Consider the following 54,558-nt stretch of genomic DNA (forward strand, 5'->3'; position numbering starts at 1 on the left):
GTGGTGGTGAATGTGATGCTGAATCCCAGCGCGACCAGCGCGTAGGCGCCGCCCACCGCCAGCCCGCTGATGATCGCCTGCAAGAGCGCTTCGGCCATGTGGTTCTCTCTTGTCTGATCCCGGGGCCATCATGGCCCCGGGATCTGTCTCGGTCGCTTATTGCTTGAAATCGCCTGCCGCGAACGACTCGATCAGCTTGTCGGTGTAAGGCATCAGCTTGCCGTCCTTCCAGCGAATCCACACCAGGTCCTTGGCGGTCAGGGCTTCGTGGTTGGTCTTGCTGAAAGGCTTGTTGTAGGTCTTGAGGACACCCTGCACCGGCGTGTTCAGATCTTCAAGCGCCAGGCGAACCGCCGAGCCATCCACCGACTTGGCCTGCTTGGCAGCTTCTGCGTACAGCAGGACCGAGTCGTAGCCATGCAGCGCGAACGAGAAGGAGCTGGGCGCCTTCAACTTGGAGCCGATGCGATCGAACAGCTTCTGCTGGATCGGCGTGCGCGTCTCGCTCACCGTGCGCATGAACAGCGGCTTCTCGGCCAGGGTCTTGCCGGCTGCGTCATAGAACGTGATGTTGTCTGCAGCCCAGGAGGTCAGCGTCAGGGGGAAGTAGTTGATCTTCTCCATGCTGCGCACGAGTTGGGCGATGGGCGTGCCCTGCGCCCAGACGATGACCGTGTCCACGCCAGCGGCTTTCATCTTGTTGAGCTGCGAAGTCATGTCCGTGTCGCCGACACCGAAGCGTTCAATGGCTGCGGGCTTGATGCCCTGGAGCTCGGCGATCTCCTGCATGTCCTTGAGCCCGCCCTGGCCGTAGCCGGTGGTCTCGGCCATGAGGCCGATCACCTTGGATTGAGCGGCGTTCTTCTTGACGTACGCCATCAGCGCGGCCACCTGCTCGCGGTCCACCATCGAAACGCGGAACATGTAGTTGTCGGCACCCGGACTCATCGGCTTGGTGATGTCGGTGCCCGAGCCCACGTTGCCCAGCACCGGCACCTTCTTCTGGTTGGCGATGTGCTTCCAGGCCATGGCATTGCCCGAGTTGGTGGGACCGAACACGGCCGCGACCTTTTCGTTGTCCACCAGGTCGCTCATGTTCTGGATCGACTTGGGCGGAGCCGAGGTGTCATCGCGCGTGACCAGGACGAGCTTGCGTCCGAGCACGCCACCCGCTGCGTTGATGTCGGCAATGGCAGCTTCCATGCCCAGCACGGCTGCATGGCCGCTCTGCGCAGACGGCGAGGCCGAGAGGTCGCCGTTGTAGCCGAGTTTGATGTCCTGTGCCTGTGCGCCTGCGGAGAAGGCGGTGAACGCCGCAGCGGCCAGAAGGCCTGCGCAGATTCGGGTGAGTTTCATGTTGTCTCCTTGGTTGAAAAAGCTGTGGCTCGAGATGCGCGGTCACGTGTGGCGTGACCTGTTGTCAGACCGCCAGGAACCCGCCATCCACCGCCAGCGTGATGCCGGTGACGTAGCGGGACATGTCGGAAGCCAGGAAGATCACCGGCCCCACGAGGTCTTCGGTTTGCCCCACACGCCCCATGGGGATGCGGGTCATGAACGATTCCAGGCGGGTCGGGTCCGCCCGGGTCGCCGCCGTCATGGGTGTCGCGATGACCCCGGGTGCCAGGGCATTGACGCGCACACCGGCCGGCGCAAGCTCCTGCGCCAGCGACTGCGTGAACATCTTGATCGCGCCCTTGGATGGCGAATAGCCCAGGCTCGCGGCCTGGCCCGCGTAGGCGGCAATGGACGCGATGTTGATGATGCAGCCCCGGGTCGCCTTGACGGCGGGCAGCCAGGCGAGCGTCACATTGAAGGTGCCGTGGACGTTGACGTCGATCGTCTTCTTCCAGTTCGCTTCGGCCTGCTCGCTCGTGGTGTTCTCGCGAATGATGATGCCGGCGTTGTTCACCAGCAGGTCGACCTGGCCGATGTCTTTTTCGACGCGCGCCGCCAGCTCGCGGCAGTCGGCTGGCGAGGTCACGTCGAGCACGAAGGCCCATGCCTCACCGCCCTGAACCTTCACCGCGTTGGCGGTCTGTTCAGCGGTGCTCGCGTTCATGTCGGTCACGATCACCCGCGCGCCGGCCTGGGCGAGTCCGAGCGCGATGGCCTGGCCATTGCCCTGGCCGGCGCCCGTGATCAAGGCCAGGCGCCCGGGCAGCAAGGGAGGGGCCACGGTGGCTGGGTAGTTCATGCGGTCTCCGTTCGCTGGGTGCGGGTCATGCCGGGCGGGCGAGTGTCACCGGTTCGCGGCGTTCGATCTGGAGGCGGATGTCCGCGGTGGCTTCGTTCTTGGCGAGCTGCATGCCCGCCACGTAGCCAAACGTCAGGGCCGGGCCCAGGGTGATGCCCGCGCCGGGGTAGTTGCCGCCCATCACGCTGGCGGCGTCGTTGCCCACCGCATACAGACCCTTGATGGGCTTGCCAGTGGAATCCAGGACGCGCGTGTCTTCATCGGTCACGAGGCCCGCAAAGGTGCCGATGTCACCCACGACCAGCTTGATCGCGTAGTAGGGGCCCGATTCGAGCGGAGCCACGCACGGGTTGGGCTCGATGAGCGCGTCGCCCTGGTAGCGGTTGTAAGCCTTGCTGCCTTTGCCGAACTCGGGGTCCTGTCCGCTCCGGGCGGTCTGGTTGAATTGGGCGACGGTGGCTTCCAGCGTGGCTGGCGCGATGCCGATCTGTTCGGCGAGCTGCTTCACCGTGGCACCGCGCTTGAGGTAGCCGCTGCGCAGGTGGCGTCCGATGGGCAATGGAGCGGGGGCCACGCAACCCAGGCCATAGTTCCGCAGGGCCTTGTGGTCGCACAGCAACCAGGCACTGACCTCCGGTTCACCTTCGCAGGCCTTGACCATGGCCTGCACGAAGTCGTGGTACGAGTTGCCCTCGTTGGTGAAACGACGGCCCTTGGCCGTCACGGCAATCACGCCTGGTTTCGCCCGGTCGATGAAGTGGGGCATCACGCCCTTGCTGCCATCTGGCCGGTTGGTGACGGAGGTGGGCACCCACGCTGCCGCGTGCGGGATGGTGGGATCGACGCGTCCGCCCACCGATTCAGCGAGCTTGAGGCCATCGCCCGTGTTGGACTCGGGCGAGGGAGAGAAGTGTTCCTTGCCGGTGGGCGCGTGCGGAAACAGTTGCCGGCGGCGCTCCACGTCGTGTGGGAACCCACCACATGCCAACACCACACCGCGCCGCGCCAGCACGCGCACCGGCTTGCCTTCGCGTTCGACGAGCGCGCCGGCCACACCGTCGTACTCCACCACCAGCTTCTTCACCGGCGACGACAGCCAGACAGGAATGTCCAGGTCCATGCCTGCCTTGGCCAGGCGCCCTGCCAGCGCATTGCCATTGGTGAGTGTCATGCCGCGACCGTGGCGGAGCACATCGAGAAAATGCCGGGTCAGGCGCTTGGTCACATACAGAAAAGACGTCGGCGACTTGAAGGTCCGCATGAAATGTTTGATCTCGGGACCCGAGCCCAGCATCATCCCGAACACCGTCAACTCGGGCAGCGGCGGCGCCAGCTGCTTGATGCGCTTGCCCAGCTCGCGCCCGTCGAATGGCCGCGTGACCATCGAACGGCCACCGGGCTGGCCGCCCGGGGCTTCGGCGTGGTAATCGGGGAACACCGCCGGCATGTCGAACTGCACGCAGGTGTTGCGGGTGAAGAATTCCAGCGCCTTCGGGCCGTTGTCCAGAAAGGCGCTCACCCGCTTTTCATCGAAATGCGTGGTGGTCTCGTGCTTCATGTAGGCCATGGCGGCGCCATGGGGCTCGGTGATGCCCTGCTCCTTCGCCAGGTGCGTGCCTGGTATCCAGAGCCAGCCGCCCGAACGCGCGGTGGTGCCGCCGTAGCGCGCTTCCTTGTCCACCACGAGAACCTTGAGCCCTTGAGACGCCGCTGTGATGGCGGTCGCCATGCCTGACGCTCCCGTGCCGACGACCAGTACGTCGACCGTGATGTCTTCCTGAGTCATGAAGTCTCCAATTTTTCGATGCTGGTGCGGATTGTAGATTGTATTTGATAATAAGCAATGCATTCGATACTATCGATGCATACGATCCCATCGAACAGATCCGTAATAGTCATGGTAAACCCTGATGGATACACTCCAGCTTTCTGATCTAGCGGTACCCCACATGGAAAAGAGCCGGCGCGGCATCCAGTCGATCGAAATCGGGATCGGGCTCCTGGTGCAGCTTGCCCGCCACGTGCGTCCGCTCGCTTTGAAGGACCTGGCCAAAGCCGCGGGCATGACGGCCGGCAAAGCGCACCCCTATATGGTCAGTTTCCTGAAAGTGGGATTCGTCACCCAGACTGACGCGGGCCACTACGAGCTGGGTCCCCTGGCGCTCCAGCTTGGCCTGACCCGCCTGAGGCGCATGGACCCGGTGAAGGAAGCCTCGCAACTGATCGAGGCCCTCGCTGCGGAAACCGGCCAGAGCGTGGCGATTGCGGTCTGGGGCAACCTCGGCCCGACCATCGTGCGACTCGAGGAGCCGATCGAGCCGCTGCACGTCAACCTGCGCACGGGCACCGTGATGTCGCTGGCCAATACCGCCACCGGCCGGCTGTTCGCCGCGTACATGCCACCGAAAACGGTGGAGCGCCTTCTCTCGGACGAACTCGCGCGATTGAGCTACGGCACCGCCGCCGAAGCCGTACCGGCCCACGAAAGCCTCGAGCAGTCGCTGGCCGAAACCCGCAAGCACGGCCTTTCAAGATCGCTGGGCCAGCCGATCCCCGGAATCGATGCGCTGTGCGCACCGGTGTTCGACGCCGAAGGCCACATCGTCCTCGGGATTCTCGTGATGGGCCCGGCTGCCAAGTTCGACAGCGGCTGGGAAGGCGCCATCGCCAGGCCGCTCAGCCAGTGCGCCCTGGAGATCTCCCGGCGCATGGGGGTGGGGGAAAGCCGCTGAGGTCCGAGGCGCAGCACGCCCGCGGCCTCTCACGCTTCACTCCACCGTCACACTCTTCGCCAGGTTCCTCGGCTTGTCCACGTCCGTGCCCTTGGCCAGCGCCGTGTGGTACGCCAGCATCTGCAGCGGCACCACGTGCAGCAGGGGGCTGAGTGCGCCGTAGTGTTCGGGCATGCGGATGACGTGGATGCCTTCGCTGCTGGCAATGCGCGTGTCGGCATCGGCCAGCACGTAGAGCACGCCGCCACGGGCGCGCACCTCCTGCATGTTGCTCTTGAGCTTTTCCAGCAGCGCGTCGTTGGGCGCCACGGTCACCACCGGCATGGCCGCGGTGACCAGCGCCAGCGGGCCGTGCTTGAGTTCGCCGGCCGGGTACGCCTCGGCGTGGATGTAGCTGATCTCCTTGAGTTTCAACGCGCCCTCCAGCGCGATCGGGTAGTGCAGGCCGCGGCCAAGGAAGAGTGCGTTGTCCATGCGGGCGAAGTCTTCGGCCCAGCTGATCACCAGGGGCTCCAGCGCCAGCACGGCCTGCAGCGCCACGGGCAGATGGCGCATGGCCTTCAGGTGTTGTGCTTCGGCTTCGTCGCTGAGGTGCCCGCGCACCTGGGCCAGCGCGAGCGTGAGCAGGAACAGGCCGGCAAGCTGGGTGGTGAAGGCCTTGGTGGACGCCACGCCGATCTCCACACCCGCCCGCGTGATGTACGAAAGCTCACATTCGCGCACCATGGCCGAAGTGGCCACGTTGCAGATGGTCAGGGTGTGCTTCATGCCCAGGCCCTGCGCGTGGCGCAGCGCGGCCAGCGTGTCGGCGGTTTCACCGCTCTGCGTGATCGTGACCACCAGGGTGCGCGGGTTGGGCACACTGGTGCGGTAGCGGTATTCGCTGGCCACTTCCACCTGGGTCGGGATCTTCGCAATGGCCTCCAGCCAGTACTTGGCGGTGCAGCCGCTGTAGTAGCTGGTGCCGCACGCCAGGATCAGCACGTTGTCGATGTCCTTGAACACGCTGTAGGCGCCGTCGCCGAACAGCTCGGGCGTGATGCCGGCAACCCCTTCGAGCGTGTCTCCGATGGCGCGCGGTTGCTCGAAGATCTCTTTCTGCATGTAGTGACGGTAAGGGCCGAGCTCGGCCGCGCCGCTGTGCGCGTGCACGGTCTTCACCGGGCGCTGCGTGGCATCGAGCGAACGGCCCGAAGCGTCGAGCACCCAGTAGCGGCCGAGCTGCAGGTCCACCAGATCGCCTTCTTCCAGGTAGACGATCTGGTCCGTGACGCCGGCCAGCGCCATGGCATCGCTGGCCAGGAAGTGCTCGCCATCGGCACCACCCACCCCCAGCACCAGGGGCGAACCGGCCCGCGCGCCCACCACACGGTGCGGCTCGTCCCGGTGGAAGACGGCCAGCGCGTAGGCGCCGTGCAACTGGTGCACCGCGGCCTGCAGCGCAGAGAAGACGTCGCCGTCGTAGAGCGAATCCACCAGATGCGCGATCACTTCGGTGTCGGTCTGGCTCTCGAACACATAGCCCTTGGCCTGCAGGGCCACGCGAAGCTCATCGTGGTTCTGGATGATGCCGTTGTGCACCAGCGCCACGCGACCCGCGCCGGCGCTGCCCCCGGGGCCATGGCTGAAGTGCGGATGCGCGTTGTGGACCGCCGGTGCGCCGTGCGTGGCCCAGCGGGTGTGGGCAATACCGGTGCCGCTGGCGATGTGCCCGCCCGCCACGTCCACCGCCAGTTCAGCAACGCGGGCCGTGCTGCGCGCGCGCTGCAGACCCCCGTTGTGCACCGCCACGCCGCAGGAGTCATAGCCCCGGTATTCCAGACGTTGCAGACCCTGAACCAGCACAGGCACGATGTCGCGCCCTGAAACCCCTGCCACGATGCCACACATAAGATGCTCCTGAAAAATGCGGTGGACCGGATGCTAAACACCCATACTTAAAATAAGCTTCCGAAATGATCAAAAATCTGGAAGATAATTTCTGTCACTGCCATTGATGATTGAAAATTTCATACAGAACAAAGCTATGGAAGAAAACTCCCTTGACGATGCAGATCTGCGGCTTCTCGACCTGCTGCAGACCGACGCCTCACGAAGCAATCAGGCCCTGGCCGAACTGGCGCACCTCTCGCCGCCCACCAGCTTGCGACGGGTCAAGCGCCTTCGTCAGTCGGGCCTGATCGAACGTGAGGTGGCCTTGCTGAGCGCGGACAAGCTGGCTCCGCTGCTCGGCCACGGCCTCACCGCGATGGTGGAAATCACGCTGGAGCGGCAGGGCGCCGAGCACCTCGACGCGTTCGAAACCCGCGTGCTGCCGGAGGCCGAGGTGCAGCAGTGCTACCGCGTCAGCCCGGGGCCCGACTTCATGCTGGTGGTGCATTGCACCGACATGCCCGGTTACCTGGCGCTGGCACAACGCCTGTTCACCAGCGACGCCAATGTGCGCAACATCAAGGCCTTCTTCAGCCTGAAGCGGGCCAAGTTCGAACCGCGACTTCCGCTGGGCCCCACGCCCCGGCATTGAGGGGATTTGTATACCTTTGACCACAAGCGCGCCGCGCATTTGATGCAAAACGCACAGTTCCGGGATTCGATTCGATGGCCCACTGTTGACGGTTCTGCTGGTCTGTAACAACCTCCATGTCTCGACCGGGCGGGCTCGCCGCCAGGTTCAAGGAGGTTGTATGGAAATGATGTGGATCGCCATCGCCGCAGGCGCCGTTGTCCTGTTGGGACTGGGCGCTTTCGTCTACCGCAGGATGTCGCAGGGCAAATCGTCTGGCCGCGAGGACCGCTACACGCCAGAGCGCATTCTCACCATCGAGCAGGTGCACATGCTCGACTACCTGCAGGACACCTTTCCAGGTCAGGTGGTGCTGCCCAACGTGTCCCTGAAGAACATGCTCTCGGTGCGCCGCGCGGCCGATCGCCAGCGCGCCACGGACCGGCTGAACAACCAGAAAGTGGATTTCGTGGTCTGCGGTGAAGATGGCCGACCCAGCTTCGCCTTCGACATCGAGCAGTACCACCTGAGCAACGCCAAGGCCAAGGCGCACCAGGTCAAGATGAAGAACCGCATCCTCAAGACGGCCGGTGTGCGCTTCGTTTTCCTCAAGAATGGCTTGCACCGCATGCCCTCGCCGGCCGACTTCCGCCAACAGCTCAACCTGGCCGCCCTGCCCAAGCCCAAGCCCAAGGAAGACGTGCGCGAGAGCGCGAGCGCGATGCAGCAACTGGAAAGCCAGTTCTCCGAGTTCGACCAGCAGCACTCGCAGACCGGTTTCCGCGATTCGGAAGTGATGGGCCTGAGCCGCTTGATGGACCTCAACGGCATCGGCCGTCGGCCGGCAGCGAACAGAATGAACAGCGGCTTTGGCAACAGCCGCTTCAACGGCCAGTCGCTGGACGTGCGCGGAGGCTGAAGACTCAGCGCTTCTTCTCGGGTCGCTTCCAGTTCGCCAGCGACACCTGCTTGCCGCGCGCCACCGACAGCACGCCCGGTGCCGTGCTCTTGCTGATGGTGGAGCCCGCGCCCACCGTACCGCCTGCGCCGATGGTCACCGGCGCCACCAGCACGCAGTTGCTGCCCACATGCACGTCGGCCTCGATCACGGTGCGGTGCTTGTTCGCACCGTCGTAGTTGGCCGTGATGCTGCCCGCCCCGTAGTTCACCCGCTCGCCCACAGTCGCATCGCCCAGGTAGGCCAGGTGATTGGCCTTGGCACCAGCCGCCAGCACGGAGTTCTTGACCTCGACGAAGTTGCCGATGTGGACCTCGGCACCCAGTTGCGCGCCCGGCCGCAGCCGCGCGAACGGACCCACCAGAGACCCGCGCCCCACCGAGACGCCGAGCTTCTCGCCGTCAATGTGGGTGAAAGGGTGGATCACGGCGCCGTCGTCGATGGCGGCGTTGGCAATCACGCAGTTCGCACCGATGCGCACGCCCTCGCCCAGCTTCACCCGGCCTTCGAAGACACAGTTGACATCGATCTCCACGTCCTGCCCGCAGAGCAGTTCACCCCGCACGTCCAGCCGCGCCGGGTCGGCAAGGCGCACGCCTTCTTCCATGAGCCGCCCGGCCAGGCGAAGCTGGTAGGCCCGTTCCAGTTCGGCGAGCTGCACGGGGCTGTTCACCCCCGCCACCTCGACCGCGTCGTGGGTGGTGATGGCGCGCACCACCAGGCCCTGCGCCACGGCATGTCTCACCACGTCCGTCAGGTAGTACTCGCCCTGGCTGTTGTCGTTGGTCAGTCCCGCCAGCAAGGGTTTGAGCAGCGATGCCGGCGCAGCCATGACACCGCTGTACCACTCGGTGATGCGCCGCTGCGCCTCGTTGGCGTCCTTGTGTTCGACGATGGCGTGCACCGACCGGTCCGCATCCAGGGCACGCAAGATGCGCCCATAGCCGGTGGCGTCGCCGCCCGTGTCCACGCTGAGCACCGCCAGATGCTGGCCGTCGCAGGCCTGCAGCAAGGATTCCAGCGTGGCCTGGCCGATCAGGGGCACATCACCGTTGAGGATCAGCACCACGCCGTCGTCCGCCAGCACCGGCACCGCTTGCTGCACCGCGTGGCCAGTGCCCAGTTGCGGCTCCTGGCGCACGAAGTCCAGGCGTGGTGCGGGGCTGTCGACGGGCGCCGCCGGCGTCACCAGGCCGGCCTCGACCTGCTCGGCCCCGTGCCCGGTGATCACCACCACCGAGCGCGCCGATAACCGCGCTGCACAGTCGATCACGTGCTGGGCGAGTGCGCGTCCACCCAATCGGTGTAACACTTTGGGCCGCTGACTCTTCATGCGCGTGCCTTTGCCGGCCGCCATCACCACCACATCCACCGGGAACGACATGAACACCTCTTTCGGAGACTGGCTGCGCGGCGCATCTGCCGGCCTTCGCCTGCGGCGGATTATCGCCCGCCGCCTGGGCTGGCTGGCCACGGGACTCGTGCTGGCGGTGGCCCTGTCGGCCTGCACCGCCGCGCGCCTGGCCTACAACCAGGCCCCCACCATCAGCTACTGGTGGCTCGACGCCTACGTGGACCTGGACGATGTGCAGGCGGGCCAGACGCGTGAAGCGCTCAACCAGTTCTTCCAGTGGCACCGCCAGAACGAACTGCCGGTGTATGCCGGGCGGCTCCGCGAATGGCAGGCGCTGGCCACCGAAGACCTCACGCCCGCGCAGGCCTGCGCCCAGTTCGACGACGTGCGCGAGCGGATCGAGCGCGCGGCGGACCAGACCGTGGAACCGTTCAGCCGCCTGGCCCTGCAACTCACGCCCGCCCAGCTGGAACATCTGCAGCGCCATCAGGCGCGCGGCAACGAGGAGTTCGAGAAAGACTTCCTGCGCGGCAACGCCGAGCAACGCCTGAAGACGCGCCTTGAACGCGCCACCAGCCGCAGCGAGATGCTCTACGGCACGCTCAGCCGCGAGCAGCGCGAACTCCTGCGCTCGCTGATCCAGTCGTCTCCGTTCGACGCCCAGCGCACCCAGACCGAAAGGCTGCGCCGCCAGGCGGACCTGCTGCAGACCGTGAAGGAGGCGCAGGCCACGCCCGCGCGCGCGACGCAACTGGTGCGTGAACACTATGCGCGCGTGAACCGTTCCCCGGCACCAGGCTATGCGGACTACCAGCGCGAACTGATCCGCCAGGGTTGCGCCCAGTTCGCCCGCCTGCACAACAGCACCACGCCCGAGCAGCGGGCCAACGCCGTGCGCGTGCTGAAAGACTACGAGAACGATTTCCGCGTGCTCAGCGCACAACGCTGAGCACGCACCAGAACAGCAGCCTTTCGCAACGCGCATTGGTGCGCAGGGGATGCGCGCAGCCCCGACTGCGCACAAGCCAGGTGCATTCATCTTGCATACAAGGCTTGTATGGCCGTGGCACGGAAATCGCATGAGAGGACCCCAGAGGTCCCTTCATGGTCAGTTCCACCGACATCGCCCAACGCATCATCGAAGCCGTGCTGGCCCAGCGCCTGGCGCCCGGCACGCGCCTGGGTGAACAGAGTCTGTCGATGCTGTTCGACTGCAGCCGCACCCTGGTGCGTGAGGCGCTGGTGCGCCTGGCCGCACGCGGCATTGTCACGGTGAGTTCGCGCCGCGGGTGGTACGTGGTTCAGCCATCGCACGAAGAGGCTCGCGACGCCTTCGAGGCGCGCCGGGTGATCGAGACCGGCCTGATCCGCAGCGCCCGCCAGATCGACAGGAACGCGCTGCGCCGCCTGCGCCAGCACCTGAAACAGGAGCAGGCCGCCCTGAAGGGCGACGACGTGGGCCAGCGCAGCTACCTACTGGGTGATTTCCATGTGTGCCTGGCCGAATGCCTGGGCAACCAGTTGCTCGCCGACACGCTGCGCGACTTCACCGCGCGCACCACCCTCATTGCCATGCTCTACCAGAGCAACCACGACGCGGTGCAGTCGTGCCAGGACCACGTGGACATCGTGGCCGCGCTCGAACGCGGCGACGTGGAGGCCGCAGAACAGTTGATGGCCACGCACATCGGGCAGGTGCAGGCCGCCTTGCGCCTGGGCGCAACCAACGATCCCCTGGCCGACCTGCGCGAGGCGCTCGCTCCCGTGCGCGAAGCCAGCAGCACCCCCGCGAAGAAGCGCCCCCGCAAGACCGACCCGCACCCCGCCCACCCGACCGAAACCTACCTAGGAGCCCTGCTATGAGAACCACCAAACGCGCCTTCCTGACCACCACCCTGGCCCTGGCCACCACGCTGGCCCTCGGCACGGCCCAGGCGCAGACCGCCCTGGAAGGCGTGATGAAGAACAAGCTCATCAAGATCGCCTTGCCCACCGACTTCCCGCCGTACGGCTTCGTGGGCATCGACCTCAAGCCGCAGGGTCTGGACGTGGACACGGCCAACCTGATCGCCGCCAAGCTGGGCGTCAAGGTCGAACTGGTGCCCGTGACCAGCGCCAACCGCATTCCCTACCTGCAGACCAAAAAGGCCGATCTGGTCATCTCCACGCTGGGCAAGAACCCGGAGCGCGAGAAGGTGATCGACTTCACCGCGGCCTATTCGCCCTTCTTCCAGGCCGTGTACGGACCCAAGGGCTCGGCGCTGGCCGACTTCAACGGCCTGGGCGGCAAGTCGGTGGCCGTGACGCGCGGCGCCATCGAAGACCAGGAGCTCACCAAGGTGGCACCGGCCAACACCGACATCAAGCGCTTCGAGGACAACAACGCCACCGTGTCGGCCTTCGTCTCGGGCCAGACCCAGTTCATCGCCACCGGTGTTTCCGTGGCCGACAACATGATCAAGCGCAACCCGGCACTGGGCGCGGAATACAAGCTGCTGCTCAAGGACAGCCCGAACTTCATTGGCGTGGCCAAGGGTGAAGACGCGCTGCGCGCCAAGGTCAGCGAGATCATCGTTGCCGCCAAGAAGGCCGGCGAGCTCGATGCCATGGCCAAGAAGTGGCTCGGTCGCCCGGCGGGCACGCTCCCGGAGTGAGATAGCCCCATGGGCATCGAACTCGACTTCCCGGCCGTGCTCGCCGAGTGGCCCTTGCTGGCCAAGGGCGTGCTCTGGACGCTGGGCCTGACCGCGATCTCGGCCGTGATCGGCCTGCTGCTGGGCACCGCTTGCGCCTGGGCGCGCAGCAGTGGCCCAGCGGCGTTGCGCTGGATCGCCGCCACCTATGTGGAACTGATCCGCAACACGCCCTTCATCGTGCAGCTGTTCTTCGTGTTCTTTGGCCTGCCCGCCGCGGGCGTGAAGCTCACGCCCGAGATCGCGTCGGTGATTGCCATGGTGATCAACCTCGGCGCCTACGCGGCCGAGATCATCCGCGCCGGCATCGAGGCCACGCCCAAGGGACAGTTCGAGGCCGCCGCGAGCCTGGCCCTGTCGCGGGTGCAGACCTTCTTTCATGTGGTGCTGCCCCCTTCGCTCAAGAAGGTGTGGCCCGCGCTCACGAGCCAGATCATCATCGTGATGCTCGGATCGGCGGTGTGCGGGCAGATCTCGACGCAGGAGCTCAGCTACGCCGCCAACCTGATCCAGAGCCGCAACTTCCGCGCGTTCGAAGCCTTCATCGTCGCCACCGGCATCTACCTGGTGCTGTCGATCGGCGTGCGCGCACTGCTCAACTGGGCCGGTCCGCGTTACCTGTTCGGAGGAAGACGATGAGCCCCATACTCACTTCGTTCGTTGCCCCCGAGGGGCGCGCAATGCCGTCCAGGCGGCCGGGCGGGCATTGCCATGGTTGATTTCACCCTCTGGGACATCGTCCGCAACCTCCTGCTGGCTGCGCGCTGGACGGTGGTGCTCTCGCTCATTGCATTCGTGGGGGGTGGCATCGTCGGCATGGCGTTGCTGGTGGCCCGCACGGCGAAGTGGCCGGGCGCAGAGACCTTCGTGGCGGGCTACGTGCAACTCTTCCAGGGCACGCCGCTGCTCATGCAGCTCTTCCTGGCCTACTTCGGCCTCGCGCTGTTCGGCTTCGAAACCTCGGCTTGGACGGCGGCGTCGGTCGCGCTCACGCTCTACACCAGCGCGTTCCTGGTCGAGATCTGGCGCGGTTGTGTGGCCGCCGTGCCCAAGGGCCAGTGGGAGGCGGCGCAAAGCCTGGCGCTGAACTTTGGCGAGCAGCTGCGTTATGTGGTGCTGCCGCAGGCCACGCGCATCGCCATCGCGCCCACGGTGGGTTTTCTGGTGCAGGTGGTCAAGGGCACGGCGCTGGCCTCGGTCATTGGCTTCGTGGAGCTGACGAAGGCCGGCACCATGATCACCAACGCCACCTTCGCCCCCTTCCTGGTCTACAGCTGCGTCGCCCTGATGTATTTCGCGTTGTGCTTCCCTGTGAGCCTGTACGCGCGCACCCTCGAGAGGAAACTCAATGGAAATCGCTGAAGCTCCCGCCACCACCGCGGTGCGCACCATCGTCGACATCCGGCAGCTGCGCAAGTCCTACGGCAGCAACGAGGTGCTCAAGGGCATCGACCTGCAGGTGAAGGCCGGCGAAGTGATCGCCATCATCGGCAAGAGCGGTTCGGGCAAGAGCACGCTCCTGCGCTGCATCAACGGGCTGGAGGTGTTCCAGGCCGGTTCGCTCAGCGTGGACGACAAGCCCCTGCTGCACAAGGACGCCGCCGCCATGCGCGAGCTGCGCCAGCACGTCGGCATGATCTTCCAGAACTTCAACCTGTTCCCGCACCTGAGCGTGGGCCGCAACGTGATGCTGGCGCCGGGACTGGTGAAGAAGACGGCGCCCGCTGAAGGCGCCGAACGCGCGCGCCAGTTGCTCCAGCGCGTGGGCCTGGCCGAGAAATTCGATTCGTTTCCCGATCAACTCTCTGGCGGCCAGCAGCAGCGCGTGGCGATTGCGCGTGCCCTGGCCATGCAGCCCAGCGTGCTGCTGTGCGACGAGATCACCTCCGCGCTGGACCCGGAGCTGGTGGGCGAAGTGCTGCGTGTGGTGGAGTCGCTGGCCGACGAAGGCATGACGCTGCTGATGGTGACGCACGAGATGAGCTTCGCGCGCAAGGTGAGCGACCGGGTGATCTTCATGCACCAGGGCCGCGTGCACGAGATGGGGCCGCCGGCCAGATTGTTCGGCGCGCCGGAAACACCCGAGCTTCAACAGTTCCTGTCGTCGATCAACGACTAGGCGAAAAAGCGCATCCACGCCCAAACAACAGCCAGCGTCATCAAGGTCACCGGAATGCCGGTGACCGCGTGGCGCTTCCAGTCGATCACGATGCCCTGCTGGCGCGCGAGATCGGCCACGATCAGGTTGGCGATCGAGCCCACGAGCAACAGGTTGCCCGCGAACGTGGTCACCAGCGCCAGCATCACACCCGCCTGCTCGCCGCTGCCCGCCAGGTGCGGCAGCAGCAACATGACCGCCGGCACGTTCGACACCAGGTTGGAGAGCACCGCGCCGGCCACCAGCAGCGGCCCGGGATCGGTCAGGTGCACGCCCTGCGTGCCCAGCCAGGCCACCGCCTGCGCGGCCAGCCCCGTGGTCTCGAACGCGTGGTTCACCACGAACAGGCCCATGAAGAGGATGAGCAGGGGCCAGTCGATCAGCCCCATGACATGTGCCGAATGCAGGCGCCGACTCAGCAGCAGCACGCCCGCACCCACCAGCGCGGCGACGTCGCGCGGCCAGTCGGTGAACAGGAAGATCAGCAACAACGCCCCGGCGACGAAGAGGCCCTTGCCCGTCTGCCAGGCATCAAAGGCAGGCTCGGCATCCGCGTGGGCCGCTTCTCCTGCGGGCGGCAGCACGTCGGGGCGAGGACTCCCCCTGCCGGGCCCGAATGCCAGCCAGGCCCAGAGCAACACCAGGCCAATCAGCACGGGCGCGAGCGCCTGCCGCACATACCCCGCGAACGGCAATTGCAGCACCGAGCCGATCAGCATGTTCTGCGGATTGCCGATCAGGGTCGCGGCCGATCCGATGTTGGCGGCACACGCCAGGCCGATCAGGAAGGGCAGCGGGTCAATGCCGCGGCGCAGGCACAGGCGCGCCACCACGGGCGTCATGGCCAGGCAGACGATGTCGTTGGAAAACACGGCTGAGAGCGCACCCGCCACGAGGATGAGCGCCGCCAGCAGACCGGTTGTTGAGAGCGGCATGTCGCCCACGCGCCGCGTGACGGCGCCATAGAAGCCACCCAGCCGCATCTGCGCCGACACCACCATGAAGGCGAACAGCAGCACGATGGTGGGCAGGTCGATGGCGCGGGCGGCATCTTCCACCGGCAGACCGGCCAGCGCGATGACGGCGATGGCACCGAGCAGCGCCACCCCCGAGCGGTCCAGCTTCAGGCGAGGCAGGCCGCCGAGGAACATGCCCAGGTAGACGATGGCAAAGACGACTACGACGCCCCAGTCGGTGGCGGAATGGTTCAGGACGGTGGTGGGCATGGGCGGCGAGGATGAACGCAGCGGATCGTAGCCGGTCGCCAAAGAAAAGCCGCCCGAAGGCGGCTTGTTCTTCCGGGTGTTGCAGGCATCAGGCCTGCAGAGCGCTCCACATTTCCTTGTCGCGTTCGGCCGTCCAGATGCGCGGGTTCTTGATGCCCTTGGCTTCGTCGTAGGCGCGGCTCACGTCGAACGGCAGGCAATGTTCGTAGATGAACACGTGACCGAACACCGGGTCCATGCTCTTGCGGGTGTGGGCCATGGCGGACTTGAGGTCCATGCCGGCGGCGGCGGCTTCCTTGCCGGCCTGGAACAGCGTGGTCACCCAGCGCTTCGTGTAATCCAGCGCCTTGTTCACATCGGCATTGCCCTTCATGGCTTCCCCGCGGCCCGGCACGATGTACTCGGCCTGGAGTGCGCGCAGCGCTTCGAGCGTGGCGGGCCACTCTTCCAGTTGCGCATCGCCGGTGTACACGCCGGCCTCGTATTCCACCAGGTCGCCGCTGAACAGCACCTTTTCTTCTTCCACCCAGGCAATGGTGTCGCCGCGCGTGTGGCCCGGGCCCGGGTGCCAGATCTGAACCTTCACGCCGCCCAGGTCCACTTCCAGGCTGCCCTGGCGTCCGGGCTTGCCGTCGCCCACCACCAGAGTGGGCCAGGTCAGGCCGGGCACGCTGTCGGCACCGCGGAACAGGCGCGGGAAACGCTCCATCTCGCTCTGCATGTCTTCGGCCCCGCGTTCGACGATGAGTTCGTAGGTGCCGCGGCTGGCGATGATTTCGGTGGCGCCTTCGGCCACGTAGGCGCTGGCGCCCAGCACGCGCACCGCGTGGTAGTGTGTGAGCAGCACGTACTTGATGGGTTTGTCCGAGACCTTGCGGATCTGCTGGATCAGGTCGCGCGCCATGGCGGGCGTGGCGGTGGCGTCGCTGACCATGATGAACTTCTCGCCAATGATCACGCCCGAGTTCGGGTCGCCTTCGGCGGTGTAGGCCCAGCAATGCGGGCTGAGTTGCTCGAAGGTGATCTTCTTGTCGGCCAGGTCGGCCTGGGAGGCGAAAGCTTTGCTCATGGGGTGTCTCCAGGTGGGTGAGGCGAGATTTTAACTAAACGAAATCAATTACGCATCCGTAAATCATCAAGTCCCGACCGCGCCGCCGGTCATGCCCCGTTCCAGCATCGCCACGACCTCATCCGCAAAGGCGCCGTAGCTCATGGGCCCGCCGGGCCGCAGCCAGGTGAAGGTCCAGTTGATCATGCCGAACAGCATCATGGTCAGCGCCGTCTGGTTGGCCGCCGTCACGCGATCGGGGTACGCGCGCTTGAGGAAGCGGGTGAAGGCGGCCACCACGTCGCGCTGGCGGTTCAGGATCAGTTCACGCTGCACCTCGCCCAGGAACTTCGTGTCGGACACCAGGGCCACGTGGCGCGTGGCCGAGGTTTCGTACTCGGTGAGGAAGGCGCGCACCAGCTCATTGAGCGCCTCGCGCTCGCTCAGGTTCTTGCGCTGCGCGCGTGCCTCCGACTCGCCAATCAGTGCCAGCAAGCGCTGGGTGTAACGATCCAGCAGGTCGTACAGGATGGCTTCCTTGCTCTCGTAATAGTGGTAGAGCCGCGCCTTGCTGGTGCCGCAGGCGGTGGCAATGTCGTTCATGCTGGCGGCCGGAAAGCTCTGGCGCGCGAAGCATTGCGCCGCGACGTCGAGAATCTGGTCGCGCTTGAGGTCGTGGGATGCGGACTTGGGACGAGCCATCGGCGCATTTTGCAGGAGGGAACCTAAGATGGCGCATGGCCAAGCCGATCGACCCCTTCGCTTCCTACGCCTGCGAACTGCTCTCGGGCCTGGGCCCCTGCGTGGCCAGGCGCATGTTCGGCGGCTGGGGCATTTCGGTCGACGGCATGAACGTGGCCATCATTGCCTGGGACACGCTGTTCCTGAAGACCAACGCCGAAACGGAACCGCAATGGCTGGCCGCCGGCGCACAGCCTTTCGTGTTCGAAGCCAAGGGCAAGCGCATGAAGCTGAACTACCACACGCCGCCGGCCGAAGCGCTGGAGTCGCCCGCGCTCATGCTGCCGTGGGCGCGGCTGGCCTTGCAAGCGGCTGTGTCGGCCCGCAAGCCCCAACGCAAACCGGTTACGGGGGGTTCGACTCGTAAGGGGTGAGGACACGGCCCCGGCCAGCGACCAGGTATTCGCTGTAACCCAACAGCCCACGCACCAGCCGCACGAACGCCCATCCGGCCTGACCCAGCGCCACCACCAGTTCGCGGCCCGGCGTGGCCACTTCGCGACCGAAGCGGGATTCGACTTCTGCCGCGCGGGCCTCGGCCTCGCTGCACCACTCGAATCGAACCGGCATGGGGTGCGCGGGCTGCCAGGGTTCCATCACCACACGCGCGCCGGCGGGCACCGCCAGGCTCTGGCCGGCTTCCAGCATGTGATCGCCCAGTTCGTTGCCGCGGCCCTGGGCGGGCACGCCCAGCGTCACCCAGGCACGACCCTGGGTGATGTACAAACGGCTGGCTACCTTGGGGCGCAGGCTCATCGCGCGGCGGGCATCCAGCCGCCAGCCACGCGCCGCAGGGGCGCCAATGGCGTGCTGCAGGATCGGGGAGCAGGAAGCGGAATGGGTGGTCATGGGAAACTCCTGGTGGGGGGAAGATGGCTCATCCTGGGCATCAATCTTCGTTGCCCTTCTCCCTTGAGTCCAATGAATACGCAGTAAGCTATTGATTCGACAACTGCATCAATGCCCGGAGCCCTGCCATGCAGCTCACCAGCAGCCACCCCCGCACCCGCCCGATCGCGGCCGGGCATCTGCGCGCCTTTGACGCGGTGGCGCGCCACCTGAATTTCCGCGCCGCTGCCGAAGAGCTTTCCCTCACGCAAAGCGCGGTCAGCCGGCAGATCCAGGCCCTCGAAGATGAGGTCGGCACCGCGCTGTTCCTGCGCCACACGCGCGCGGTCGAACTCACCAGCGCGGGGTCTCAACTGCTGCGGGCCTCCAGCATGGCGCTGGAGCGCATCGACACCGCCGTGCGGCAGATCCGCCAGAGCGCCGGGCGCAAGAGCGTGGCCATCACCACCTGGGCTTCGTTCGCCTCCATGTGGCTCATCCCCCGCCTGGAAGCGTTCCAGCGCGACCATCCCGACATCGACATCCGCATCGACGCCACCGACAACGCCGTCGACCTGGCCACAGCCGATGTGGACCTGGCGCTGCGCTACGCCGTGCCGCAAACCGTGCCCTCGACCGCCGTGCGCCTGTTTGGCGAGCAACTCACGCCGGTGGCCAGCCCCTGGCTGCTCAAGAGCCACCCCATCCACAGCATCGAAGATCTGTCGAACTGCGCGCTGATCGAGGCCGGTGACGCGCACCGCACACGCCACCTGGAGTGGCTCACCTGGCAGCGCTGGCTCGACACCTTCGGCAGCGTGCCCATGAACAAGTCGGGCAAGCGCGCGACGCGCAGCCACCTCCAGCCCAAGCTCACGCCGCAGCGATGGATGTACTTCAACTACGCCAACCAGATCGTGCAGGCCGCGCTCACCGGCCAGGGCGTGGCGCTGGCCAGGCTGCCGCTGGTGGCCGAAAGCCTGGCCAGCGGCGACCTGATCGAACCCTTGCCGCACGCGCGCCTGGATTCGCCCCTGGTCTACTGGTTGATGGTGGCGCCGCGCAGCGTGCAGCGCCCGGAGGTGAAGGCGTTCTGCGACTGGTTGCTGACGCAGGCGGCGTTGACCCGTGAAGCGATTGGCGATGTGCCCGATCCGGACACCGTGGACCAGATTGATTAGGCCGATGAAGGACATTCGCGATCACGCCAGTGGCAACTTGCGCAGCATCGTCTTCATGCTGGTGGCGGTGGGTTTCTTCGCGCTGATGGACGCGGTGCTCAAGACGCTGTCCGCGCGCTATCCGGTGCTGCAGATCGCGGCGCTGCGCGGCATGACTGCGCTGCCGCTGGTGCTGGTCTACATCGCCTGGCGCGGCGCCTGGCACACGGTACTGAAGGTGCGCTGGCCACTGCACCTGCTGCGCGGTGTGCTCGGCATCATCATGCTGTCGCTGTTCACCCTCGGGGTGCGCGAGCTGCCGCTGTCGGCTGCCTACACGTTGTTCTTCATTTCGCCCCTGCTGATCACGGCGCTGTCGGTGCCGGTGCTGAAGGAGCGGGTGCCGCACGCGCACTGGTGGGCCATCGGCATCGGTTTCATCGGGGTGGTGATTGCGCTGCGCCCGAGTGGCACGGACCTGCAGGCCGGCTTCGTCACCATCGGCGGCCTGGCCACGCTCGGTGCTGCACTCTGTTATGCCGTGGCGGCGGTCACTGGCCGTCTCGTCAGCCGCACCGACAGCAGCGAGAGCATGGTGCTGTCGATGATGCTGTTCATGGCATTGGGCGCGGGCGCTCTGGCGCTGCCCGGCTGGGTCGCCATCCAGCACGCCGATGCGCCCCTGCTGCTCGCCCTGGCCATCACCGGCTTCTGCGGCCAGCTTGCCATCACCGAAGCCTTCCGCCACGGCCAGGCCTCTGCCGTGGCACCCTTTGAATACAGCGCACTGGCCTGGGGCCTGGGCCTGGACTGGCTGATCTGGCACACGCTGCCCAGCTCACACACCTGGCTGGGCGCGGCCATCATCATCGGCAGCGGGCTCTACCTGGTGCGCCGCGAAAAGCGCATCACCGAGGCACACGCCACCGCCGAGCACCCCTGATCAGCGTTCAGGCCACATCACGCCGGTGTCCGCGAGGATCGCATCCAGCGGCACATCGTGCGCCTCAGGCCTGAGGTGCGGCAGGTACCCGAAGTCGTAACCGAGTCCCACCGTGAACGGCTTGGGTTGCAGGCTGGCGAGCGTGCGGTCGTAGAAGCCGCCGCCATAGCCCAGCCGAAAGCCTCCGGGCCCATAGCCGACGCAGGGCACGAAGATCAGGGTGGGTTCGACGATTTCCGTGTCCTTGGGCTTGGGAATGCCGTAGGCATCCTCTTCCATCGGGCAGCCGGGATACCAGGTGTAGAAGGTCAGCGTCTTGTCGACCTTGTTGACCACGGGAAGGCCGATGCGGCGATGGCGTTGCGCGCCTTGCGCGTCCTCCTCCAGGCCAGCCTCCTGCCAGCGGAACAGCGCGGGCAGGGGATCGAACTCGCCCTTGATGGGCCAATACGCGCCGATGATCGCGTCCGGCCGGTCGATCAGCCACACCCGCATGACCCTTTGCAACAAGTCGTTGCGCAGGTTGCGGTCGGCCAGCGCCTGCCGCTTTTCGATCAGCGACTTGCGCCATTCGATCTTGAGCGCCGCGGCCGAGCCCTCAGCGGGCGCCGTGTGGGGTTGTGGGGCACTCTGACCTTCTTTGTTGTCCATAATCAGCGCATGAAACGGGTTGGTATGACACAGGGAATTCAGAAGCGGATCGCGGCCGGCTGGCGGCTCATTATGGCGGGCGTGATCCTGCAGGCGTCGGCGGCTTGCGCACAGACCGCGTCCATCGGATCGGACGCCTCCTTGCTGGAGATGCGCGAAGCCTACCGGCGCAACAACACCGCACAGCTCGCGACCCTGCTGCCCCAGGTGCGCGGCCACGCGCTCGAACCGCTGGCCATGTATTGGGAGATGCGTCCTCGCCTGGAGACAGCGAGTCCGTTCGAGATTCGCGCCGCGCTGGACCGCATGGCCGGCACCTATTGGGAAGACCGGCTGCGCAACGACTGGCTGCTGGTGCTGGGCAAGGCGCGCAACTGGGCCGACTTCGAAGCCGAGCTGCCGAAGTTCCGCATGCAGGACGACCGGCAGGTGCGTTGTTATGCGCTCATGCTCGATGCCGCAGCCGGTCGCATCGAGGCCGAAGCCGCGGCGATTCAGGTGCAGGCCAACTGGCTGGCGCAACGCGAAGCCGAAGACGGGTGCGCCACCGCGGCGCAATCGCTGCTGGCCAGCGGCCACCTCAAGGCCGAGGCGGTCTGGCAACGCGCGCGCCTGGCGATGGACTCCAACCGGCCGCGCGTGGCCAGCCAGGCCGTGGCCCTGCTCGACGCCGAGCGTGCGGCCACCATGGACCAGATCGCCGGCGACCCGGCGAAATACCTCGACGAGAAGATCACCGCGATCCGCCCACGCACCAAGGAACTGGTGACGCTGGCCATCATTCGCCTGGCCGCCAGCGACCCGGCTGCTGCCGCGGTGGAGGCCGACCACGTGCGCTGGAAAACCCAGCTCACCAAGGAAGAGCGCAGCTGGATCTGGGGCGTGATCGGCAAGCGATCGGCGCAGAAGCTGCAGGCCGAGGCCCTGGCCTATTTCGCCAATGGCGAAGACGCGCTGATGCACGACGAGCACCTGGCCTGGAAAGCGCGTGCGGGCATGCGCACCGGCGCCTGGGGCCACGTGCGTGACGCCGTGGCCGCCATGAGCGAGTCTCAGCGCAACGACCCCACCTGGGTGTACTGGAAAGCGCGCGCGGTGCAGGGCCTCAAGCTGCCGGACCCGCAGGCCGCCGCCGCCCAGGCCCAGGCGCTCTACGAATCGATTGCCGCACCGCGAGGCTTCTACGAGCTGCTGGCCATGGAGGCCCTGGGCCGCCCGATCACCGTGCCGCCCGCCCCTGAGGCCCTGACGCCGGCGGAACTGGCCGCGGCGCAGTCCAACCCGGGCCTGCGCCGGGCGCTCATTGCCATGAAGCTGGGTTTGCGCAGCGAGGGCGCGCGCGAGTGGAACTACACCGTCGGGCTGCACACGCCCGGCGGCATGCCCGAGCGCGAACTGCTGGCCGCCGCCGACCTGGCCTGCCGCCACGAACTCTGGGACCGCTGCATCAACACCAGCGAGCGCACGCCGCAGGCGCTGGACCATGCGCAGCGTTTCCCCTTGCCGCACCGAGAAGCGGTGGTGCCCCGCGCGCGCGAGATCGGCCTGGACCCGGCCTACGTGTATGGCCTCATCCGACAGGAAAGCCGGTTCATCACCGACGCACGTTCCGGCGTGGGTGCCTCCGGCCTCATGCAGGTGATGCCGGCCACCGCGCGCTGGACGGCGCGCAAGATCGGCCTGACCGACTTCAGACCCGGCCAGATCAACGACCGCGACACCAACATCCTGATCGGCACCGCCTACCTCAAGTTCGCGCTGGACGATTTCGAAGGTTCGTTGCCGCTGGCCGCTGCCGCCTACAACGCCGGGCCGGGCCGATCGCGCGCGTGGCGCAACGGTCCCACGATGCCCGGCGAGGTGTGGGCAGAGAACATTCCTTTCGAGGAAACCCGCGACTACGTCAAGCGCGTGCTGGCCAACACCACCCACTACGCCGCCATCATCACCGGCCAGCCGCAGTCGCTGCGCGCGCGCCTGGGAACAGTGGGCCCCCGTCCGATCACCTCGCAGGCCATCAACGCCGAACTGCCATGACCCCGATCCGCAATGTTCTTGTGCTGGGTGGCACCGGCTTTGTCGGCCGCCATGTCTGCGAAAAGCTGCACCGCCAGGGCTGGCGCATGACCGTGCCCACGCGCCGCGCGGCCAACGCAGCCCACGTTCAACCCCTGCCGCGTGTCACGGTGATCGAGGCCAACGTGCACGACCCGGCCCAGTTGCTCGCGCTGATGGAGGGCCACGATGCGGTAGTGAACCTCGTGGCCATCCTGCACGGCAGCGAAGCGGCGTTCGAGAAGGTGCACGTCGAACTGCCCCTGGCGCTGGCCGAGGCCTGCACGTCGGCGGGCGTGCGGCGTCTGGTGCACATCAGCGCGCTGGGGGTGAGCCTGGATGCGCCTTCCCGCTATCAGCGCAGCAAGGCGCGGGGCGAAGAAGTGCTGCGCGGTGCCAGCCTCGACCTCACCATCCTGCGGCCCAGCGTCGTCTTCGGGGCCGGCGACCGATTCCTCAACCTGTTCGCCCGCATGCAGTCGGTGCTGCCCCTGGTGCCTCTGGCTGGCGCTGGCGCGCGCTTCCAGCCGGTGTGGGTGGAGGACGTGGCCAGCGCGGTCGTGGCCAGCCTGCGCGACGTGGACCTGCCCATGAGCAGCGTGGGACAGACCTTCGAATGCGCCGGCCCCGAGGTCTTCACACTGGCCGACCTGGTCCGCCTCGCCGGACGCCACGGCAGCCGCCAGCGACCGGTGCTGCCCCTGCCCGGCGTGCTGGCACGCCTGCAGGCGCGCGTCATGGAGATGTTGCCCGGCGAGCCGCTGATGAGCCGCGACAACCTCGATGCCATGTCGACGGACAACGTGGCCACCAACCAGTGGCCCGGACTGGCCTCGCTCGGCGTCGAAGCCGCGAGCGTCAGCACCATCGCCCCGACCTACCTGGGCGACCAAGGCGGGCGCAGCCGGTTGCTTGCCTACCGCCATTCGGCACGTCGTTGACGCGATTGGGGTTCGAACCCCTCAGGGTGAAGTATTTGTTTGGCACACTTCGTCGCCTCGCCAAAAGCGAGTACTTTCAACCGACAGGAGAGCCCATGACCGCCAGCCTTGTACCCTCCCCGCTCCCGACGCCGTCCCGCCCTGTCAGCGTGCTGCAGAGCCACAACGGCGTGCGCACCGAACACCAGCGCGAAGTGATCAACCGACTCAAGCGCATCGAAGGCCAGGTGCGTGGGTTGATCGAGATGGTCGACAACGCCCGGCCGTGCGAAGACGTGGCGCAACAGATGTCGGCCGCCCGCAAGGCCATGGACAAGGCCTTCTACCGCATGATCGCCTGCACGGTCATGGAAGCGGTCTCGGACTCGGCCTCGGAGGTCGAGGCTTTCCGGGAGGTCGAGCGCTCGACCCGGATTCTCGAGAAATACGCCTAGGGACCTGAAGCCCCCACGCTGCGCCGCTGCGCGGGTCGCTGCCCCCCGAGGGGGCTGGGCCCGCCTTGGGGCGGCCCGGCGGCAGGGCCTCCGCGCACTCGCTGTGCAGTGAATCAGTGGAGCCCTCGTTTGGCATCAATGCCGCGGCGGGCTCCACTAACATGCCGGGATTCAACGAGAGGAATCCCATGGCATTGCAGCTCTACATCGGCAACAAGAACTACTCCTCCTGGTCCATGCGCCCCTGGGTGCTGCTCAAGCAGGCGGGCATCGGGTTCGAGGAGGTGATGGTGCGGTTCGACTCGTTCGCCGGCGACTCTTCCTTCAAGAGCAAGCTGCGCACCGTCAACCCGCTGGGCAAGGTGCCCGTGCTGGTGGACGATGGCTTCGCCATCTGGGACACGCTGGCGATCGCCGAGTACGTCGCCGAGACATTTCCCGACAAGCGCCTGTGGCCTCAAGACCCGAAGGCCCGCGCTCGCGCCCGCAGCGTCTGTGCCGAGATGCACAGCGGCTTTGGCGCGCTGCGCAACCATTGCCCCATGAACATCGAGGCCTCGCTGCCCGACGTGGGCCGCCTCATCTGGCGCGACAAGCCCGAGGTGCGCGCCGACGTGGCACGGCTTTGCGGCATGTGGAGCGAACTGCTGGCATCCCGGCCTGAAGGCAGCCTGCTGTTTGGCGACTTCACCATCGCCGACGCGTATTTCGCACCCGTTTGCATGCGCATCAACACCTACGGCCTGCCGGTGCCCGCCGATCTGGCGGCCTATGTGGCCCGCGTGACGGCATTGCCCGGCGTGCAGGCCTGGATCCGGGATGCGCTGCAAGAACACGATTTCATCGATTTCGACGAGCCGTACCGACTGGGCCGGTGACTGCGACCCACGCCAAAGCGCTGCGCGGGTCACTGCCCCTAAACTGACTCCCATGAAAACCTACCTCGTGGGCGGCGCCGTGCGCGACGCGCTGATGGCGCGCGACGCCCAGGTGCCCGAAGCATCCCATGTGGACCGCGACTGGGTGGTGGTGGGTGCCACGCCCGAGGAGATGGTGAACCAGGGCTTCCTGCCGGTGGGCCGTGACTTTCCCGTGTTCCTGCACCCGCAGACCCGCGAGGAATACGCGCTGGCACGCACCGAGCGCAAGACCGCACCGGGTTACCACGGCTTCGCCTTCCACGCTGCACCGGGCGTCACCCTGGAAGACGACCTCGCGCGGCGCGACCTGACGATCAACGCCATGGCCGTCGCTGCCGAGCAGGCCGGCGACCCGGCGAGCGCACCGTTGATCGACCCCCACGGCGGCCTGCGCGACCTGCGCGAAGGCGTGCTGCGCCATGTCACCACCTCGTTTGCCGAGGACCCGGTCCGCATCCTTCGGGTGGCGCGCTTCGCCGCACGCTTCCCCGGTTTTGCCGTCGCTCCCGAGACCGGGTTGCTGATGCGCCAGATGGTCGAGCACGGCGAGGTCGATCACCTGGTGGCCGAGCGCGTGTGGCAGGAACTCTCTCGCGGTCTGATGGAGCAGCGGCCCAGCCGCATGTTCGAGGTGCTGCGCGGCTGCGGTGCCCTCTTGCGCCTGCTCCCTGAGGTGGACCGACTGTGGGGCGTGCCCCAGCGCGCCGAGTACCACCCCGAGGTCGACACCGGCGTGCACCTGATGATGGTGCTGGACATGAGCGCGCGGCTGGGCGCGAATCTCCCCACGCGCTTTGCCTGCCTGTGCCACGACCTGGGCAAGGGAACGACGCCCGTGGAGGCGCTGCCTCGGCACATCGGGCACGAAGCGCGCAGTGCGAAGCTGCTCAGGCAGGTGTGCGATCGCTGGCGCGTGCCGCTGGAATGCCGCGAACTCGCCGACGTGGTGGCGCGCGAGCACGGCAACATCCACCGCAGCGGCGAACTGGGCGCGGCGGCACTGGTGAGGCTGCTCGAGCGCTGCGATGCGCTGCGCAAGCCTTCCCGCTTCCACGATGTCCTGCTGGCCTGCGAGTGCGATGGGCGCGGTCGGCTGGGGCATGCCGACCTTGATTACCCCCAGCGAACCCGGCTCGCGCAGGCGCTGGCGCTGGCGCAATCGGTGGACACCGCCGTTGTTGCCGCGCAGGCCCAGGCCGAAGGCCTGACGGGACCCCGGGTGGGTGAGCGCATCCAGCGTGCCCGCGTGAAGGCACTGGCCGCAGGCATGGGCCTGGCCGCGCCAGACTGAGCGCGAAACAAAGCGCAAGTGGGGCAACAAGTCCCGCACCGCAGCGCTCGGTCAAACCCGTGCCCGTTCTAGCGCCTCGCCGCGTCTGTTACGGTATCGGCTTGATGAGCACATTACCGACATTGCTGACCGACCGCTCGGCCCTGTTCCTGGACTTTGATGGAACGCTTGCCGACCTGGCCCAACGGCCCGACTCGGTGGTGGTCCCCCTGGACCTGGCGCCCCTGCTGGACAGACTGCACGAACGGCTGAACGGCGCGCTCGCGCTGGTGACCGGCCGCGCACGCCACGACATCGAACCCATGCTCTCCCCATGGCGTTGGCCAGCGGCCTTCGAGCACGGGGCGCTGCGCGAGTCCGCCCTGGGCCTCTTCGAACAGGCCCAGCCGCTCGGCCTGGCCGCGGCGCTGGAGGCCGCGCATGCGATCGCGGCACGGCACGAGGGCCTGCTGGTCGAACACAAGCGCACGTCCATGGCCTTGCATTTCCGCCTCGCGCCCGCGCTGGAAGCGCTGTGCGTGACCACCCTGGCCTCGGCCATCGCCAGCGACCCCGAACTGCAACTGCTGCGAGGCAAGGCCGTGGTGGAGGTGAAGTCCGTGCGCGTGAGCAAGGGCAAGGCCATTGAGGCGTTCATGCAGGAGGCGCCCTTTGCCGGCCGCGAACCGGTGTTTGCCGGTGACGACGTCACCGACGAGGCCGGATTCGAAGTGGTGCAGCGGCTGGGCGGCGCGGGCATCAAGGTGGGCGATGGACCAACCTGCGCCGTTCACCGCTGCGACAACCCCGAAGCCCTGCGGAGCTGGCTTTCCGAATCGCTGCACGTCCAGACTGCCACCCCATGAAACCCGACGACATGCCCTCTGCTCCGCGCGGCTTCGCCCCGCCCGCCCCTGCTTCGCTCTCGCTCGGCGTGGTGGGCAACTGCGCATTCAGTGCGCTCGTCGATCCGCATGGCCGCGTGGTGTGGAGCTGCCTGCCGCGCTTCGATGGCGATCCGGTGTTCCATGCCCTGCTAGAAGGTGACGACGCCGAGCATCTCTGGACAAGGCATTGGCACACGGAGGTTTTCGCATGAGCCGATTGGTTGTGATCTCCAACCGCGTCGCCGATCCGCGCAAGACGGCCTCGGGCGGCCTGGCCGTCGCGCTGGGCCAGGCGCTGGAATCGTCGGGCGGACTCTGGTTCGGCTGGAGCGGCAAGGTGGTGGAAGACGGCACGCCAGGCGAAGGCGACCTGCATCTGCAACAGGCCGGCAAGGTGCAGCTCGCCACCGTGGACCTGAGCCGGGAGGACCACGACAGCTACTACCTGGGCTACAGCAACGGGGTGCTCTGGCCGGTGTTCCACTACCGGCTCGACCTGGCCGATTTCGACGCCGGCTACATCGGTGGGTACCGGCGAGTGAACCAGATGTTCGCGCACAAGCTGGCCAGCCTGCTCCAGCCCGACGACGTGATCTGGGTCCACGACTACCACCTGATCCCGCTGGCTGCCGAACTGCGCGCCATGGGCTGCAAGCAGCGCATGGGCTTCTTCCTGCACATCCCGCTGCCACCGCCGCTGATCCTCGCCGCCGTGCCGGCGCACGACTGGCTCATGCGATGCCTCTTCGCCTACGACCTGGTCGGCTTCCAGAGCGAGTCCGACGTGGCGCACTTCTCGCGTTACGTCGGCACCGAGACCTCGGCCGACATCCTGGGAGAGCACGAATTCCGCGCGTACGGCAAGACGCTGCAGGTGCAGGCCTTCCCGATCGGCATCGACGTGGACGAATTCGTCGGACTGGGCAAAGGCCGCGAGTCGCAGGACATGTTCAACCAGATGCGCACCGAGTACTCGCGCCGCCGCCTGCTGCTGGGCGTGGAGCGGCTGGACTACTCCAAGGGATTGCCGCAGCGGCTCAAGGCGTTTCGACAGTTGCTGCAGGACTACCCGGAAAACCTCGGCAGCGCGACGCTGATCCAGATCGCCGCGCCGAGCCGCGAATCCGTCGACGCCTACGCCGCGCTGAAACAGGAACTGGAAAGCCTGTGCGGCGCGATCAATGGCGACCACGGTGAGCTGGACTGGATGCCGGTGCGCTACATCCACCGCAGCGTGGCGCGCAAGCGCTTGCCCGGCCTGTACCGCGCAGCCAGCGTCGCGCTCGTCACGCCGCTGCGCGATGGCATGAACCTCGTCGCCAAGGAATTCATCGTCGCGCAGGACCCGGACGACCCCGGCGTGCTCGTGCTCTCGCGGTTTGCCGGCGCCGCCGAGCAGATGCGCGACGCCCTGCTGGTCAACCCCTACGACACCTCAGGCACCGCGCAGACCATGCAGCGCGCCATGCAGATGCCGCTGGAAGAACGCCAGCGCCGGCATCAGGCCCTGCTGGCCGGCATTCGTGAACACGACGTGCACTGGTGGCGCGAGCGCTTCCTGAACGCGCTCGCCGCCATTCCCGCTCCGTAAATCCATCCTCGCCGCGGGCGCCGGTCGCAAGGCCGGCGCCCGCTTTGCTTTCTTTTTCAGGAGACCAAGATGAACGACCAGTTTCTCGACCTCGCCACCCGATGGTGGGGCGTCTTTGGCGGTTTCGCCACGATCGCAATTCGCGTGACCGTGATCGTGCTCGCTGCCTGGGTCATCACCGGCGTGCTGCAGCGAGCGGTGCGTCGTCTCCGGGAGCGCATCTCGGCGCGCATGGACGATCGCGAGTCGGCCAAGCGCGCCGAGACCCTTGGTCGGGTCGTGCGCTACCTGATTGCCGTGGTCATCAGCCTGATCACCGCCATGCTGGTTCTGGCCGAGCTGGGCGTCTCTGTGGCGCCCATCCTGGGTGCCGCTGGCGTGGTCGGACTGGCCGTTGGCTTTGGCGCCCAGAGTCTGGTGAAGGACTATTTCACGGGCTTCTTTCTCTTGCTGGAGAACCAGATCCGCCAGGGCGACGTCGTGCAGGTCGGGAACCATTCGGGGTCGGTCGAAGAGGTCACGCTGCGCTATGTGCAATTGCGCGACTACAGCGGCAACGTGCACTACGTTCCCAACAGCACCATCACCACGGTGATCAACATGTCACGCGGCTTCAGCAATGCGGTGATGGATATCGGTGTCGCCTACCGCGAGAACGTGGACAAGGTGATGGATGTCATGCGCGAGGTGGGAGAACAGATGAGAACCGACCCGGCCTTCCTGTCCCGCATCATTGGCGATCTGGAGATTGCCGGGGTGGACAACTGGGCGGACTCGGCGGTGATCATCCGTTGCCGCATTCGCACGATGCCGCTGGAGCAGTGGGGTGTGAAACGCGAATACCTGCGCCGGCTCAAGGCGGCGTTCGACGCCCAGGGCATCGAGATTCCCTACCCGCACCTCACGGTCTACGCCGGGCAGGACCGCGAGGGCAAGGCGCCTGCGTTCCCGCTGCAGCAGTTGCAGCAGGCCCAGGAAGGCTGAGGAATCCCACGGTGGCCGTGGGATATCGGTGCGCGGGGCTGGTGCGCCCAGGCGCTGTGTGCCACCATGCGGCACACACTCCCCACCACCATGGCCGCCCGCAACCCCTTGAATCGCACGCTGGCGGAAGGCATCCGGCGGGTGGGTTTTCGCAAGTGGTACGAGCGCGAGCTGCTCTCCAGCCATGCGCACATGCTGCTGGCCCTGCTCTCGGTGGTGGCCTTGCTGGCCAGCTTCGAGGCCATCGGCGGCGGCAGCACGGGCGAGAAGATCATGGACTTTGCCTTCATCCTGATCTGTGGCGCCATTTCGCTCTGGGCGCTGCGCCGCTACCTCTATTTGCTCATGCACGCCGAAGAAATGGCCAACCAGGCCAACTGTGCGCAGTGCAAGGCGTACGGGCAGCTGCAACTGGTGGAAGCCCAGCACCGGCCCAACGCCGGCTGGGTGCCGGTTTGCTGCAAGCGCTGCGGCTTCACGTGGAAGCTCGACGACGACAACGGCTGAGCGCGACTCAGGCCACGGCGTCCAGCGCGTGCGACGCCCCGATCAGGGCTGGCGATTGCGCCGAGGTGATCACCCACACGGGAATGGCGGCCAGGTAAGCCTGGAAACGCCCCTTGGCTTCGAACCGCTCCCGAAAGGGCGAGGCGTCGAACCACGCGCCCAGCCGGGGCACGATGCCGCCCCCGACGTACACGCCGCCGCGCGCGCCCAGGATCAGCGCGAGATCGCCCGCCACCACGCCGAGCAGGGCGCAGAACATGCTCAGCGCCTCCAGGGCCTGCGGGTGGCTGCCCGCCAGCCCCGCCTCGCTCACAGCGGCGGCGCTATCCAGGCCGGCAGGGCTGGTGCGGTCGGCCTCGCACAGGAGCCCGAAGGTGTCCAGCAGGCCCGGACCGCTGAGCATGCGTTCTGCGGAAGCACGGCCATGCCGCTGATGGAAACCGTCCATCACCAGGCGTTCGCGCGGCGTGAGAGCCGGCAGCGTGACGTGTCCACCCTCACCCTGGATCGGCACCCAGCCCCCGCGGCCATCGGGCAACAGGCCCGACACGCCCAGGCCGGTGCCGGCGCCGAGCAGACCGATGGCCGCGTCCGGCTGCGCCGGCCCGCCGCCGACCTGGCGCAACTCATGGGCAGGCAGGTGGGGCAGCGCCAACGCCAGAGCGGTGAAATCGTTGAGCACCCGCAGGGTGTGCAGGCCGAACTCGGCCTTCAGCGCGGCCTGCGAGAACGACCAATGGTGGTTGGTCATGCGCACCGCGTCGCCGGTGACCGGATTGGCCATGGCAATGGCGGCGGCACCAGGCTGCCCGGCGCCCCGTTCGTCCAGGTAGCTGCGCATGGCGTGCTGCAGGCTTGGATGTTCGGCCACTCGCAACACGCGAACGTGTTCGATGGGAGCGCCAGCGCCTGCCTGCCAGGCAAAGCGTGCGTGGGTGCCACCGACGTCAGCGAGCAGGCGGGCAGAAGGCGTGGAAGAAGACATGGTGGCGATGGCTGCGGCTTGGGAAGACCACACCATACCGCGTCGCGCGCGAGCTCGTCAGGCGCTCTGGTGAGATCGCGCCCAGCGCACGATGTCGGCCGCCCCGAGGGCACCCGCCTGGCGAGCAATTTCCCGTCCGCCGACAAACAGGGCCAGCGTCGGAATGCTGCGGATCTGCAGTCGCGCACCCAGGGCCTGAGCCTCCTCCGTGTTCACCTTGACCAGTCGCATGCCCGGCTCGAGCTCGCGCGCGGCGGCTTCGAACTGGGGTGCCATGGCGCGGCACGGGCCGCACCAGGGCGCCCAGAAGTCGACCAGCACCGGCAATTGCGAACGGGCAACGTGCCGTTCAAACCCGGCCTCGTCCAGCGCCACCGGCAGGCCCGAGAACAAGGGGCGGTGGCACTTGCCACAGTCGGGCGCCTGGGACAGCGCGTCGCGGGCCACGCGGTTGGTGGTGTGGCAATGGGGGCAGACCACGTGCAGGGAATCGGTGCTCATGCGGGCTCCAGGAAGGGATTCCCATCCAGATGGCCGCCTTGCGGCGGAATTCAAGCCGGCTCAGATCACCTGCGCAATCAGGCTCGCCACGAAGCTGAGCAGGATGGTGGTGGTGACCGGCAGGAACCATTCGCGCCCGAAGGCCCTGAATCGGAAATCGCCGGGCAGCTTGCCGAAACCCAGCTTGTGCAGCAGCGGCGTGAACCAGCTGATCAGCAGCAGGGCGAGGAAGATGACGATCATCCAGCGGATCATGGTGTCACTCAGAGCCGGTGCGACCGGTCGCCAGCGGCGAAGCCCAGGGGCACCCAGCCTTCCGCGCTGGCCGCGGGTGCCAGCGCCAGCACCTTGAAGAGTTCGCCCATCTCGTGTTCGTTGAGCAGCTTCTGCATCATGGCGTTCTGGCGCACATCGGCGCCGTGCGCCCGCTCGAGCAGGCCGCAGTTGAGCAGGAAGCGGCCCTGGCTGGTGTAGCCGATCACGTCCAGCCCGGCGTCCTGCGCGGCCAGGGCCACGCCGGTGAAGTTCACATGGGCCGTGATGTCCTTCAAGCCCACGTCGACCAGCGGGTTGCCGTCGCTGCGGTGGCCCCGGTGGCACATCAGCGTGCCCATGGCGCGCTGCGGGTGGTAGTACTCGGCCTCGGGGAAACCGTAGTCCAGCAGGAAGGCCGCGCCGCGCTCAAGGCGGTCGGCCAGCGTGCGCGCGAAAGCTTCACCCTGGGGGTGGATCTCCGTGAGGTAGTCGTGATCGCCCGGCACCTCCAGGGGCGGACGCAGAGCGGTCGCACGATCGGACCACGCGATCCGGCCCTCGGCATCCCGTGCCACACCGCGCTCGTGCCACACGCCGGCCAGGCGCACCAGCAGCTGCACCGGCATGGCGTCCAGCACCTCGTTGCCCAGCACCACGCCGCTCATGCGTTCGGGCAGGGCATCGACCCAGTGCACGCGGCCTTCATGCGCAGCCAGGTTGGCGCGCTGCCGTTCGCGCAGGCTGCCGGAGAGATCGACGATGGTGTAGCGCGCCGGCGCCTGGCCCTGCACCGTCAGCGCATCCAGCACCTGTCGGGCCAGCGCGCCGCTGCCCGCGCCGAATTCCCACACCTCGTCGGTGCCGGTGGCCGCCAGCGCCTGCGCCACCTGGCGTGCCAGCGTGTGGCCGAACAACGGCGTGAGCTCGGGCGCGGTCACGAAGTCGCTGCCGTCACGGGGGAGGTGGCCAAACTTCGCCGAATCGTTGGCGTAGTAGCCCAGGCCGGGTTCGTAGAGCGCCAGGGTCATGAAGCGGTCGAACGGCAGCCAGCCGCCGGCGTGTTCGATGGCCTGTGCCACCCGCGCCAGAAGGGGGCTCGCTACACTCTCGGGTTCTGTTGCCATGGGGGTTTGCACCTCCCGGATTGTCCGTCATGTCCAGCGCTGCTCCCGCTTCCCAGGCTTCCCCGCGCACCGTGCTGGTCACTGGCGCGGGCAAGCGCCTGGGCCGGGAGATCGCGCTGACGCTGGCGCGGGCGGGCTGGAACGTGGCGGTGCACCACCGCCACTCCGCCGACGACGCGCACCAGACCGCGGCCGACTGCCAGGCCCTGAACGGCCGCGCCGACAGCGCCCATCCCTTCTTTGCCGACCTCGGCGACGAGGCGAGCGTGCGCGCCTTGCTGCCCGCCGTGACTACCCGATTCGGCCAGGTGGACGCCGTGGTCAACAGCGCCTCCACGTTCGAACACGACAGCGCCCGCAGCTTCGGCTTTGCGGCCATGGAGCAGCATTTGCGCGCCAACACCGGGGCGGCCGTGCTGCTGGCACAGGCACTGCATGCACATGTGGAAACGCGTGGCGCAGATGGCGCGGTGGTGAACCTGCTGGACCAGAAGCTCTGGAACATGAACCCGGACTTCTTCAGCTACACGCTGTCCAAGGCCGCGCTGGAGGCGGCCAACACCATGCTGGCGCTGGCACTCGCGCCGCGCGTGCGCGTGGTGGGCGTGGCACCCGGCCTCACGCTGACCAGCCACCTGCTGAGCGACGAGAAGTTCGCCGAGCTTCACCGCCAGTCGCCCCTGGGCCGCTCGTCGACGCCGCAGGACGTGGCCGCTGCGGTGGCTTTTGCGCTGGACAACCGCTCCATCACCGGCACCACGCTGCTGGTGGACGGCGGCCAGCACCTGATGCGCTTCGAGCGCGATTTTTCCCTGATGTGATGCCCATGAACGCCACCGCTGCGGGAACGCAGATCCTCACGCTCACCGGTCTGCGCTTCAACGCCAACCTGGGCATCCTGGACCACGAGAAGTCCACGCCGCAGCCGATCCAGGTGGACGCCGAACTCAACCAGGGCACGCAGCCCTTGCTGCCGCACGACGACGACATCGGCCACGTTCTGGACTACCGCAAGGTGCGCCAGATCATCATCGACGAGTGCACCGCCGAACACGTGAACCTGCTGGAGAGCCTGATCGGCAAGCTCACGCGCCGGCTCATGCAGTTGCCGGGCGTGATCGGCGTGCGCGTGAAGATCGCCAAGCTCGAGATCTTTGACGACTGTGAAGTTGCCATCCGCATGGAGAGCGGCAGCTGGTGAAGGACTCACCGTCCGCCCCAGTCGGGATCAACTGAAATTTGACAAGTTATGAATTTTTTGTAACTTTTCAAATTTCAGTAGAATCGCCCTCCATGAACCCCATCCGCAACCCCTTCGCGCCCGGCGCAGGCACGCCGCCGCCCGAACTGGCGGGCCGCGATGCGCTTCGCGAGTCGCTGCGCATCGCGCTGGAGCGCGCGCGCATCGGGCGCCCCGCCAAGAGCGCCATGCTGGTGGGGCTGCGCGGCGTGGGCAAGACGGTGCTGCTCGACCGCGTGCGGGATGACGCGGAGGCCGCCGGCATCCACACGGTGCGGCTGGAAGCGCCCGAAGGCCGTTCGCTGCCTGCGCTGCTGGCACCCCAGTTGCGGCAGGCACTGTTGCGCCTCAGCCAGACGGAAGCCGCCAAGGCGTTTGCCATCCGCGGCTTGCGCGCGCTGGCCGGCTTCGCCAGCCGTCTGAAGGTGACCTACAACGACATCGAGGTCGGGATCGACTACGAGGCCGAGCCGGGTCTCGCGGACAACGGCGATCTGGAACACGACCTGCAGGCCCTGATGGAGCAGGTCGGCCTGGCGGCGAAGGCAGCGGGCACCGCACTCGCCCTCTTCATCGACGAACTGCAATACGTGGAAGAGGCGCAACTGGCCGCGCTGATCACGTCGTTGCACCGCACCGCCCAGCGCCAGTTGCCGGTGGTGCTGGTGGGTGCGGGCCTGCCGCAGTTGCGCGGTCAGCTGGGCAACGCCAAGTCGTATGCCGAGCGGCTGTTTGATTTCCCGGAGATCGGCGCGCTGCCCAACGAGGCCGCATCGCAGGCGATTGAAAAGCCGCTGCGCGACGAAGGTGTGGAGATCACGCCGGCGGCGATCAAGGAGATCCTGCGCCTGAGCCAGGGCTATGCGTACTTCCTGCAGGCCTGGGGCAGCCACACCTGGCTGGCCGCAGACAGCAGCCCCATTGGCGTCGACGTGGTCCGCAAGGCCAGCGTGACGGCGGTGGCCGCGCTGGACGAAGGATTTTTCCGGGTGCGCTTCGACCGCTGCACGCCCAAGGAAAAGAAATACCTGCGCGCCATGGCCGCGCTGGGCGCCGGGCCTCACCGCTCGGGCGACATCGCCACCTGCCTGGACGAAAAGGTCTCTTCACTCGCCCCCACCCGCAGCTCGCTGATCACCAAGGGCATGGTCTGGAGCCCGACCCATGGCGACACGGCGTTCACCGTGCCCATGTTCGACGAATTCATGCAGCGCATCATGCCGGGTGAGACCTGGCGATAGCGGCCGGAAAAAGGAAACCGATGAACACCGAACTTGAAAACCACAAACTCGAAAAGCGCCTGTGCCGCGAGGTCGGTCGCGCGATCGTGGAATACAACATGATTGGCGAAGGCGACCGCGTGATGGTCTGCCTCTCGGGCGGCAAGGACAGCTACGGCATGCTCGACATCCTGCAGAAGCTGCAGGCGCGCGCGCCGGTGCGCTTCGAGCTCATCGTCGTCAACCTGGACCAGAAGCAACCTGGCTTTCCGGCCGACATCCTGCCCGCCTACCTCACCAAACTCGGTGTGCCGTTCCACATCGAGAACCAGGACACGTATTCCATCGTCAAGCGCGTGATCCCCGAGGGCAAGACCATGTGCAGCCTGTGCAGTCGGCTGCGCCGGGGCATCCTGTACCGCGTGGCCAGCGAACTGGGCGCCACCCGCATCGCCTTGGGCCACCACCGCGACGACATCCTGCAGACGCTGCTGCTCAACATGTTCTTCGGCGCCAAGCTCAAGGGCATGCCGCCCAAGCTGGTGAGCGACGACGGGAAGCATGTGGTGATCCGTCCCATGGCCTACGTGGCCGAGAAGGACCTCGCCCGCTGGGCCGAGATCCGCCAGTTCCCCATCATTCCCTGCACGCTGTGCGGCAGCCAGGACAACCTGCAGCGCAAGCAGGTGAGCCTGATGCTGCAGGACTGGGAAAAGAAGCACCCCGGACGGGTGGAGAACATGTTCACCGCGCTGCAGAACGTGGTGCCCAGCCACCTCATGGACCGAGCGCTGCATCCGTTTGCCCGCCTGGAGGCCACGGGCGAGCCCGACGAGCAGGGCGACAAGGCCTTCGACGACGAACCCGTCGCGCCGCCTGAGGTCGAGGCGGAACGCTTTGTAAATGTCGGGAACGCGGGCGGTGCGCGCTCGGTCATACCCATTTCGACCCAACACTGAATTCGCCCGCTTCAGGGCCTGGGAGGCTTCATGACCTGGATTCGCACCTTCATTTCCGGCCTGGCCCTGCTCGCGCTGAGCGGCTGCGCCAGTGTGTTCCTGGTGGACAACCAGGTGCAGAGTTTCGCGCGCTGGGGCGAACGCACCGGGGCGCCCCCCACCGCCGCGGCCGTGCCGCAGGCGCCGCAGGTCTACCGTTTCGACCGCCTGCCCTCGCAGCGGCAGGGGCCGGGTGCCAGCAGCCAGGACGAACTCGAGAACCTGACTGCGCTGGCACTGGCCAGGGTCGGCTGGACGCGCGCTGCCGAGGGCACGGCCGCGCCCTGGACCGTGCAGGTCACGGCGTCCACGCTGCGCCTGCCGCGCGCGCCCTGGGAAGACCCGTACGACCGATGGGGGGGCTTTGGACCGGGATTCGGCTTTCCCGGACGCGACTACTACGTGACCGGCACCGGCCAGGTGATCTTTGCGCCGCCGATGATGTTCATGCGCGTGGAGACGCCGTACTACCAGCGCCAGGTGGGCATCGTGGTGCGCCACGCTGCCAGCGGGCAGGTGGTGTACGAGACCCGGGCCGCGCACGACGGGCGCTGGCACAGCTCGAACCCGCTGTGGTCGGCCATGCTGGACGCGGCCCTGCGGGGCTTCCCCACGCCGCCCGAGGGCCTGCGCCAGGTCGACATCGAAGTGCCGCGCTGACCCCTGCTCAGGTCGAGGGCTGCTCAAGCAGCTTGCGGATCGCTTCACCCAGGGCGTCCATGCTGTCCTGCTTGCCCAGCACCTCGTGCACGCCGGCCTCCGCCGCCTCGGCCAGCAGCTTGTCATTGACGTGTCCCGAGACGATGGCCACGCGCAGGCCCGGTCGCAGGGCGTGCGCGAGATGCGCCACCTCCACGCCCGAGAGTCCGGGCATGTTCTGGTCGGTCACCACCAGGTCCACCGGCTCCTGCGGATGGGCACGCAGCCAGTCCAGCGCCGCCTCACCCGACTCGAAGGTGCTGGCCCGGTAGCCCTGCTTGCGCAGCAGTCGGCCCACCAGGAACACCAGCGCTTCGTAATCGTCGATGTAGATCACGTGCTTGCCAGGCGCGGTGGCCGGCGGCGGCGTGGACGGCGCGGGGCGCGAAGGCGTGTCGTCCGGTGCCGCGTCCGGGGCCAGGGGCAGGTACACGTCGAACCGCGCCCCTTCGCCCGGGCGGCTCTGGATCTCGATGGCGCCGCGGTGCGCCTTGACGATGCCGTGGACCACCGCCAGGCCCAGGCCAGTCCCCGCACCGGGGGCCTTGGTGGTGAAAAACGGTTCGAAGATGCGGCGCTGGGTGTCTTCGTCCATGCCCGGCCCGTTGTCGGCCACGCTCAGGCAGGCGTAGGCGCCGCTGGGCACACCACCCAGTTGCAGGGCTTTCGACGCGTCCAGGCTCACCGGGCGCAGCGCCACGGTGATGTCGCCCGCCTGCCCGTCCATGGCCTGCCAGGCGTTGGTGCACAGGTTCATCAAGACCTGCTGCATCTGTGTGGCATCGGCCAGCACCGGCAGGCTGCGGCCCGGCAGCCGCGCCACCAGCTTGATGCCGGCGGGCAGGAGCGAACGCAGCAGGCCCAGCGCTTCCTCCACCAGCGGCGTCAGGGGCTGGCGCACCATCTCCTGCGTCTGGCGACGGCTGAAGGTCAGGATCTGCTGCACCAGCTGGCGCGCGCGGATGGCCGCGCGGTTGATCTCGGTCAGGCTTTCCTGCGCCGTGTGTCCCTCGCCCACGTCCTCGCGCGCCAGCACGAGGTTGCCCAGGATGGCGGCGAGCAGGTTGTTGAAATCGTGCGCCACGCCACCAGCCAGCGTGCCGATGGCCTCCATCTTCTGGGACTCGCGCAGCTGCATCTCCAGCGCGCGCTGCTGGGCCTCGGCCAGCTTGTGCTCGGTGACGTCGGTGTGCGTGCCCACCATGCGCAGGGGACGCCCGTCCTCGTCGCGGGAAATCACCATGCCGCGCGAGAGCACCCATTTCCAGCTGCCGTCCTTGCAGCGGATGCGGTGCTCGTTGCGGTACACCGCGGCGCGGCCCTCGAAGTGGGCTGCGCGGTCGGCTCGCATCTGCGGAACATCGTCGGGATGGGTGCGGCTGTCGAATTCCGCCGAAAGGTTCTCGATGTCCGAGTCTTCGTAGCCGAACATGCGCTTGATGCCGATGGAGAAGAATTCCTCCCCGGTGACCAGGTTCCAGTCCCACACGCCATCGCCCGCACTCTCCAGCGCGAGTTTCCAGAGCGCTTCGTTGGCGTGCAGCGCGGCTTCGGCCTGCTTGCGCGCGGTGATGTCGAGCAGCACGCCCACCCGGTGCGTGCCCTCCGGTCCCACCGTCACCGCATAGGAGCGACGGTACACCCACTTCACGTTGCCATCGGGCAGCACGATGCGGAATTCGCCACCGAGGTCCACCGGTCCTTTCTGGATGTCCTGCATGTCCTGTTCAAGGATGGCCTGGTCGTCGGGATGGCGGTAGCGGGACGCGAGCAAGGGGTCGCGCATGAGGTCTTCGGGCTCGAAGCCATAGATGTCGCGCACGCCCGGGCCCACATAGTGGTATTCGCGCTGGCCGTCGGGTTTGACGAAGACCGAGAACACCATGCCCGGCACCTGCGAAGTGATCAGCCGAAGCTTCTCTTCGCTTTCGCGCAGGGCCTTCTGGCTGCGGATGCGTTCGGTGATGTCCTCCACCGTGCCCTCGTAATACAGGAGCACGCCGGCCGCATCGCGCACGGCGTGCGCGTTCTCGCTGATCCAGACCCGCTCGCGCGTCTTGTGGCGGTAGATTTCAGAGACGAAGCCGCGCACGAAGCCATCGCGCTCGAGCTGTTGCTTGAACTCGGCCCGCCGCGCCGCCTCCACGTACCACTCGATGGCGATGTCCTTCACGCCTTCGAGCAGATCGGCCTCGCTCGCATAGCCGTTGAGCGCCACCAGGGCCTGGTTGGCGCGAATCATGTGCCCGTCGGCGGAGCTCCGATACGCCCCGATCGGCAGAAAATTGAAAAGGGTGGAAAAATCCCCGTCGGGCGGCGATGGCGTCATGCAGCGAATTGTGTCGCATCCCCTGCCCTGCCGACCCGCTAAAGTCGCCGCTGTCCGACCCCTCCCCGAAAGTTTGCCTTGCAGATCACCCGCATCCTGGCCGTGCGCCACGGTGAAACCGCCTGGAACCGCGACACGCGCATCCAGGGCCACACCGACATTGCGCTCAACGAGCGTGGCCGCTGGCAGGCGGAACGGCTGGGCCACGCGCTCAAGGACGAGCCGATTGCCGCGATCTACGCCAGCGACCTGGGCCGCGCCTTCGAGACCGCCCAGGCGGTCGGCCGTGTCAAGGGACTGCCGGTGATTCCACACACCGGCCTGCGCGAGCGGCATTTCGGCCAGTTCGAAGGCCACACCTGGGCCGACCTGGAACAGCGCTGGCCCACCGAAGCGCTGGCCTGGCGCAAGCGCATGCCCGACTTCGCGCCCGCAGGCGGGGAGTCCCTGCACCAGTTGCAATTGCGGGTGATCCCCACGGTGCTCGCCCTGGCCGCGCGCCACCCCGGCGAACAGGTGCTGATGGTGGCGCACGGTGGCGTGCTGGACATGCTGTACCGCGCTGCCACGCGGCTGGAGCTTCAGGCGCCGCGCAGCTGGGAACTGCCGAACACCGGCATCAACCGCCTGCTCTGGTCACCCGAGGGGCTAAGCCTGGTGGGCTGGGGCGACACCCAGCACCTGCAGGTCGAAACAGGAAACCCGCTCGATGAACACAGCGCCTGACCACGTTTCGCGCTGGGACCGCGCGCGGGCCTGGATCGGCCAGGGCGTGGCCGTGGTCGACACGCCGTCGCTGGTGATCGACCTCGACGCCATGGACCGCAACCTGGCCCGCATGGCGGCCTTCGCGGGGGAACGCGGTCTGCGCCTGCGGCCGCACGCCAAGATGCACAAGAGCGCCGAGCTGGCGCGCCTGCAGGTGGCGCATGGCGCGGTGGGCGTGTGCGTGCAGAAGACCGACGAGGCGCTGGCGCTGGCGCACGCGGGCGCGCACGACGTGCTCATCACCAACGAAGTGATCGCACCGCACAAGCTGCGTCGGCTCGCGCAAGCCGTTCGCGACCTGCCGACGCGGTTCGGGCTGGTGGTCGACAGCGAACTCGGCGTCGCGCGGCTGGCCGACGCGCTCACCGATGCGGGCGTGCGCGGCGAGCACCGCATCGACGTGTACATCGAGATCGACGTGGGCCATGGCCGTTGCGGCGTGCCCCCGGGCGAAGCCGCCGTGGTGCTGGCGCACAGCATCCTGGCCAACCCGGTGCTGCACTTCGCTGGCCTGCAGGCCTACCATGGCGCCGCGCAGCACCGCCGCAACCCGGCCGAGCGCGCCCAGGCCATTGGCGAGGCCGCCTGGACGGCCGCCCTGGCGCGGGAGCGGCTGCAGGCCGGCGGCTTCTCGGTGCCCCTGATCACCGGCGCCGGCACGGGCACCTTCGTGCTGGAAGCGTCCAGCCGCGTGTGGGGGGAACTGCAGGCGGGTTCCTACCTGTTCATGGATGCCGACTACGCGCTGAACGAACCCGCACCCCAGGCGCCCGTGTTCGAGCACGCGCTCTTCGTCAAGAGCCAGGTCATGAGCCGCAGCGCCCAGCACGCCGTGTGCGACGCCGGCCACAAGAGCCACGCCATCGACAGCGGACTGCCCGCCGTGTGGTTTCCCGGCGGCCTGGCCTTTGCCAACGGCGGCGACGAGCACGGCCTGCTGCGCGCCTTCGGCCCCGGCGCCACGCTACCCGAGCTCGGCGAGACGGTGTGGCTCGTGCCCGGGCACTGCGATCCCACGGTCAACCTGCACGATTTCATGGTGGGCGTGCGCGGCGGTCTCGCCGCCGGGCACGTGGAACGCATCGTCGCCGTGGACGCGCGCGGTCACGGCTGGTAGATCTGGGCGTCCAGTCCGAGCGCCTGGATGCGCTCGGCCGCGGCGTCGACCTCCGCCCGGCTGGTGAACGGGCCCACGCGCACCCGGGTGCGCGTTCCCCTGGGCATTTCCACCGTCTGCGTGAAGGCCGGCAACCCAGCTTCCAGCAGGCGGACCAGGGCCTTCTCCGCGTTCACCGGGTCGGCAAACAGCCCGACGTTGATGCCGAATGCCCGGGCCGAGGCGGCGCCAGCGGGTTCAGCGGGCGCCGCCTTGGGCACCACCGGCGCCAGGATCGGCGGCGGCACCTCCACCAGGAGTTCGGAAGCCGAAGGCTCGACGCGCACTTCGGGCGGCAGGGTGACTTCCACCGGCACGGGCCCGGAAGCCGCAGGCGCAACGGGTTCGGTCGCCACACTGGCCGCGGGTTCTGACGACGCTGCCGGGGCCGGTGGCACGGCGGGCTCCTGCGGCACGGCATCGGGTGCGGCGGGCTCGCTGAGCGCGGAGGGCGCGCTGTCGGGCGTCGGCGTGCGCGACCACGCCAGGTACCCGACCACCAGCGCGATGATCAGCAAGCCGTTGAGCGCGACCAGGCTCCAGAGCCTGCGCCGGGTGCTGGCCTGCTGTGCCAGTGCGTCGCAGGCTTCCCGCACGGTGCGGGCTTCGCGCACGGCCCGCGTCATGCGGCGACGGGTGTCGGCGTGCAGCCAGGCGTTGCCATAGGCTCCGGGTATGGCAATGCACAAGGCCAGCAAGGCGCCGAGCACGCCCCATTCCACTGCCGGTGGCCAGTGCAGGAAACGGCGCGCCACACCCAGGATGAGAAGCGCCAGCCCTTCGGCGCACGCCACGTAGACCAGGGCGGCCAGCCACACCTGGCGAAACGCCAGCCAGTTGAGCGTGACGAGGCCGGCGGCCCAGTTCCACGACGGGCTGGCGCGCCCGGCCTCGTCGAAACGGGCAAACAGCGTCAGGTAGTGCGCCGTGTTCACCGGGCCAAGGGCGGCGCGGTACAGCGCGGTGGTGGCGCTCTCCGGGGCGATCGCGGCGGGCTGCGAGGGGGCGGACATGCCCGATTCTGGCATGGGGCATGCGGGTTGTTGCCAGCCTCGCACCACCGCGAATCTGGCCACAATGCGCGCATGCCACGCCGCAGGACACGCCCCCCATGAGCCCGAGCCAGATCATCGTGCTGGCCACGCCGGTCTTCTTTGCCCTGATCGCGGTGGAATACGCCATCGGCATCAAGCGCCAGCGCAACACCTACCGGCTCGACGATGCGATCAGCAGCATCGGCCTGGGCATGCTCAGCCAGATCAGCGCGGTGTTCACCCGGCTGCTGCGCGTGGGCATCTACACCGCCGTCTATTCAACCGTGGCGATCTGGCCCGACCACCCGTTCTGGACCACCTGGGCGGGCTGGCTGCTGGCCCTGGTCTTCTACGACTTCTGCTACTACTGGCTGCACCGCGCGGGGCACGAAACCGCCGTGTTCTGGGCCGCGCACGTGGTGCACCATCAGAGCCAGGACTACAACCTCTCCACCGCGCTGCGCCAGACCAGCTCGGGCGCCCTGCTGGGCTGGGTGTTCTACCTGCCGATGGCGGTGGCTGGTGTGCCGCCGCTGGTGTTCGGCGTGGTCGCGCTCATCGACCTGCTCTACCAGTTCTGGGTGCACACCGAGCAGGTGGGCAAGCTCGGCTGGTTCGACCGCTGGTTCTGCAGCCCGTCCAACCACCGCGTGCACCACGCCGTGAACGACCGCTACCTCGACCGCAACTACGGCGGCATCCTCATCGTCTGGGACCGCCTCTTCGGCAGTTTCAAGGAAGAGGACGAGAAGTGCGTGTATGGCACGCGCAAGCCTCTGAACAGCTGGGACCCGCTCTGGGCCAACGGCGAGGTGTACTGGGGCTTGCTCAAGGATTCGTGGCACACGCGAAGCTGGGCCGACAAGCTGCGCGTGTGGCTCAAGCCGCCGGGCTGGCGACCCGCCGACGTGGCCGAGCGCTTCCCGTCCCCGGCATTCGACCTGGCAGCGGTGCAGCGCTACGCGCCGCCCATGGCGCGAAGCGTGCAGGTGTTTTCCGCGGCGCAGTTCGCGCTGTTGCTCGGCGGCGTGGCCGGTTTCCTGTGGTTCGCCGACGGCTGGCCTCTTGCGCGCAGCGCGGTGGTGTTTGCCGTGCTGCTGGTGTCCCTGTGGGCCATCGGTGCGGTGATGCAGGGCCGCATCGGCATGGGCGAGGCGCTGCTGATCGAGTGCGGGGCCCTTTCCATGGCCTGCGCTGCGCTGGGCTGGGTGGAGCTGCACCGCGTGTTCAAGCCGCTGGCCATGCTGGTGGCGATGGCGGTGGTGCTCCAGGCCCGCCCGCGTGGCATGCGCTGGCTGCTGGCCGCACTCGCCGCCTCGCTGGCCGGCGACGTCTTCCTCATGTTCCCGGGGTACTTCATCCCCGGGCTGGTGGCTTTCCTGCTCGCCCATTTGGCCTACATCGCCCTGTTCCGCCAGGACGCCGGCTGGCTGCCCAGCCGCAGCGCGCTGCTGGTGGTGAGCACCGTCGCCGGCGCGATGTACGCGGTGCTGTGGTTCGGGGGCCTGCCAGAAGGCTTGCGCGGCCCCGTCGCCGCCTATGTGGTGGCCATCGCCGTGATGGCGGCGCAGGCCGTGGGGCGCGCCACCGTGCTTCGCCACAAGCCGTCGGTGCTGGTCGCCGTAGGCGCGGTGTGCTTCATGCTCAGCGACACCCTGCTGGCCATCAACCGCTTCGTGACGCCGCTGCCCATGTCGCAGGTCTGGGTGCTGGGGACGTACTACGCGGCGCAGTGCCTGATCGTGGCCGGCATGCTGCGCAGCCACGCGATTTCAGCAGGTCAGCCGACTTCACGCGTCCACGCCGTCACGGCTTGACGGCCTTGCCCGCCTGGCGCTGCTGCAGGCGCGCACGAACAGCCTCCAGCTGCGTCCTCAGGGAGGCCATGCGCCCATCGGCGTGCGCTGCGTCGATGCGCCCCTGGTGCTTGTCCACTTCCAGGGTCATCAGTTCCACGGTAATGGCGTACAGCGTCTGAAGGTCACCCAGGCCGGGCAGCGATTCCGCGGGGCCGATGGCCAGCAGGGTGCGGTGGATGTCGCGGTAGGCGGGTATGTGGCGCTGTGTCATCGCCTCCAGCAGCTGCGCCTCGCTCATGCGTCCCGCCTGCACGGCCTTGGCGTCCTGTTGCAAGGCCGATTCGGCCGCGCTGATGCGGGGCAGTATCTGGTTCATCGCGCTGCTCGCGCCAAAGAGCATCCGGTGGTCCACGCCCGGCTTGGCCTGCCAGACCAGCCCCACCACGGCGAGTGCGACCGCGAGCGTCGCCAACCACTGCCGCGAGCGACGCTGGGCGGCGCTGGCCTGCTCGTCCACCATCTCGATCAGCACCCATGCCATGGCTGCCCCGGCGAGCAGGCCACCCACGTGAGCGGCGTTGTCGATGCCTTGCTTGCCAAAGCCCTGGACCAGCGCAAACACGACGAACAGGCCCTGGCTGGTCAGGAGCTGCTGCAGCTTGCCCTTGGGCAGGCGCTCCTTGTGCTGGACCACACCCACCAGCAAGGCACCCAGCACGCCGAACACCGCGCCAGAGGCGCCCACCGACACCGACTGCAACGCCGAAAAATGCAGGCTCAGCGCACTGCCGGCCAGCGCAGAGCCCAGATAGATCATGAGGAACTGGCCATTGCCGAACCAGCGGCAGACCTGCCCGCCCGCGACCCACAGCGCGTAGAGGTTGAGCAGCAGGTGCATCACGCCGCCGTGCAGCGCGGTGGCGGTGATCAGTCGCCAGTACTCGCCGTCGCGCACCACGGCCGAAGCGGAATTGGCGCCCCACGCGAACAGCTCGGCCGACGCCGGCTTGACAGGGCTCATGCCATCGAGGAGGTTGAGCAGCCACACACCGATGTTGATCGCGGTCACGGCGTAGAGCGCCCAGGGCACGGGCGTGAGGGCACGCAGGCGCGCCTCGAAAGCTTCGTCCGACCGGAGCGCTTCCAGCCCTTTGCCGGCAGCGGCCAGCGCCTGCACCGTCGCGTGTTGCCCGAAAGCCTGCATCAGCGCGTCCACCGCCCGCTTGCGGTCGGCCGCACGCAGGAGCCCCAGCGGAATGCCGCGCTTCGTGCCCGAATTCAACCAGCGACGGGTGGGTGCCCTGGAAGCGGCGCCTTCATGCAGGACCACCTGAATGGACTGCTGGCCCTGGATGGACTGGATCTCGATGTCCTCCACGTCGCTCCAGGGCACGGTGTGCCCCTTGAACATGTAGGCGCCAATGCCATTTGGCCCCACGACCAGCACAGGTTCGCGTGTGAAGACATTTCGGAGCACGAGCCAGGAAATCGCCCCAAAGAACAGGCCTCCCAGGATCAAACCCCACCCGCGCGGCGCGGCCAGCCCGGCCATCACGCTGCCCGCAGCCAGCAGTGCCATGAGCCCCGCCAGCCACACCATCGCGCCGCCACGGGCCGCGCGAAACACCTGGGTACCGTCTGCACCGACTTCCATGTTTTCCCTCCCCCGTTGCTTCTCTCAGGAAGCGATTCTTCACTCGACGAACAATTCTCCTGCTCCGCTCGGCGGCGCAACGCCCAGATGCCGGTACGCCGCCAGCGTGGCGATGCGCCCGCGCGGCGTGCGCTGCAGAAAGCCCTGCTGGATCAGGTAGGGCTCGATCACGTCTTCGATGGTGTCGCGCTCCTCGCCGATGCTGGCGGCGATGTTGTCCAGCCCCACCGGTCCGCCATCAAAGCGGTGGATCACGGCTTCGAGCAACTTGCGGTCCATCAGGTCGAAGCCTTGCGGGTCGACGTCGAGCATGGCCAGCGCCAGGTTGGCGATGTCTTTGGTGATGGTGCCGCTGCCTTTCACGTCCGCGTAGTCGCGCACGCGGCGCAGCAGTCGGTTGGCGATGCGCGGCGTGCCGCGCGAGCGGCGCGCGATCTCGAAACCGCCTTCGGGGTCCATGGGGGCGTTGAGCAGCCCCGCGCTGCGCTTGACGATGCGCGCGAGTTCGTCGGCCGTGTAGAACTCCAGTCGCGCGACGATGCCGAAGCGGTCGCGCAGCGGGTTGGTGAGCATGCCGGCGCGCGTGGTGGCGCCCACCAGGGTGAAGGGCTGCAGATCGAGCTTGATGCTGCGCGCCGCCGGGCCTTCGCCGATCATGATGTCGATCTGGTAGTCCTCCAGCGCGGGGTACAGGATTTCCTCGACGACCGGGCTGAGCCGGTGGATCTCGTCGATGAAGAGCACATCGTTGGGCTCCAGGTTGGTCAGGAGCGCGGCCAGGTCCTTGGGCTTCTCCAGCACCGGTCCGCTGGTCTGGCGCAGGTTCACGCCGAGTTCCTGCGCAATGATGTGACTGAGCGTGGTCTTGCCCAGGCCCGGTGGCCCGAACAGCAGCACGTGGTCCAGCGCCTCGTTGCGCTTCTTCGCCGCGCCAATGAAGATCTCGAGTTGCTCGCGCACCTTGAGCTGACCCACGTATTCGTCGAGCAGCTTGGGCCGCAGGGCGCGCTCGATGGCCTCTTCCTTCGGCGAAGCCGGCGCGGCGGACACCACGCGCGGAACAGGGGCGAAATCGTCGGTCTGGATGCTCATTTACCTGGCCAGTGTCTTGAGTGCGAGTTTGATGCCCTCGCTCACGCCCACATCCTTGGGCAGGGCCTTGAGCGCTGCCGCGGCGTCCTTGTCGCTGTAGCCCAGCGCCATCAGGGCCTGCTGGATGTCGCTCTGCACATCGCTTTGCGCGGGGCCGCCGCCCGGCAGGTTCAGGTCGGCACCCAGTTTGCCCTTCAGTTCGAGCAGCAGGCGTTCGGCGGTCTTCTTGCCGATGCCGGGCACCTTGACGATGCGGCCGCTGTCCTGCGCGCTGATGGCCTGGGCCAGGTCGGCCACGCTCATGCCCGAGAGCACCGAGAGCGCGGTGCGTGGGCCGACGCCGCTGATCTTGATGAGCTGGCGAAAGGCCTCACGTTCGGGGGCGGTGCCGAAGCCGTAGAGAATCTGGGCGTCTTCGCGCACCACGAAGTGCGTGAGCAGGGCCACTTTCTCGCCGGTGGCCGGGAGGTTGTAGAAGGTGCTCATGGGAACGTCCACCTCGTAGCCCACGCCGTGGCAGTCCAGCAGGATCTGGGGCGGGTTTTTCTCCAGCAGCGTGCCGGTCAACTTGCCTATCATCGAGGTATCCTTTTCGAGGAATTATCGGCTTGATTCTCAGACACACCTTCTCACCGCCCGACAACACGCGCATGGCGCACCTGTGCGGCCCCATGGACAGCCACATCCGCAGCATCGAGGCGGCGTTGCAGGTGAAGGTGGCGCACCGGTTCGAGCAATTCCGCATCGAGGGACCCAAGGCCAGGGCCAACCAGGCGCTGGAGACCTTGCAGGCGCTTTACGAAATGGCGAAGAAGCCCATTCCCGCCGAGCAGGTGCAGCTCATGTTGAGCGGCGACACCGCGCTGGCCGATCCGGGCGATGGCGCCATGGCCATGCAGACGCGGCGTGGCGAAGTGCGCGGTCGCACGCCCAACCAGGCGCGTTACCTGGAGAACATGGCCACGCACGACATCACCTTCGGCATCGGTCCCGCCGGCACCGGCAAGACGTACCTGGCGGTGGCCTGCGCTGTGGACGCGCTGGAACGCAGCGCGGTGCAGCGCATCGTGCTCACGCGCCCCGCCGTGGAAGCGGGCGAGAAACTGGGCTTTTTGCCGGGCGACCTGGGCCAGAAAGTGGACCCTTACCTGCGTCCCTTGTACGACGCGCTGTACGACCTGATGGGTGCGGACAAGGTGCAGAAAGCGTTCGAGCGCCAGCAGATCGAGATTGCGCCCCTGGCCTTCATGCGCGGGCGAACCCTCAACCACGCCTTCGTGATCCTGGATGAAGCCCAGAACACCACGGTGGAGCAGATGAAGATGTTCCTCACGCGCATCGGTTTCGGTAGCAAGGCGGTGGTCACCGGCGACGTGAGCCAGATCGACCTGCCACGCACCGAACTCAGTGGCCTGATCGATGCCGAGCGGGTGCTCAAACGCGTGCAGGGCATCGCCATCACCCGCCTCTCCAGCGCCGACGTGGTGCGCCACCCGCTGGTGGCGCGCATCGTGGACGCCTACGACGCGCGCACGCCAGCGCCAGAGGATGCGCCCCCGCCCAAGCGGGCGCGTCGCACCGCCACCTGAACATCGACAGCATGCGACTCACCCACCCTGCACTCGCCCTCTTCGGACTCTCAATGGTGCTGGCCGCCAGCGCTTCTGCGCAGGGCAGTCCGCCGCCACCGCCCGCGCCACAGCCCTTGATGTTCAGCAGCCAGGCCGTGCAATACAAATGCGACGGTGGTGCCGAGATCGAACTGGTCTACCTGAACCTGGCCAACGGCAATGCGTTCGCCGCACTCCACCATGAGGGACGAACCGTGATGCTGCAAGGTCGCCGCGCCACCACCGGCGTGCGGTTCATTGCGCTCGACGAGCAGTACAGCCTGCGCTGGTACACCCAGGGCATGAAGGGCGAGCTGAGTTTCCTGGCCGCCGATCACACCGCGCAGGAAAAGACGCTGCTGGCCAACTGCTTCGCCCAGCCGGCCCGCAAACGCTGATGGCGCTGCCTTCGCTCTCGCTGTCCCTGCAGTTCGGCGAACTCGCCGATGCCGCCCCGCACCGCGCCGCGCTGCCGCGCCACTGGGTGGCACGCTGCATCCGCCACGCGCTTGCGGCCGACGCCGAGATCACCGTGCGCATCGTCGATGCAGAAGAAGGCCAGGCGCTGAACCGGGACTACCGCGGTCGCGACTACGCCACCAACGTGCTGACCTTCGACTACACCACCGAGCCCATCGTGACGGCCGACCTGGTGCTGTGCGCGCCTGTCGTGGCGCGGGAAGCTGCGGAGCTGAAGAAGCCGCTGGCGCAGCACTACGCGCACCTGCTGGTGCACGGCACGCTGCACGCGCAGGGCTGGGACCACGAGACCGGCGAGGAAGACGCCGAAGCGATGGAAGCACGCGAGACCGACATCCTCGCGGGGCTGGGACAACCGAATCCCTATGCCTGATGCGCGATGCGCAGCGGGATCGTCACCGGTCCGTCATTGACCAGGTGCACCTTCATGTCGGCCCCGAAGCGCCCCGTTTGAACCACCGGGTGCGCAGCGCGGGCTGACATCACGAAGGCATCGTAGAGGGCCTCGCCGAGCGCGGGGGGTGCAGCCCCGGTGAACCCCGGGCGGTTGCCGCTCTTCGTGTCGGCCGCCAGGGTGAACTGGCTCACGACCAGCAACCCGCCACCCACCTCCTGCAGGCTGCGGTTCATCTTGCCCGCCTCGTCGCTGAAGACGCGCAGTTTCAGCACCTTGGCCAGCAGCTTCTCGCCAACGGCCTCGGTGTCGTCCGGCTCGGCGCACAACAGCACCAGCAAGCCTTGGCCGATGGCGCCCACCATCTGGCCGTCGATGTCCACGCGGGCCTCGCTCACCCGTTGCAGCAGCGAAATCAAATCAGGTCCTTTTCATCGTCGAAGTGCGCTTCCACATCGCTGGGCAGCAACTGGATGGTGGCGCGCAGGCCGGGAACGGCGCTCATCAGCGCCTGTTCCACGCTCCCTCGCACGGCCGCGGCCCGGCCCAGCGACCAGTTCGCGGGCATGTGCATGTGCATGTCAACGAATCGGCGTTGCCCGGCCTTGCGCGAACTCACGTGGTCGAAACGGATGATGGTGGCTTCTCCGGCGGTGGAGGCAAAGCCGTCCAGCGTCTGCTGGATGGTGGCCATCACCTCGGGCTCGACCGCTTCGTCCATCAGCCCCTGCGACGAGCGCCACATGAGGTGGAAACCTTCCTTGAGGATGTTGGCCGCCACGGCCATCGCCACCAGCGGGTCCAGCCAGAGCCAGCCGCTGAAGTGCACCAGGCCAATGCCCAGCACGACACCTGCCGACGTCCACACGTCGGTGACGAGATGCCTCGCGTCGGCCTCCAGGGCAATCGACCGGTGCTCTTGGGCGGCCCGGAACATCACCCAGGCCAGCAGGCCATTCAGCGCAGAGCTTGCCACCGAGAGCGCCAGTCCCCAGCCCACCTGTTCGATCGGTCGCGGATCGAACAGGCGGTGCCCGGCGGCCCAGATGATGCCCAGGGCTGCCGCGATGATGAGGATGCCCTCGAAGCCGGAGGAAAAATACTCGGCCTTGTGGTGGCCGTACGGGTGCTCCTCGTCGGCAGGACGCACGGCGATGGTCACCATCACCAGGCCGAACACGGCACTGGCCAGGTTCACCAGCGATTCCATCGCGTCCGACAGCAGCCCCACCGAGTCGGTGATGAACCACGCGAGCGTCTTGAGCGTGATGGTCACCACCGCCACCACGATCGACGCCATGAGCAGGCGCCGGGGCGTGAGCAGGCGGGCATGGGAGGGGGTCATGTCAGGATTGTCACGCAGCGGCCTTGCCTCCAGCTGAAGGGAATGACGGTTGCGGCCGCGAGCGGTGACAGAATGGCTCGACCACAGGCGCCCATGACAGACCATCCAGCCCCCTCACCCTCCTCCCCGGCACCCACCAGCTTCTGGCTGGGTGAGACGGATATCCGGCTGCAACCGGAGGTGGATCAATGAACGTTGCTTCCGCACCCGCCCTGGGCGCCCATCCCCGCCAACTGAAAGGCATCGACGGCGTGCACTTCTCGGTCTGGGCGCCCGATGCGCACGGCGTGGAGCTCTGCCTGTTCGAACCCGGCGCCCCGTTGGAACACCGGCGCGTGGCGATGCAGCCCACCGGCGACGGCGTCTGGGCGACCTTCGTGCCCGGCCTCGCGCCCGGCCAGCTCTACGGCCTGCGCGCCAGCGGCCCATGGTCGCCGCACACCGGCCACCGCTTCAACCCGGCGCGTCTGCTGCTCGACCCCTGGGCGCTGGCCCTGGTGGGCGACACCGCGCGCCTGGCCCTGCAGACCGGCCATGCCTGCGCCGACCCCCTGCACCCCACGCAAGCCTGGGGCGAGCACCAGCGCGACCCGGCCGACAACGCCGCGCACATGCCGCGCTGCGTGGTGGTGGATGCGCAGGCCGAACTGAGCGCCGGAGCGGACATCGCGCCCGCTCCCACGATCGCGGCGCACCGGGTGGTGATCTATGAGGCGCACGTGAAGGCGCTCACACGCCTGCACCCCGAGGTGCCCGAACACCATCGCGGCACCTACGCCGCGCTGGCCCATCCGGCCGTGCTCCAGCACCTGCAGCGCCTGGGCATCACCACCCTTTGCCTGCTGCCGGTGCACCAGCACATCAGCGAACGGCATCTGATCGAACGGGGCTTGAGCAATCACTGGGGCTACAACACGCTCAACGCGTTCGCGCCCGAGCCCGCCTACGCCGCGGCGAGCGCCGAAGACCCGGCCGCGGTGCGCGCCGAGTTCCGTCAGATGGTGGATGCGCTGCACCGCGCCGGCATCGAGGTGGTGCTCGACGTGGTGTTCAACCACTCCGCGGAGAGCGACCTGGATGGCCCCACGCTGAGCTGGCGCGGGCTGGGGCAGAACCGCTGGTACGCGATGGGCGAGCACGGCGTGCCCCACAACTTCAGCGGCACGGGCAACAGCCTGGCAGTCAGCGAACCGCGCGTGCTGCAGTGGGTGATGGACAGCCTGCGCTGGTGGGTGCAGGCCTTCGGCGTGGACGGTTTCCGCTTCGACCTGGCCGTCTCGCTGGGCCGCGACGCGGCGATCGGCCACGCGTTCAACCCGCGAAGCGCGTTGCTCGGCGCCATGGCGCAAGACCCCGTGCTGCGCCACGTGCGACTCATCGCCGAGCCGTGGGACGTGGGCCCGGGTGGCTACCACACCGGCGGTTTCGAAGCCGGCTGGCTGGAATGGAACGACCGCTTCCGCGACGGCGTGCGCGCGTTCTGGCTGGGACACCACGGCACGCGCGGCGAACTCGCCACGCGCACCTGCGCCAGCGGCGACCTGTTCCACCGGCGCGGCCGAACGCCCACGGCCAGCGTGAACATGGTCACTGCGCACGACGGCTTCAACCTGGCCGACCTCACCGGCTACCACCACAAGCACAACGGCGCCAACGGGGAAGACAACCGCGACGGCCACAACCACAACCTGAGTGCCAACGGCGGCGTGGAAGGCGCCACCGGCGACCCCGCCGTGCTGCACCGCCGCGCCCTCTGGCGTCGCGCGCTGCTGGCCACGCTGTTCTGCGCCCAGGGAACGCCGCAACTGCTGGCCGGCGACGAGCTCGGCCACAGCCAGCAAGGCAACAACAACGTCTACTGCCAGGACAACGCCATCACCTGGCTGGACTGGTCGCAGGCCGACGCTTCGCTGAGGGGTTTCGTGGCCGGTCTCGCGGCCCTGCGGCGCCAGCATCCCGGCCTGCGGCACGCGCGCTGGTTCGAAGGCGTGGGCCCGCAGCCCGACATCGCCTGGCTCGACACCGACGGACAGCCCATGCCGCACGGGGCCTGGCAGGCGCACGACCGTCATACCCTCGCGGCCCTGATCACCGTGGGCGAAAACGGCGCGGCGCCCACAGAGCGCCTGTGCGTGGTGTGGCACGCCGACGCCACCCCCGTCACCCTGCCGCTGCCCGACGGCCCCTGGGCGGTGCGGCTGGAGAGCGCCAGCGCGATGGTGAACCCCGGCAACCACGTCACCGTGGCGGGACGGCTCGAGCTCAACGAGCCCGGCGTCTGGGTGCTGGTCCAAGGCTTGCATGCCTCCCAAGGCGAGCTCCCAGGCCGTCCATGAACACCACCATTCACCCCTTCCTGTCGCGCCGCACCAGTGGCGTTTTGCTGCACATCACCAGCCTGCCCGGCCCCAATGGCTCTGGCGATTTCGGCGTGGGCGCGCGCCATTTCGTCGACTGGCTGGTGTCCGCCGGCCAGTCGCTGTGGCAGATCCTGCCGCTCTCGCCGGCCGGCCCGGGCCACTCGCCCTACCAGAGCGTCTCGGCCTTCGCCGGCAGTCCGCTGCTGGTGGACCTGGAAGACCTCGTGCAGATGGGCTGGCTGCCCTGGATGCCGACCCAGGGTTTCGACCACCACCGCTGCGACTTCGCGCGTGTGGGTCCTTACCGCATGGCCAGCCTGCGCAAGGCCTGGGACGGCTTCAACCTGCGCGCCAGCCCCGAAAGCCGCGAGGCGCTGGCCGACTTCTGCACCGAGCACGCCCACTGGCTCGACGACTACGCGCTGTTCATGGTGCTCAGTGAACGCCACATCGGCAGCTGGCCGCAGTGGCCCGCGCCGCTGGCCCGGCGCGACCCGCAGGCGCTGGAGGAGGTGCGGCAGCATTCGCCCAAGGCGCTCGGGTTCTGGCAGTTCGTGCAATGGCGCTTCTGGGTGCAGTGGCAGGCGCTGCGCGACTACGCGCGCAGCCGCGGCGTGCAGATGGTGGGCGACGCGCCGATCTTCGTGGCGCACCACAGCGCGGACGTCTGGGCCCACGCTGGCCAGTTCCTGCTCGACGAAGACTTCGAACCCCAGGTGGTGGCTGGTGTGCCG

Annotated in this window: 56 protein-coding genes and 1 pseudogene (2 of these 57 running past the window's edge); 35 read left to right on the forward strand and 22 right to left on the reverse strand. The window is 67.6% G+C overall.

Translation table 11 applies throughout. The features are described 5' to 3' along the window. The 4 genes from ACTIEY_RS04930 to ACTIEY_RS04945 form a co-directional block, all read right to left on the reverse strand. A protein-coding gene (locus tag ACTIEY_RS04930) for a branched-chain amino acid ABC transporter permease (RefSeq protein ID WP_439517972.1) crosses the window boundary here: on the reverse strand, positions 1–98 show its start. The gene continues 826 nt to the left of window position 1, outside the view; only the first 98 of its 924 coding nucleotides appear in the window; its start codon is at positions 96–98; its stop codon lies beyond the left edge, outside the window. A 58-nt stretch (positions 99–156) separates the two neighbouring features. Next, positions 157–1,356, reverse strand: a complete 1,200-nt coding sequence (locus tag ACTIEY_RS04935) for an ABC transporter substrate-binding protein (RefSeq protein ID WP_439517973.1) — start codon at positions 1,354–1,356, stop codon at positions 157–159. A gap of 64 nt (positions 1,357–1,420) precedes the next feature. Further along, positions 1,421–2,197 carry an SDR family NAD(P)-dependent oxidoreductase gene (locus ACTIEY_RS04940; RefSeq protein ID WP_439517974.1) on the reverse strand — a complete coding sequence of 259 codons (777 nt, stop codon included), beginning with the start codon at positions 2,195–2,197 and terminating at the stop codon, positions 1,421–1,423. Between the two features lie 25 nt (positions 2,198–2,222). Next, the gene (locus ACTIEY_RS04945; RefSeq protein ID WP_439517975.1) at positions 2,223–3,983 is read right to left on the reverse strand and encodes an FAD-dependent oxidoreductase; all 1,761 of its coding nucleotides are present in this window, start codon (positions 3,981–3,983) and stop codon (positions 2,223–2,225) included. A gap of 163 nt (positions 3,984–4,146) precedes the next feature. Here ACTIEY_RS04945 and ACTIEY_RS04950 point away from each other — a divergent pair, with 163 nt between their 5' ends. Continuing rightward, the gene (locus ACTIEY_RS04950) at positions 4,147–4,929 is read left to right on the forward strand and encodes an IclR family transcriptional regulator (RefSeq protein ID WP_439517976.1); all 783 of its coding nucleotides are present in this window, start codon (positions 4,147–4,149) and stop codon (positions 4,927–4,929) included. Positions 4,930–4,965: 36 nt separating this feature from the next. Here the strand turns inward: ACTIEY_RS04950 and glmS are convergent, their stop codons facing one another. Further along, on the reverse strand, positions 4,966–6,819 hold the full coding sequence (gene glmS, locus ACTIEY_RS04955) for a glutamine--fructose-6-phosphate transaminase (isomerizing) (protein WP_439517977.1): 1,854 nt from the start codon (positions 6,817–6,819) through the stop codon (positions 4,966–4,968). Positions 6,820–6,955: 136 nt separating this feature from the next. Between glmS and ACTIEY_RS04960 the strand changes: the two genes are divergently transcribed. Both ACTIEY_RS04960 and ACTIEY_RS04965 read left to right on the forward strand, forming a co-directional pair. After that, positions 6,956–7,453 carry an Lrp/AsnC family transcriptional regulator gene (locus tag ACTIEY_RS04960; protein WP_439517978.1) on the forward strand — a complete coding sequence of 166 codons (498 nt, stop codon included), beginning with the start codon at positions 6,956–6,958 and terminating at the stop codon, positions 7,451–7,453. A gap of 160 nt (positions 7,454–7,613) precedes the next feature. Beyond that, entirely contained in the window at positions 7,614–8,351 is a 738-nt protein-coding gene (locus ACTIEY_RS04965) for a DUF2726 domain-containing protein (protein WP_439517979.1), read from the forward strand. Between the two features lie 4 nt (positions 8,352–8,355). Here the strand turns inward: ACTIEY_RS04965 and glmU are convergent, their stop codons facing one another. Then, positions 8,356–9,774 (reverse strand): bifunctional UDP-N-acetylglucosamine diphosphorylase/glucosamine-1-phosphate N-acetyltransferase GlmU, encoded by a 1,419-nt coding sequence (gene glmU, locus ACTIEY_RS04970; RefSeq protein ID WP_439517980.1) that lies wholly within the window; start codon positions 9,772–9,774, stop codon positions 8,356–8,358. Between glmU and ACTIEY_RS04975 the strand changes: the two genes are divergently transcribed. The 6 genes from ACTIEY_RS04975 to ACTIEY_RS05000 all read left to right on the forward strand — a co-directional run bounded on the left by ACTIEY_RS04975 (position 9,773) and on the right by ACTIEY_RS05000 (position 14,556). After that, on the forward strand, positions 9,773–10,693 hold the full coding sequence (locus ACTIEY_RS04975; RefSeq protein ID WP_439517981.1) for a DUF6279 family lipoprotein: 921 nt from the start codon (positions 9,773–9,775) through the stop codon (positions 10,691–10,693). The genes glmU and ACTIEY_RS04975 overlap by 2 nt on opposite strands. A gap of 155 nt (positions 10,694–10,848) precedes the next feature. Then, positions 10,849–11,607 carry a GntR family transcriptional regulator gene (locus tag ACTIEY_RS04980; protein ID WP_439517982.1) on the forward strand — a complete coding sequence of 253 codons (759 nt, stop codon included), beginning with the start codon at positions 10,849–10,851 and terminating at the stop codon, positions 11,605–11,607. Then, positions 11,604–12,398: a transporter substrate-binding domain-containing protein gene (locus ACTIEY_RS04985; protein WP_439517983.1), complete on the forward strand. Its 795-nt coding sequence runs from the start codon at positions 11,604–11,606 to the stop codon at positions 12,396–12,398. Before ACTIEY_RS04980 ends, ACTIEY_RS04985 begins: the two co-directional genes overlap by 4 nt. 9 nt (positions 12,399–12,407) lie before the next feature. Further along, positions 12,408–13,076: an amino acid ABC transporter permease gene (locus tag ACTIEY_RS04990; RefSeq protein ID WP_439517984.1), complete on the forward strand. Its 669-nt coding sequence runs from the start codon at positions 12,408–12,410 to the stop codon at positions 13,074–13,076. Positions 13,077–13,148: 72 nt separating this feature from the next. Continuing rightward, positions 13,149–13,799 (forward strand): amino acid ABC transporter permease, encoded by a 651-nt coding sequence (locus ACTIEY_RS04995; protein ID WP_439517985.1) that lies wholly within the window; start codon positions 13,149–13,151, stop codon positions 13,797–13,799. Further along, positions 13,786–14,556, forward strand: coding sequence for an amino acid ABC transporter ATP-binding protein (locus ACTIEY_RS05000; RefSeq protein WP_439517986.1), 771 nt, complete (start codon positions 13,786–13,788; stop codon positions 14,554–14,556). Before ACTIEY_RS04995 ends, ACTIEY_RS05000 begins: the two co-directional genes overlap by 14 nt. Here the strand turns inward: ACTIEY_RS05000 and ACTIEY_RS05005 are convergent. The 3 genes from ACTIEY_RS05005 to ACTIEY_RS05015 form a co-directional block, all read right to left on the reverse strand. Continuing rightward, positions 14,553–15,821 (reverse strand): anion transporter, encoded by a 1,269-nt coding sequence (locus tag ACTIEY_RS05005; protein ID WP_439517987.1) that lies wholly within the window; start codon positions 15,819–15,821, stop codon positions 14,553–14,555. The genes ACTIEY_RS05000 and ACTIEY_RS05005 overlap by 4 nt on opposite strands. An 88-nt stretch (positions 15,822–15,909) precedes the next feature. After that, positions 15,910–16,890 carry an MBL fold metallo-hydrolase gene (locus ACTIEY_RS05010; protein WP_439517988.1) on the reverse strand — a complete coding sequence of 327 codons (981 nt, stop codon included), beginning with the start codon at positions 16,888–16,890 and terminating at the stop codon, positions 15,910–15,912. Positions 16,891–16,956: 66 nt separating this feature from the next. After that, positions 16,957–17,571 carry a TetR/AcrR family transcriptional regulator gene (locus tag ACTIEY_RS05015; RefSeq protein WP_439517989.1) on the reverse strand — a complete coding sequence of 205 codons (615 nt, stop codon included), beginning with the start codon at positions 17,569–17,571 and terminating at the stop codon, positions 16,957–16,959. Positions 17,572–17,606: 35 nt separating this feature from the next. Here ACTIEY_RS05015 and ACTIEY_RS05020 point away from each other — a divergent pair, with 35 nt between their 5' ends. Continuing rightward, positions 17,607–17,984, forward strand: coding sequence for a TfoX/Sxy family protein (locus ACTIEY_RS05020; protein WP_439517990.1), 378 nt, complete (start codon positions 17,607–17,609; stop codon positions 17,982–17,984). Here the strand turns inward: ACTIEY_RS05020 and ACTIEY_RS05025 are convergent. Further along, a complete protein-coding gene (locus ACTIEY_RS05025) occupies positions 17,956–18,459 on the reverse strand; it encodes a DUF2917 domain-containing protein (protein ID WP_439517991.1) in 504 nt (167 codons plus the stop codon). The two genes, ACTIEY_RS05020 and ACTIEY_RS05025, sit on opposite strands and share 29 nt — an antisense overlap. A 128-nt stretch (positions 18,460–18,587) precedes the next feature. Here ACTIEY_RS05025 and ACTIEY_RS05030 point away from each other — a divergent pair, with 128 nt between their 5' ends. Then, the gene (locus ACTIEY_RS05030; RefSeq protein ID WP_439517992.1) at positions 18,588–19,619 is read left to right on the forward strand and encodes a LysR substrate-binding domain-containing protein; all 1,032 of its coding nucleotides are present in this window, start codon (positions 18,588–18,590) and stop codon (positions 19,617–19,619) included. 4 nt (positions 19,620–19,623) lie between these two features. Then, the gene (locus tag ACTIEY_RS05035) at positions 19,624–20,541 is read left to right on the forward strand and encodes a DMT family transporter (RefSeq protein WP_439517993.1); all 918 of its coding nucleotides are present in this window, start codon (positions 19,624–19,626) and stop codon (positions 20,539–20,541) included. On the opposite strand, the gene ACTIEY_RS05040 is transcribed toward ACTIEY_RS05035, so the two are convergent. Beyond that, positions 20,542–21,192: a 5-formyltetrahydrofolate cyclo-ligase gene (locus ACTIEY_RS05040; protein WP_439517994.1), complete on the reverse strand. Its 651-nt coding sequence runs from the start codon at positions 21,190–21,192 to the stop codon at positions 20,542–20,544. A 24-nt stretch (positions 21,193–21,216) separates the two neighbouring features. Between ACTIEY_RS05040 and ACTIEY_RS05045 the strand changes: the two genes are divergently transcribed. From ACTIEY_RS05045 to ACTIEY_RS05090, 10 genes and pseudogenes are all read left to right on the forward strand, one after another. Next, entirely contained in the window at positions 21,217–23,229 is a 2,013-nt protein-coding gene (locus ACTIEY_RS05045; protein WP_439517995.1) for a transglycosylase SLT domain-containing protein, read from the forward strand. Between the two features lie 5 nt (positions 23,230–23,234). After that, positions 23,235–24,188 (forward strand): complex I NDUFA9 subunit family protein, encoded by a 954-nt coding sequence (locus ACTIEY_RS05050; RefSeq protein ID WP_439518277.1) that lies wholly within the window; start codon positions 23,235–23,237, stop codon positions 24,186–24,188. 95 nt (positions 24,189–24,283) lie between these two features. Continuing rightward, entirely contained in the window at positions 24,284–24,622 is a 339-nt protein-coding gene (locus tag ACTIEY_RS05055) for a metal-sensitive transcriptional regulator (RefSeq protein WP_439517996.1), read from the forward strand. Between the two features lie 188 nt (positions 24,623–24,810). Beyond that, positions 24,811–25,500: a glutathione S-transferase family protein gene (locus tag ACTIEY_RS05060; RefSeq protein WP_439517997.1), complete on the forward strand. Its 690-nt coding sequence runs from the start codon at positions 24,811–24,813 to the stop codon at positions 25,498–25,500. Between the two features lie 52 nt (positions 25,501–25,552). Further along, positions 25,553–26,833, forward strand: a complete 1,281-nt coding sequence (locus ACTIEY_RS05065) for a multifunctional CCA addition/repair protein (RefSeq protein ID WP_439517998.1) — start codon at positions 25,553–25,555, stop codon at positions 26,831–26,833. A gap of 104 nt (positions 26,834–26,937) precedes the next feature. Further along, positions 26,938–27,678, forward strand: a complete 741-nt coding sequence (gene otsB, locus ACTIEY_RS05070; protein ID WP_439517999.1) for a trehalose-phosphatase — start codon at positions 26,938–26,940, stop codon at positions 27,676–27,678. Next, positions 27,675–27,881, forward strand: a pseudogene (locus tag ACTIEY_RS05075) (trehalase-like domain-containing protein); the annotation flags it as partial. The gene otsB and the pseudogene ACTIEY_RS05075, both read left to right, overlap by 4 nt. Before the next feature lie 26 nt (positions 27,882–27,907). Then, positions 27,908–29,290 carry an alpha,alpha-trehalose-phosphate synthase (UDP-forming) gene (gene otsA, locus ACTIEY_RS05080; protein ID WP_439518000.1) on the forward strand — a complete coding sequence of 461 codons (1,383 nt, stop codon included), beginning with the start codon at positions 27,908–27,910 and terminating at the stop codon, positions 29,288–29,290. Between the two features lie 69 nt (positions 29,291–29,359). Then, a complete protein-coding gene (locus tag ACTIEY_RS05085) occupies positions 29,360–30,274 on the forward strand; it encodes a mechanosensitive ion channel family protein (protein ID WP_439518001.1) in 915 nt (304 codons plus the stop codon). A 90-nt stretch (positions 30,275–30,364) separates the two neighbouring features. After that, positions 30,365–30,781 (forward strand): hypothetical protein, encoded by a 417-nt coding sequence (locus ACTIEY_RS05090; protein ID WP_439518002.1) that lies wholly within the window; start codon positions 30,365–30,367, stop codon positions 30,779–30,781. A 7-nt stretch (positions 30,782–30,788) separates the two neighbouring features. On the opposite strand, the gene glk is transcribed toward ACTIEY_RS05090, so the two are convergent. Genes glk through ACTIEY_RS05110 form a run of 4 tightly spaced genes read right to left on the reverse strand, consistent with a single transcriptional unit; the run spans position 30,789 to position 33,646 of the window. Then, positions 30,789–31,766: a glucokinase gene (gene glk / locus ACTIEY_RS05095; protein ID WP_439518003.1), complete on the reverse strand. Its 978-nt coding sequence runs from the start codon at positions 31,764–31,766 to the stop codon at positions 30,789–30,791. A 57-nt stretch (positions 31,767–31,823) separates the two neighbouring features. Then, the gene (gene trxC, locus ACTIEY_RS05100) at positions 31,824–32,267 is read right to left on the reverse strand and encodes a thioredoxin TrxC (protein ID WP_439518004.1); all 444 of its coding nucleotides are present in this window, start codon (positions 32,265–32,267) and stop codon (positions 31,824–31,826) included. 60 nt (positions 32,268–32,327) lie between these two features. Further along, positions 32,328–32,522 (reverse strand): DUF2905 domain-containing protein, encoded by a 195-nt coding sequence (locus tag ACTIEY_RS05105; protein ID WP_439518005.1) that lies wholly within the window; start codon positions 32,520–32,522, stop codon positions 32,328–32,330. A gap of 8 nt (positions 32,523–32,530) precedes the next feature. Next, a complete protein-coding gene (locus tag ACTIEY_RS05110; RefSeq protein WP_439518006.1) occupies positions 32,531–33,646 on the reverse strand; it encodes a class I SAM-dependent methyltransferase in 1,116 nt (371 codons plus the stop codon). 29 nt (positions 33,647–33,675) lie between these two features. Here ACTIEY_RS05110 and ACTIEY_RS05115 point away from each other — a divergent pair, with 29 nt between their 5' ends. The 5 genes from ACTIEY_RS05115 (at position 33,676) to ACTIEY_RS05135 (ending at position 37,764) form a co-directional block, all read left to right on the forward strand. Then, positions 33,676–34,467, forward strand: a complete 792-nt coding sequence (locus tag ACTIEY_RS05115) for an SDR family oxidoreductase (protein WP_439518007.1) — start codon at positions 33,676–33,678, stop codon at positions 34,465–34,467. 5 nt (positions 34,468–34,472) lie between these two features. Next, positions 34,473–34,847, forward strand: a complete 375-nt coding sequence (locus ACTIEY_RS05120; RefSeq protein ID WP_439518008.1) for a dihydroneopterin aldolase — start codon at positions 34,473–34,475, stop codon at positions 34,845–34,847. A 92-nt stretch (positions 34,848–34,939) separates the two neighbouring features. Then, entirely contained in the window at positions 34,940–36,127 is a 1,188-nt protein-coding gene (locus ACTIEY_RS05125) for an ATP-binding protein (protein WP_439518009.1), read from the forward strand. A gap of 20 nt (positions 36,128–36,147) precedes the next feature. Continuing rightward, positions 36,148–37,065 (forward strand): tRNA 2-thiocytidine(32) synthetase TtcA, encoded by a 918-nt coding sequence (gene ttcA / locus ACTIEY_RS05130; protein ID WP_439518010.1) that lies wholly within the window; start codon positions 36,148–36,150, stop codon positions 37,063–37,065. Between the two features lie 30 nt (positions 37,066–37,095). After that, positions 37,096–37,764, forward strand: coding sequence for a DUF4136 domain-containing protein (locus ACTIEY_RS05135; protein ID WP_439518011.1), 669 nt, complete (start codon positions 37,096–37,098; stop codon positions 37,762–37,764). A gap of 7 nt (positions 37,765–37,771) precedes the next feature. Here the strand turns inward: ACTIEY_RS05135 and ACTIEY_RS05140 are convergent, their stop codons facing one another. Continuing rightward, positions 37,772–40,132 (reverse strand): hybrid sensor histidine kinase/response regulator, encoded by a 2,361-nt coding sequence (locus tag ACTIEY_RS05140; RefSeq protein ID WP_439518012.1) that lies wholly within the window; start codon positions 40,130–40,132, stop codon positions 37,772–37,774. Between the two features lie 78 nt (positions 40,133–40,210). Between ACTIEY_RS05140 and ACTIEY_RS05145 the strand changes: the two genes are divergently transcribed. Next, positions 40,211–40,858 carry a histidine phosphatase family protein gene (locus ACTIEY_RS05145; protein ID WP_439518013.1) on the forward strand — a complete coding sequence of 216 codons (648 nt, stop codon included), beginning with the start codon at positions 40,211–40,213 and terminating at the stop codon, positions 40,856–40,858. Then, on the forward strand, positions 40,842–42,017 hold the full coding sequence (locus tag ACTIEY_RS05150) for a DSD1 family PLP-dependent enzyme (protein ID WP_439518014.1): 1,176 nt from the start codon (positions 40,842–40,844) through the stop codon (positions 42,015–42,017). Before ACTIEY_RS05145 ends, ACTIEY_RS05150 begins: the two co-directional genes overlap by 17 nt. Here ACTIEY_RS05150 and ACTIEY_RS05155 read toward each other — a convergent pair. Next, positions 42,005–43,069: an SPOR domain-containing protein gene (locus ACTIEY_RS05155; protein WP_439518015.1), complete on the reverse strand. Its 1,065-nt coding sequence runs from the start codon at positions 43,067–43,069 to the stop codon at positions 42,005–42,007. The two genes, ACTIEY_RS05150 and ACTIEY_RS05155, sit on opposite strands and share 13 nt — an antisense overlap. A 98-nt stretch (positions 43,070–43,167) precedes the next feature. On the opposite strand from ACTIEY_RS05155, the gene ACTIEY_RS05160 reads away from it, so the two are divergent. Next, entirely contained in the window at positions 43,168–44,907 is a 1,740-nt protein-coding gene (locus ACTIEY_RS05160; RefSeq protein ID WP_439518016.1) for a lysoplasmalogenase family protein, read from the forward strand. Here the strand turns inward: ACTIEY_RS05160 and ACTIEY_RS05165 are convergent. Genes ACTIEY_RS05165 through ruvA form a run of 3 tightly spaced genes read right to left on the reverse strand, consistent with a single transcriptional unit; the run spans position 44,897 to position 48,214 of the window. Further along, a complete protein-coding gene (locus ACTIEY_RS05165) occupies positions 44,897–46,543 on the reverse strand; it encodes a rhomboid family intramembrane serine protease (protein ID WP_439518017.1) in 1,647 nt (548 codons plus the stop codon). The genes ACTIEY_RS05160 and ACTIEY_RS05165 overlap by 11 nt on opposite strands. Before the next feature lie 39 nt (positions 46,544–46,582). Then, positions 46,583–47,635 (reverse strand): Holliday junction branch migration DNA helicase RuvB, encoded by a 1,053-nt coding sequence (gene ruvB, locus ACTIEY_RS05170; RefSeq protein ID WP_439518018.1) that lies wholly within the window; start codon positions 47,633–47,635, stop codon positions 46,583–46,585. Then, entirely contained in the window at positions 47,636–48,214 is a 579-nt protein-coding gene (ruvA, locus tag ACTIEY_RS05175) for a Holliday junction branch migration protein RuvA (protein ID WP_439518019.1), read from the reverse strand. A gap of 29 nt (positions 48,215–48,243) precedes the next feature. Here ruvA and ACTIEY_RS05180 point away from each other — a divergent pair, with 29 nt between their 5' ends. The 3 genes from ACTIEY_RS05180 to ybeY are packed head-to-tail and all read left to right on the forward strand — an operon-like array spanning position 48,244 to position 50,098. Further along, positions 48,244–49,224, forward strand: a complete 981-nt coding sequence (locus ACTIEY_RS05180; RefSeq protein WP_439518020.1) for a PhoH family protein — start codon at positions 48,244–48,246, stop codon at positions 49,222–49,224. A gap of 11 nt (positions 49,225–49,235) precedes the next feature. Beyond that, a complete protein-coding gene (locus tag ACTIEY_RS05185; RefSeq protein ID WP_439518021.1) occupies positions 49,236–49,643 on the forward strand; it encodes an MliC family protein in 408 nt (135 codons plus the stop codon). Then, positions 49,643–50,098: an rRNA maturation RNase YbeY gene (ybeY, locus tag ACTIEY_RS05190; RefSeq protein ID WP_439518022.1), complete on the forward strand. Its 456-nt coding sequence runs from the start codon at positions 49,643–49,645 to the stop codon at positions 50,096–50,098. Before ACTIEY_RS05185 ends, ybeY begins: the two co-directional genes overlap by 1 nt. Here the strand turns inward: ybeY and dtd are convergent. Both dtd and ACTIEY_RS05200 read right to left on the reverse strand, forming a co-directional pair. Beyond that, entirely contained in the window at positions 50,089–50,538 is a 450-nt protein-coding gene (gene dtd, locus ACTIEY_RS05195) for a D-aminoacyl-tRNA deacylase (RefSeq protein WP_439518023.1), read from the reverse strand. The genes ybeY and dtd overlap by 10 nt on opposite strands. After that, positions 50,535–51,464 (reverse strand): cation diffusion facilitator family transporter, encoded by a 930-nt coding sequence (locus ACTIEY_RS05200; protein WP_439518024.1) that lies wholly within the window; start codon positions 51,462–51,464, stop codon positions 50,535–50,537. Before ACTIEY_RS05200 ends, dtd begins: the two co-directional genes overlap by 4 nt. 188 nt (positions 51,465–51,652) lie before the next feature. On the opposite strand from ACTIEY_RS05200, the gene glgX reads away from it, so the two are divergent. Then, on the forward strand, positions 51,653–53,800 hold the full coding sequence (gene glgX, locus ACTIEY_RS05205; RefSeq protein WP_439518025.1) for a glycogen debranching protein GlgX: 2,148 nt from the start codon (positions 51,653–51,655) through the stop codon (positions 53,798–53,800). Then, positions 53,797–54,558, forward strand: the 5' portion of a protein-coding gene (gene malQ / locus ACTIEY_RS05210; RefSeq protein WP_439518026.1) for a 4-alpha-glucanotransferase. 744 nt of this gene lie beyond the right edge of the window; only the first 762 of its 1,506 coding nucleotides appear in the window; the start codon lies at positions 53,797–53,799; its stop codon lies off the right edge, out of view. Before glgX ends, malQ begins: the two co-directional genes overlap by 4 nt.

The organism is Hydrogenophaga sp., assembly GCF_051858985.1.
Taxonomy (GTDB): Bacteria; Pseudomonadota; Gammaproteobacteria; order Burkholderiales; family Burkholderiaceae_C; genus Hydrogenophaga.

Bases quoted from the DNA above. Each gene is read 5' to 3' on its own strand.
- ACTIEY_RS04935 (WP_439517973.1), bottom strand. From the start codon at position 1,356: ATGAAACTCACCCGAATCTGCGCAGGCCTTCTGGCCGCTGCGGCGTTC.
- ACTIEY_RS04940 (WP_439517974.1), bottom strand. From the start codon at position 2,197: ATGAACTACCCAGCCACCGTGGCCCCTCCCTTGCTGCCCGGGCGCCTG.
- ACTIEY_RS04945 (WP_439517975.1), bottom strand. From the start codon at position 3,983: ATGACTCAGGAAGACATCACGGTCGACGTACTGGTCGTCGGCACGGGA.
- ACTIEY_RS04950 (WP_439517976.1), top strand. From the start codon at position 4,147: ATGGAAAAGAGCCGGCGCGGCATCCAGTCGATCGAAATCGGGATCGGG.
- glmS (WP_439517977.1), bottom strand. From the start codon at position 6,819: ATGTGTGGCATCGTGGCAGGGGTTTCAGGGCGCGACATCGTGCCTGTG.
- ACTIEY_RS04960 (WP_439517978.1), top strand. From the start codon at position 6,956: ATGGAAGAAAACTCCCTTGACGATGCAGATCTGCGGCTTCTCGACCTG.
- ACTIEY_RS04965 (WP_439517979.1), top strand. From the start codon at position 7,614: ATGGAAATGATGTGGATCGCCATCGCCGCAGGCGCCGTTGTCCTGTTG.
- ACTIEY_RS04975 (WP_439517981.1), top strand. From the start codon at position 9,773: ATGAACACCTCTTTCGGAGACTGGCTGCGCGGCGCATCTGCCGGCCTT.
- glmU (WP_439517980.1), bottom strand. From the start codon at position 9,774: ATGTCGTTCCCGGTGGATGTGGTGGTGATGGCGGCCGGCAAAGGCACG.
- ACTIEY_RS04980 (WP_439517982.1), top strand. From the start codon at position 10,849: ATGGTCAGTTCCACCGACATCGCCCAACGCATCATCGAAGCCGTGCTG.
- ACTIEY_RS04985 (WP_439517983.1), top strand. From the start codon at position 11,604: ATGAGAACCACCAAACGCGCCTTCCTGACCACCACCCTGGCCCTGGCC.
- ACTIEY_RS04990 (WP_439517984.1), top strand. From the start codon at position 12,408: ATGGGCATCGAACTCGACTTCCCGGCCGTGCTCGCCGAGTGGCCCTTG.
- ACTIEY_RS04995 (WP_439517985.1), top strand. From the start codon at position 13,149: ATGGTTGATTTCACCCTCTGGGACATCGTCCGCAACCTCCTGCTGGCT.
- ACTIEY_RS05000 (WP_439517986.1), top strand. From the start codon at position 13,786: ATGGAAATCGCTGAAGCTCCCGCCACCACCGCGGTGCGCACCATCGTC.
- ACTIEY_RS05005 (WP_439517987.1), bottom strand. From the start codon at position 15,821: ATGCCCACCACCGTCCTGAACCATTCCGCCACCGACTGGGGCGTCGTA.
- ACTIEY_RS05010 (WP_439517988.1), bottom strand. From the start codon at position 16,890: ATGAGCAAAGCTTTCGCCTCCCAGGCCGACCTGGCCGACAAGAAGATC.
- ACTIEY_RS05015 (WP_439517989.1), bottom strand. From the start codon at position 17,571: ATGGCTCGTCCCAAGTCCGCATCCCACGACCTCAAGCGCGACCAGATT.
- ACTIEY_RS05020 (WP_439517990.1), top strand. From the start codon at position 17,607: ATGGCCAAGCCGATCGACCCCTTCGCTTCCTACGCCTGCGAACTGCTC.
- ACTIEY_RS05025 (WP_439517991.1), bottom strand. From the start codon at position 18,459: ATGACCACCCATTCCGCTTCCTGCTCCCCGATCCTGCAGCACGCCATT.
- ACTIEY_RS05030 (WP_439517992.1), top strand. From the start codon at position 18,588: ATGCAGCTCACCAGCAGCCACCCCCGCACCCGCCCGATCGCGGCCGGG.
- ACTIEY_RS05035 (WP_439517993.1), top strand. From the start codon at position 19,624: ATGAAGGACATTCGCGATCACGCCAGTGGCAACTTGCGCAGCATCGTC.
- ACTIEY_RS05040 (WP_439517994.1), bottom strand. From the start codon at position 21,192: ATGGACAACAAAGAAGGTCAGAGTGCCCCACAACCCCACACGGCGCCC.
- ACTIEY_RS05045 (WP_439517995.1), top strand. From the start codon at position 21,217: ATGACACAGGGAATTCAGAAGCGGATCGCGGCCGGCTGGCGGCTCATT.
- ACTIEY_RS05055 (WP_439517996.1), top strand. From the start codon at position 24,284: ATGACCGCCAGCCTTGTACCCTCCCCGCTCCCGACGCCGTCCCGCCCT.
- ACTIEY_RS05060 (WP_439517997.1), top strand. From the start codon at position 24,811: ATGGCATTGCAGCTCTACATCGGCAACAAGAACTACTCCTCCTGGTCC.
- ACTIEY_RS05065 (WP_439517998.1), top strand. From the start codon at position 25,553: ATGAAAACCTACCTCGTGGGCGGCGCCGTGCGCGACGCGCTGATGGCG.
- otsB (WP_439517999.1), top strand. From the start codon at position 26,938: ATGAGCACATTACCGACATTGCTGACCGACCGCTCGGCCCTGTTCCTG.
- otsA (WP_439518000.1), top strand. From the start codon at position 27,908: ATGAGCCGATTGGTTGTGATCTCCAACCGCGTCGCCGATCCGCGCAAG.
- ACTIEY_RS05085 (WP_439518001.1), top strand. From the start codon at position 29,360: ATGAACGACCAGTTTCTCGACCTCGCCACCCGATGGTGGGGCGTCTTT.
- ACTIEY_RS05090 (WP_439518002.1), top strand. From the start codon at position 30,365: ATGGCCGCCCGCAACCCCTTGAATCGCACGCTGGCGGAAGGCATCCGG.
- glk (WP_439518003.1), bottom strand. From the start codon at position 31,766: ATGTCTTCTTCCACGCCTTCTGCCCGCCTGCTCGCTGACGTCGGTGGC.
- trxC (WP_439518004.1), bottom strand. From the start codon at position 32,267: ATGAGCACCGATTCCCTGCACGTGGTCTGCCCCCATTGCCACACCACC.
- ACTIEY_RS05105 (WP_439518005.1), bottom strand. From the start codon at position 32,522: ATGATCCGCTGGATGATCGTCATCTTCCTCGCCCTGCTGCTGATCAGC.
- ACTIEY_RS05110 (WP_439518006.1), bottom strand. From the start codon at position 33,646: ATGGCAACAGAACCCGAGAGTGTAGCGAGCCCCCTTCTGGCGCGGGTG.
- ACTIEY_RS05115 (WP_439518007.1), top strand. From the start codon at position 33,676: ATGTCCAGCGCTGCTCCCGCTTCCCAGGCTTCCCCGCGCACCGTGCTG.
- ACTIEY_RS05120 (WP_439518008.1), top strand. From the start codon at position 34,473: ATGAACGCCACCGCTGCGGGAACGCAGATCCTCACGCTCACCGGTCTG.
- ACTIEY_RS05125 (WP_439518009.1), top strand. From the start codon at position 34,940: ATGAACCCCATCCGCAACCCCTTCGCGCCCGGCGCAGGCACGCCGCCG.
- ttcA (WP_439518010.1), top strand. From the start codon at position 36,148: ATGAACACCGAACTTGAAAACCACAAACTCGAAAAGCGCCTGTGCCGC.
- ACTIEY_RS05135 (WP_439518011.1), top strand. From the start codon at position 37,096: ATGACCTGGATTCGCACCTTCATTTCCGGCCTGGCCCTGCTCGCGCTG.
- ACTIEY_RS05140 (WP_439518012.1), bottom strand. From the start codon at position 40,132: ATGACGCCATCGCCGCCCGACGGGGATTTTTCCACCCTTTTCAATTTT.
- ACTIEY_RS05150 (WP_439518014.1), top strand. From the start codon at position 40,842: ATGAACACAGCGCCTGACCACGTTTCGCGCTGGGACCGCGCGCGGGCC.
- ACTIEY_RS05155 (WP_439518015.1), bottom strand. From the start codon at position 43,069: ATGTCCGCCCCCTCGCAGCCCGCCGCGATCGCCCCGGAGAGCGCCACC.
- ACTIEY_RS05160 (WP_439518016.1), top strand. From the start codon at position 43,168: ATGAGCCCGAGCCAGATCATCGTGCTGGCCACGCCGGTCTTCTTTGCC.
- ACTIEY_RS05165 (WP_439518017.1), bottom strand. From the start codon at position 46,543: ATGGAAGTCGGTGCAGACGGTACCCAGGTGTTTCGCGCGGCCCGTGGC.
- ruvB (WP_439518018.1), bottom strand. From the start codon at position 47,635: ATGAGCATCCAGACCGACGATTTCGCCCCTGTTCCGCGCGTGGTGTCC.
- ruvA (WP_439518019.1), bottom strand. From the start codon at position 48,214: ATGATAGGCAAGTTGACCGGCACGCTGCTGGAGAAAAACCCGCCCCAG.
- ACTIEY_RS05185 (WP_439518021.1), top strand. From the start codon at position 49,236: ATGCGACTCACCCACCCTGCACTCGCCCTCTTCGGACTCTCAATGGTG.
- ybeY (WP_439518022.1), top strand. From the start codon at position 49,643: ATGGCGCTGCCTTCGCTCTCGCTGTCCCTGCAGTTCGGCGAACTCGCC.
- ACTIEY_RS05200 (WP_439518024.1), bottom strand. From the start codon at position 51,464: ATGACCCCCTCCCATGCCCGCCTGCTCACGCCCCGGCGCCTGCTCATG.
- glgX (WP_439518025.1), top strand. From the start codon at position 51,653: ATGAACGTTGCTTCCGCACCCGCCCTGGGCGCCCATCCCCGCCAACTG.